The following is a 54,414-nucleotide window of genomic DNA, read 5'->3' as shown; positions in this document are numbered from 1 at the left end:
GTGAGGGCGGGCGTTGCCGTGCTGATCCTTTTACCGGTTCTGCGCGTCCTGGTGATGCTGCTGATCTTCGCCCGTGAGCGGGATGCCGTCTACGTGGCGATTGCCGCGCTGGTATTAATTATTATTGGCGCCGGCATCGCGTTTGAAATATAGCTTTGCACATGCGCTGAAATAGCCCTCTGCAAAGACGGCCCGCCGCGGCACTCTTCTCTTCATGCCTGAATCTGTCAGGCAAATACTCTCCGGGCCGGAACCGGCTTATCGTCTGACAAATACAAGCCCATTTCCGTTCGGTCCGGTCCGGGGCTTTTGTTCTGCATAAGATTGCTATAGTATACCCCCCTATACTATATCGGAGCCTGCCCATGCCGCATTCACCTGCTGATAAGAAAAAAGCGCTGACCCGCGTTCGCCGGATCAAAGGCCAGGTTGGCGCCCTTGAGCGGGCGCTGGACGCCGGCGAGCCGTGCCTGACCATATTGCAGCAGATCGCCGCCATTCGCGGGGCCGCCAACGGCCTGATGGGCGAACTGCTCGCCATGCATCTCAAAGATGAGCTGGTCACCGGCGAGACTACCCAGGAGCAGCGCGCGCTGCGTATGGCTGATGTCGACCAGCTGCTAAAATCGTATCTAAAATAACCGACACCCGAGGAAGAAGAGAGCAACTATGAAATCACGTGCCGCAGTTGCGTTTGGCCCCGGCCAGCCGCTAAAAATTGTTGAGATCGACGTCGCGCCGCCGAAGAAAGGGGAAGTGCTGGTAAAAATTACCCACACCGGGGTGTGCCACACCGATGCCTTTACTCTTTCCGGCGATGATCCGGAAGGCGTTTTCCCGGCGGTGCTGGGCCACGAAGGCGGCGGCATCGTGGTGGAAGTGGGCGAGGGCGTTACCAGCCTTAAGCCGGGCGATCACGTTATTCCGCTCTACACCGCCGAATGTCGGGAGTGCAAATTTTGTAAGTCCGGCAAGACCAACCTCTGCCAGGCCGTGCGCGCCACTCAGGGCAAGGGGCTGATGCCGGACGGCACCACCCGCTTCTCCTATAACGGCGAGCCGATTTATCACTACATGGGTACCAGCACCTTCAGCGAATATACCGTGGTGGCCGAAATCTCGCTGGCGAAGGTCAACCCGCAGGCGCCGCTGGATAAAGTCTGCCTGCTGGGCTGCGGCGTGACCACCGGCATCGGCGCGGTGCATAACACCGCGAAGGTCAAAGAGGGCGATACCGTGGCCATTTTCGGTCTCGGCGGCATTGGCCTGGCGGCCATTCAGGGCGCGGTCCAGGCGAAGGCCGGGCGTATTATCGCGATTGATACCAACCCGGAAAAATTCAAACTGGCCGGCGAAATGGGCGCCACCGACTTCATCAACCCGAAAGAGTACGACAAGCCGGTCCAGGACGTTATCGTTGAAATGACCGACGGCGGCGTTGACTTCAGCTTTGAGTGCATCGGTAATGTGAATGTGATGCGCGCCGCGCTCGAGTGCTGCCATAAGGGCTGGGGCGAGAGCGTGATCATCGGCGTCGCCGGGGCAGGGCAGGAGATCAGCACCCGTCCGTTCCAGCTGGTGACCGGGCGCGTATGGCGCGGCTCCGCGTTCGGCGGCGTGAAGGGGCGCACCCAGCTGCCGGGCATGGTTGAAGATGCGATGGCCGGGAAGATTAATCTCGATCCGTTCATCACCCACCGCATGCCGCTGGACCAGATCAACGAGGCTTTCGAGCTGATGCATCAGGGCAAATCCATCCGCACCGTTATTCACTTCGGCGCACAGTAATTCCCCGGCCGGCGCGCTGTCGCCGGCCCTTCGGTTTTCTCTCTGAAATGTGACCGATGTTGCGCTTTTAAGCGTAAGCAATCCGCAGCGCCTGCCGATGACTCTCTTATGGGCGTCTCACTACGCCTCTTACCCGGAGAGTCGATCGTTATGGATATCAGAGCCACAAAGCCACATCCGCAAAGCCTGTTTTTTCTGCACCACATTCGCCTGGTGCCGCTGTTCTCCGCTATTCTCGGCGGTATTCTGCTACTGTTTGCGCTCAGCGCCGGACTGGCGAGCTACTTTCTGCTGCAGGCGGATACCGGCCAGCGCAGCATGACGGAAGAGCTCGCGGTTCAGTCCGGGCTATCGGACAGCGCGAACCTTCTGCGCTCCGCCCGTATCAACATGATCCACGCCGGCGCCGCCAGCCGCATTGCCGAAATGGACGATATGAAGCGCAATATCGCCGACGCTGAGCAGCAGATAAATCTTGCCCGCCAGGGCTTTCAGCGCTATATCGGGCGGGCGGTAAAAACCCCGGCGGATGAGGCGCTGGATGCGCAGATAACGGCCCGCTTTCAGGCCTACATCGACGGCCTGAAGCCGATGATGAAATATGCTAAAAACGGCATGTTTGAGGCGATCATTAACCACGAAAATGAGCACGCCCGCCAGCTGGATGACGCCTATACCGCCGAGCTGAACAAAGTGGTTGAGAGCCGCAGCGATCGCGCCCGTGAGCTGACCAACAGCGGGCACCGGCGCACCCAGTTCGGTATCGGCATTATGGTTGCCGCCTTTGTGATGGCGGCAGCCATGAGCCTCCTGACGTTCTTTGCACTGCGCACGGTGGTGATCGCGCCGCTGCGGCGCGCGCTGGCCCGCATCGAACAGATTGGCGACGGCAACCTGACCCTGGCCGAAGAGCCCACCGGACGCAGCGAAATCGGCAGGCTCAGCCGCGGGCTGCAGAATATGCAGGGCGCGCTGGCGGCGACCGTCGAAGCGGTGCGCCAGGGGGCGGATGAAATTTTTCGCGGTACCGGCGAGATCTCCGCCGGCAACAGCGATCTCTCTTCCCGCACCGAACAGCAGGCCGCCGCGATTGAAGAGACCGCGGCGAGCATGGAGCAGCTGACCGCAACCGTGAAGCAGAACGCCGATAATGCGCACCGCGCCAGCGCCCTGGCGAAAGATGCCTCCGGCAAGGCAACGCACGGCGGTGACATGGTCGCGGGCGTAGTCGCCACCATGGGCAACATCAGCGACAGTTCGCGAAAAATTTCTGAAATCACCGCAGTGATCAACAGCATCGCGTTCCAGACCAATATCCTGGCCCTTAACGCCGCGGTTGAAGCGGCGCGGGCCGGCGAGCAGGGTCGCGGCTTTGCCGTGGTCGCCAGCGAAGTGCGCAATCTTGCCAGCCGCAGCGCCCAGGCGGCCAAAGAGATTGAAGGGCTTATCGGCGAGTCGGTGGGCCTTATCGAGCGCGGGTCAAAAGAGGTCAGCGCGGCGGGGGGCACCATGAGCGAGATTGTCGCCGCCGTCGGACGCGTCAGCGCCATTATGCTGGAGATCGCCGCCGCCTCGGATGAGCAAAGCCGCGGTATCGTGCAGGTGAGCCAGGCGGTGACCGAAATGGATAACGTCACCCAGCAGAACGCCTCGCTGGTTGAAGAGGCCGCCGCCGCTGCGGCATCGCTTGAGGCGCAGGCCGCGGCCTTAACCGGCGCCGTGGGCGCTTTTCGCCTGCAGCAGCGTCAGGCGCGGCCGCAGCCCGATCCTGTTTCATCGCCCGCAAAAGCGGTGCTGGCGCAGGACGGCGGCTGGGAAACGTTTTAACGAGAAATAAGAAAGGGGCCCGCGGGCCCCTTGTTGATGTCTACTGCTTATCCGGCAGCGCGTAGGCGATAATGTAATCGCCGCGATCCGGCGACTGACGGGCGCCCCCGGCGTTGATGATGATGTACTGCTTGCCGGTTTTCGGCGACACGTAGGTCATCGGGCCGGACTGGCTGCCCACCGGCAGGCGGGACTTCCAGATCTCCTTACCGTTTGCCGTATCGAAGGCGCGCAGGTAGAAATCCTGGGTGCCGGCGAAGAACAGCAGACCGGACTGCGTTGACAGCGACGCGCCCAGCGTCGGCATACCGATCGGGATTGGCATATGCATACGGATCCCCAGCGGGCCGGTATCTTCAACCGTACCAACCGGTACCTGCCACACCAGCTTCCCGGATTTCAGATCCACTGCCGACATGGTGCCGAACGGCGGTTTCTGACACGGAATGCCCAGCGGCGACAGGAAGCGCTCGCGCATGGCGCCGAACGGCGTGCCGTCCATCGGCACGATCCCCATCTCAATACCGCTGGCATTTTTCGCCACGTGGGCGCGGGGCACCATGTAGTTGGCGAGGCCGAGGCGCATATCGTTGACGAACATCAGGCTGTTGTTCGGATCGACAGAGACGCTGCCCCAGTTCATACCGCCCAGCGAGCCGGGGAACTGCAGGGAGCGATCGAGACCCGGCGGGGTGAAGATGCCCTGATGACGCATCTCTTTAAACTGGATGCGGCACAGCAGCAGGTCCACCGGCGTGGCGCCCCACATATCCGATTCGGTCAGCGTCTGGTTACCGATCATCGGCATACCGACGGAGTAAGGCTGGGTCGGTGAGTAGCGCTCGCCTTCGGCATTGCCCGCAGGAACCGGGCGTTCTTCGACCTTCGCTACCGGCTGGCCGGTTTTGCGGTTGAGCATAAAGATCATGCCCTGCTTGGAGGTCTGCACCAGCACCGGCGTGGTGCCGCCTTTGCCGTCAGGGAGATCGTACAGCAGCGGCTGCGACGGCAGGTCGAAGTCCCACAGATCGTGGTGCGTTGTCTGGAAGTGCCAGCGTACCTGGCCGGTCGCGGCATCCACGGCGACGATAGATGAACTGTACTTATCGTCCTGCGGCGTGCGTTCCCCGCCCCAGAAATCCGGCGTCGCGTTACCGGTTGGCAGATAGATGAGATTCAGCTTCGCGTCATAGGACATGGCCGACCAGACGTTCGGGGTGCCGCGGGTGTAGGTTTGTCCCGCCGGCGGCTCGCCGGTCATCTGCGGATTGCCCGGATCCCAGGCCCACGCCAGTTTACCGGTGTGGACGTCAAAGGCGCGCACCACGCCCGGCGGTTCGCCGGTTGAGAAGTTGTCCGCTACGCGGCCGCCAACCACCACGACATTCCCCGCCACCAGCGGCGTGGAGGTCTGCTGATAATAGCCGGGCTTGATCTCGCCCATGCCGACGCTGAGATCGACAACGCCGTTATTGCCAAAGCCTTCGCAGGTTTTACCGGTATCGGCGTTAATGGCGATCAGGCGCGCGTCGATAGTCGGCAGGAACAGGCGGCGAGGGCAGGCGGCGGGCGATGAATCCTGCGCAGGCGCGGCAGCGGCCTGGGTGTCCTCAAAGTAGCCGAGTCCGCGGCAGCGCTGCCAGTTAGGGGCGCTGGCCTTCGGATCGTAGCGCCACTTCTCTTTGCCGGTATCGACATCGAGGGCCAGCACCTTGCTGTACGGCGTGCAGACAAACAGCGTATCGCCAACCTGCAGCGGAGTGTTCTGGTCTTCCGCACCGGAGCCGTTGCTCTGCGGAATATCGCCGGTGTGGGCGGTCCAGGCTACCTGCAGCTGGTTCACGTTCTGCTTATTAATCTGGTCGAGGGCGGCGAAGCGGTCGCCGTGGGTGGTGTTACCCCAGTGCTCCCAGTTTTTCTGCTCGCTGCCGGGGGCCACGGGCTTGACCGGCACCGGCTCGCTGGCGCTTACCAGCGTCTGCGGCTTAAACATCCAGCCGAAGCTTACCAGCAGCAGCACGGCCAGTACCGCCGCGACGCCAAAGGCAGGCCCTTTGCGTCCCGGCTGGCCGGCAGCAAGATAAGGCCAGACTACGGCGGAGAGCAGCGCCAGAACGCCGAAGGTAAAGAGCCGCGAAAACAGGGGCCAGAAATCAAGCCCGGCGTCGCTGATGGCCCAGATAATCGAAACGATAAAGGCTGCTCCGTACAGCACAATGCCGCTCCGGCGGCTGCGTCCGATCATAATGGCAGCAATCACCATCACAATCCCCATGATGGCGAAGTACCAGCTGCCGCCGACGCTTGCCAGCTTGAATCCGAGTCCGCCGACGGCCAGACCGATAATCGCCATCAGTATGACCAGAAGCCACTGCAGAATACGGGGTATTCCGCGCGGCACACTGCCTGTTTTCATTTGTTTCTCCTTAAGAGGGTCCAGCTCCGGTTGTTAACCAGATGAGTCATCAATTTTGTTTTAAACGCGTAGATTTGCTGAGTTTTACTTTTTTGTGGGGGTATTTACACCATGGGTGAACCATTTGGTGAATTGACGCTATGATAGATCTGTTAAAATGCTTAGCGCAATTGTTAATAAATAATTTCGCATTATTTGATTAGCTGTAAGCAGTGTAAAGCCCCGCCGTCCGCGGCCTGCGGAGGAAGTAGGGGGGCGGCATTTTATGCAAAAAAAAGCGTAAAATTTCACCGCGCCGTTGCTTTTGGTCAAAAAGCACCCAGCAAAGACTGCTATACTTTACGGGTTTTCAAACGTAAATGAGGAAGTTATGGATACCGAATTAACACCTGTACAGCTGGCCGTTGAATACCTGCGTCGCGAGTCAGTTTCCCTTACGCCTGCCCAGTACCTGAAGCGCGTTAAGCAGCTGGCGCTGGAATTTGCCGATCTGATGTCTCTCTCCTCGCTGGAGCTGAAAGAAGAGATCGATCACGCCCGGCGTCTCGGTATCCACTGATTGAGAAATTTGCGTAAAAAAGCCCGGCGAGGGAACACCTCGCCGGGCTTTTTCCTGCCTGAGCACTAGTCGTCTTCGTCGTCGTCGAGCTCAACCGGCGTCTGGTACGATTCGGGCTTCAGCGCCAGCAGATCGCAGCGCAGGTGATCGATCACCTGCTCGGCGGTATTGCCGAGAAACGCCGCCGACAGCCCGGTGCGGCCAACGGTGCCGAGCACGACGATCCCCGCCTGCAGATGTTCGGCAATATCCGGGATCACCTCTTCCGGCAGCCCTTTCTGCACGTGGGTCATCGATTCCGAAATACTGAATTTCTGCCGCAGGGCCTTCATCGCCAGCAGATGCTGACCGCGAATAGCGTCGTTGTAAACGCTGGGATCGAAGTCCGGCAGTTCGATGGCGATATTAATAGGCGTTACCGGATAGGCGCCCACCAGATGAACTTCCGTGTGGTTAATCTGCTCCGCCAGGTCGATGGTTTCACGCACCAGCTTCTCATTAAGCAGGTTGTGGTACTCCTCTTCGCTGGCGAGGTTAACCGCCACCAGCGCCTTACCGCCCTCCGGCCACGGCTGGTCTTTAACCATCCACACCGGGCAGGGGCATTTGCGCAGCAGGTGCCAGTCGGTCGGCGTAAAGATAACCGCTTCCAGCTTATCGTGCTGGTGGGCCATCTTCAGCAGCAGATCGTGGCCGCCGCTTATCACTTCCTGAATAATCGCTTCGTAGGGGCGGTTGTGCCAGACCACCTTGATATCAATCGGCACCCCGGCTTCCAGATAGTATTTGGCCTGCTCGCGGATCCACGCGGTTCTTTGGCTGATGACGCCCTGACGCATCGCGGTGCGTTCATCCGGCGACAGCAGGGTGGTCATTTCGTACGAAAAATCATAGATAGGCAAAAATGCCTTAATAGTGCCGCCGATCCGCTGATGCAGATAGACCGCACGCCGCAGCGCGGGCTGATCGTCCTGGTTGGGATCGATGGCTACCAGCATATTTTGATACTTCGCCATACAGGCTCTCCTTACAACTGTGAAACAGTCGGTAAGTAAAAGATAACGCATCCGCAGGGATTGAAACAGTCGTAAGGCCGGGTCAGATCAACAAATTAATAAATGTTATGTGTTGCCGGCATCATCGCTCGCGCTTCAATGCCATCTTTTCACACTGCGACGATTTTACTTCCCGAATCAGGCGCGGATCGTTGCCTGGCCTGACCCGCTGCCGCGGGGGCGACAGGAAAACAATTTGATACAAAGGTAGTCCATATAAAGTGCTTATGGTCAGAGTTTATACAGCTACGCTTAGAGAGAGAAATAGAGATCGGGAGGGGTTATGTTTACTCATTCTGAAGCCAAAAGATGGGCCAGCGTGATGCTTAAGGCCGCCCTCTGCGAAGGCATGAAGACGGAAGAGATTTCAAGGCAGGTTCACCTCGTCTGCGATCGTCACGGCAAGGAGTGCCTGGAGGCGCTGATTGAAGAACTGCTGATCGAAGCGGGGAGACTGGGGCCAAGTCACCATGAGGGCAAGCTTGCCCATCATTAATAAGTCGCACTAATAAACCGCCTGACTGGCGGTTTATTTTTTATTAATGTGTATTATCTTTAATATTCATGGGTAAGCCACGGCATATATTAATATTAATTATAAGATCCAAGGAAACACCTATAGCAGGAATATGGGATTTAAATTGGCTTTAAATGCGCAGAGCGATAATGATATGCGCAAAAGATATTGTGGAATCAATTGTTAACTGTTTGTTGTTTATTTGTTTTTCTTTTGATTTGAAAATTATTTTTCATTAAAAAACATGATGTTATTGTTAATGTTTGTTTTTGTAAAAATAATTAAAATTTTTCTGTACAAAACGATAACGGTGCTCTAAGTTTACGTCATAATAATGATGGCAGGGTTGATTTCTTATTAATTAGTTTTCAGGGTTACGAGGACTAATCGATAAGTTATTTTCAATTTCATCATGGAGTATGGAGATGGTTTCTTTTTCTGGTGCATATGCATTTGCCTCTGGCGTGGAAGCTAATGAAACTGAATTTGAATATATCAAGGAGGAGCAAAAATTATTCAGATACCTGTCGCAGGCGGGGGCAAAGTACAGTGATGAGCGTATCGCCATCGCCGCTGCCTCAAGGATCCTGCTCTCTCAGGGTAAGCCCCTGACCAACAAAGGTCTCATCGATAGCCTGCTGCTGATGCTCACCTGCTGTGACGACGTGGTTACGGGTGATATTTTACGGCATGCGCTAGAAATCGTGGTCGAGTTCACTGAGGATGATATTTAACCGGCGCATTCTTGACGCCATATGTTTTAACCCTCGCTGAATGGGTAAAAAAATGGAAGACGTTATTTCTACGCTTAACCCCGAACATTGCCGGGAGAGGGGGCAAAAACACCCCGGCGCCTTCGATGCTACCGTACAGCCGCGTATTCTGCAGGCCGTAGCGGCTATCCGCGCGGCGAAAGAGAGACTGCATATGTCAGAACTCCACCTGCAGATGCAGCAGGAAAGATTCGCCGCCTCAATGCAGGCGAAATCTGACGGCTAAAAACAAAAAAGCCTGCGCGAAGCAGGCTTTTTACGCTGTAGCAGCATCAGGCGACGTTCTTAGCCTGACCTGCCAACTGGGCGAGAGTATCGCCGTTTTCAATCGTAATGTACTTACCCTTTACGGCCAGCATACCGCTTTTCTGGAAGCGGCCCAGCAGTCGGCTGATGGTTTCAACCGTCAGACCGAGGTAGTTACCGATATCGCCGCGGGTCATGGTCAGACGGAACTCGCGCGGCGAGAAACCGCGCTGGGCGAAGCGGCGGGAAAGATTATAGATAAACGCCGCCAGTCGCTCTTCGGCATTTTTCTTCGACAGCAGCAGGATCATGTCCTGATCGCCTTTGATCTCGCCGCTCATCAGGCGCATCATCTGCTGGCGCAGGTTAGGCATCTTGCCGGAGAGGTCGTCGAGGGTTTCAAACGGGATTTCGCAGACCATGGAGGTTTCCAGCGCCTGCGCGAAGCTCGGATGGTGGCCGGTGCCGATAGCATCGAAGCCCACCAGATCGCCGGCCAGGTGGAAGCCGGTGATCTGCTCGTCGCCCTGTTCAGTGATGGTATAGCTCTTGATAGTCCCGGAGCGGATCGCGTACAGGGATTTCAGTTCATCGCCTGCTTTAAAAAGGGTCTGTCCCTTCTGGATAGGCTTTTTACGCTCGATGATATTATCAAGCTGGTCAAGCTCGTGCTCGTTCAGGGTAAACGGGATGCAGAGTTGGCTGATGCTGCAATCCTGGCAGTGTATAGCACAGCCGCCAGACTGAATGCGTCGTATAATTCGCTTTTCCGGGATCATAGATATGCTCAGACCTTATATTGATATGGGTCAATTTTAACATCTTTTTGGTAAGTACGTAAGCCTCCGTAGCCGCAATGGCTTAATATTTGAATGAGAAAGGATTTTTATCCGCTATTCCATTGAAAAAAAGCATTTATTCCGCGTTGATTCTGCGTGCTGTTTAGCGCGGCCGGCCGACGGATCAGAGTAAAAAATAGCCCTCATGGCGCAGCAGCCACTCCTTGCGCTGCACGCCGCCCGCGTAGCCGGTAAGGGCGCCGCCGGCGCCGATTACCCGATGGCAGGGCACCACGATACTGATAGGATTCGCGCCGTTTGCTGCCCCCACCGCCCGCGCCGCGCCGGGACGGCCGAGCCGTACTGCCAGTTCGCCATAGTGCATGACCTGGCCGCAGGGAATGGTGCGCAGCGCCTGCCACACTTCGCGCTGAAACGGCGTGCCCGCCGTTTCGCCCGGCAGGCCGTCGATAATGCCAAGATCGCCGTCAAAATAGTCCCGCAGCTTATCGCTGAAGCCGCCGGGGTTGCCGGCCGCTCTGCGCCGGTAGCCTTCGGCGCGGTAGTGCAGATCCAGAAGCTGCTCCATCCGGGCGCTGTGCTCCTCCCATTCGACGGCGCGCAGTCGGAACTGCTCGTCGCACAGGATCCACAGCGGACCTACCGGGGTGTTAATTTTATCTTCAAGCAGCGTCAGCATATGCGTTCCTTAGTGCAGGCGGGGATAGATACCGGGTCCGATAGGGAGGCCCGCAAGATACCACACCACCAGCAGCAGCAGCCATACCACTAAAAAGATAAGCGGATAGGGTAAGACCAGCGAATAGTAGGTACCCAGCTTCGCCTCCGGTTTATAGCGCTGCAAGAAGCCGAGGAACAGCGGCACGAACGGCGATACCGGCGCCAGCGGCAGCACCGAGGAGTCGGCAATGCGGAACAGGATCTGGGCGAAGGCCGGGTGAAAACCCATCAGCATAAACATCGGCACGAAAATAGGCGCCAGAATCGACCAGATCGCCGACCCGCTAGCGATAAACATGCACAGCAGCGAGGAGAGCAGCGCCAGGCCAACGAACGCCGGGATGCCGCCGATGCCGGTCGTCTCCAGCAGATCCGTCAGGCCCACCGCCATAAACTTACCCATATGGCTCCAGTTGAACATCGCCACAAACTGCGCCAGCGGAAACACCATCACGATAAATCCGGCCATCTCCTTCATCGGTTCAATCATCAGCGGCGGCAGATCCGCCTGGGCGCGGATTTTGCCCGTAGCAATGCCGTAGGCGAGGGAGACCACAAACAGGAAAATGATGATCAGCGGCACGATGCCTTTAATAAAGGGCGAGGGCAGCACGGTGTGCCGGACAGGATCGCGCAGGATGCCGTTTTCCGGAACGACCATCAGCGCCACGGCGGCAATAAACAGCAGCGCCACGACGCCCGCCACCCGCAGGCCAAAACGCTGCTCGGGGGTGATAGCCTCCAGCTTTTCGTCCCGCTCTCCCTGCCAGACCCCGAGGCGCGGCTCGATCATCTTATCGGTGATCATCCCGCCGACCAGGGTCAGAACAATGACCGAGGTCGCCATAAAGTACCAGTTGTCGATCACGCTGACCTGAACCGCCGCGTCGATACTTTTTGCCGCCTCGGTGCTGATCCCGGAGAGCAGCACGTCGGTGGTGACGATCAGCAGGTTGGCGGTGAAGCCGCACGCCACCCCGGCAATCGCGGCCAGCAGTCCCGCCACCGGATGGCGCCCGACGGCAAGAAAAATCAGCGCGCCCATCGGCGGCATGATCACCAGCGCCGCATCGGAAGAGATGTGGCTGAAAAAGGCGATAAACAGCACCATATAGCTGGCGTAGCGGGCGCTGACGCAGGAGGCCATCTTCGCCATCAGCGTCGGCAGCAGGCCGACGCGCTCCGCAAGTCCGGCCCCGAGCACCAGGGCCAGAATGGCCCCCAGCGGCGCGAAGCCGCTGAAGTTTTTAATCACGTTAGGCAAAAACCAGTGCAGCCCTTCGACGCTCAGCAGATTCTTTACCGTCACCAGCGTGCCGTCGCTGGGGTTGGTGACGCTGACGTTAAAGGCCGACAGCACTGCCGTGGCGACCATCAGGACCGCAATCAGCCAGATAAACAGCAGAAAAGGGTGCGGGACCTTATTACCGATTTTTTCAACCCAGCCATACAGCTTACCGGTGGGGGAAGGCGACGGTATGGAAGACATACTCATGGGCGTTCCTCGTCATGTTCGTTGTGCGTGTTGTGTTTGTTTTATAATGTTTATTTTAAAGGTGACGGCGTCACGCCTTCCGGGATCGGACAGCGATAGGGCCGCTCGCGCAGCTGCTGCGCCAGCTCTTCCCGGCAGGCCTCCAGCAGCGTGGGATCGTCAAACAGGCGCAGGGCGGTGGCGGCCATGATTTTTGCCGCCAGCAGCATGCCTTTGTGGGCGATGGAGGTGCGCCCCTGGCTGACCAGCTGCCAGGTGTGCAGCGGCGTGCCGACGGTAAAGCAGGGGCTGAAGCACTGGGCCACCGGCGTTTTCCAACTGACGTCGCCGACGTCCGTCGAACCTGCCATCGCGCGATCGGTCGGCGCCCATGGCGCCACCTCATCGACCAGCAGGGTCTGCCGGTGGCGGCGGGCAAAGGCTTTTCCCTCTTCTCCGCCGGTGCGGGCGATATTCAGCAGGCTATTCTCCAGATCGCTGTCGCTGAGGGTGGCGCGGATGTCGGCGGCGAAGGCCCGCTCTTCGTCGCTCCACTCAGGCGTGCCGTAGTGGGTCATTGCGGCATACATGGCGCGCTCGAGGGTTCGGTTGGGCAGGTAGCTGGAGCAGGCTTTTTCAAAGCGGCAGCTGACGCGGGTTTCGGTCATCAGCGCCGCGCCCTGGGCGATTTTTTCGATGCGTTCATAAATGGCCTGCGCGTCGCGCATCTCCGGGGCGCGGATCAGATACAGCACTTCCGCCTGGGCCTGCACCACGTTGGGCGAGATGCCGCCGGTGTCGGTGATGGCGTAGTGAACCCGCGCCTGCTCGATGATGTGCTCGTTGAGGAAGTTGCTGCCGGTGGTCATCAGGGTCACCGCGTCCAGCGCGCTGCGCCCGAGGTGCGGTGAGTTGGCCGCGTGGGCGGCAACGCCGGTAAAGCGCCACGCCGCCTGAATGTTGGCGAGCGTGGAGGTGGTAAACATGCCGGCAAAGGCCTCCGGATGCCAGGTAACGGCGGCGTCCACATCGTCAAACAGCCCTTCGCGAACCATAAAGGTTTTCCCGGAGCCGCCTTCCTCGCCGGGACAGCCGTAGAAGCGCAGGGTGCCCGCGCCGCCGCGCTGCGCCAGCCACGCTTTCGCCGCGATAGCCGCTGCCACGCCGGCGGTGCCCAGCAGGTTATGGCCGCAGCCGTGGCCGTTGGCTCCCGGCGCTGCCGGTGCCGGCTCGGCGCAGCGGGCCCGCTGGCTCAGCCCCGCCAGCGCGTCGTACTCGCCCAGGACCGCAATCACCGGCCTGCCGTGGCCGACGCTTGCAATAAAGGCATTGGGGATGCCGCCGGCCTCGCGGACGACGCTGAAGCCCTCGACCTCCAGCGCCGACGCCAGCCGTTCGGCGGACCAGAACTCTTCGAAGCGGGTTTCCGGATGATCCCAGATTTCGTCGGCAATGGCGGTCAGATCCGGTCCGCGGGCCGAAATAACATCATCAACAAAGTGATAAATCGTCTCCATTATGGCTCTCCCGCGCTCAGCGCTATCCGGGTCAGCGTTTCCACGGCCGCGCTCAGCGTGGCCTCGTCAAAATCAAACTTCTCGTGGTGGTGGCCGGCGGCCAGTTCGGTGCCGAAGATCATGTAGGAGGCCTGGCCGCCCCCGGCCTGTACGCGGGCCATCATCAGGGTGGCGTCTTCGGAGCCGGCGGGCGCATCGACCGTCGCTATCGCCTCCGTGATGCCGGGCACCTGCGCCGCCAGCGTCTGCAGGCGGACAACCCACGCGGGCGAGGGCGAGCAGGCGGTGGCCGCCCCCATCATCTGCACCTCAACGCCGACGCCGTACATGGCCGCCGCGCCCTGAATCACCGCCTGCGCCCGGTCATAGACGTACTGGTTAACGGCTTCGGTCTCGCCGCGGGTTTCCACCTTCAGCAGCGCGGAGGACGGGACGACGTTGCGCCCGCTGCCCGCCTGCATGACGCCGACGTTGACCCTTGAGGCCCCCGCGCTGTGCGGGGCGATGGCGTGCAGGCCGAGGGCCGCCTGGGCGGCGGCGAGCAGGGCGTTACGCCCCTCTTCGGGATTGCCGCCGGCGTGGGCCGCCACGCCGGTAAAGCGGGCGTCAAATTTGCTGGTGGCCATAAAGTTGTCCGCGCCGCACACCGCGGTGCCCGCCGGGACGCCGGTGCCGAGATGAATCGCGGTAAAATAGTCCAGGCCGTCGAGCGCCCCGGCGGCGACCATCGCCCGCGCGCCGCGGGTGCCCTCTTCGGCAGGCTGAAAAATCAGCCTGACGGTGCCGCAGAGCCTGTCGCGGTAGTGCATCAGCGCCGTTGCCAGGCCGAGGCCGATGGCGGTATGGCCGTCGTGGCCGCAGGCGTGCATCATGCCGCCGTTGCAGGAGGCAAATCCTTCGCGGAACGGGCGATGGCTCTCTTCGCGGTCCTCTTCCAGGTCAAGGGCGTCCATATCGACGCGAAAGCCCAGCGTCGGTCCGGGCCTGCCGGTGCGCAGGGTGGCGACGATCCCGGTGAAACCGCCCTCAAAGGCCGGCAGCCAGCGTTCCGGCGCGCCCTGCTGGCGCGCGCGCTGATAAGCCGCCGCCAGCGTCTGCGCATTGGGCAGGCCCATCCGGCTATCGGCGTCAACCACGTCGCGGCCAACGGCCAGCTCATAGCCCAGTCCGTCAAGAATGTCGGCAACCTTGGCCGCGGTGCGGAACTCCTGCCAGCCGGATTCGGCGTAGCGGTGAAAGTCGCGGCGCCAGGCGCGCAGGTCGGGGGCGAGGGTAGCGATATATTCAGTCAGCGAGTGCATGGCATATCCTGTCATCAGAAAAAAGTGTGACTTGATTCACGGTGTTATAGCTATTGCTTATCAGTAATAACTTTTTAACGTCCTGAGGATTAACCTGCCACATCCCACCGTATTACAGTAGATGCCATTTTCTTACGTCTGATAAACAGCGGTTATCGGAGCAGGCATGGCTTTTCAGATTAAAATTCACCAGATCCGCGCCTTCGTGGAGGTCGCCCGCCAGGGCAGCATTCGCGGCGCCAGCCGCGTGCTGCAGCTGTCGCAGCCGGCGTTAACCAAAGCGATTAAGGAGCTGGAGGAGGGCATGGCGGCGCAGCTGTTTATGCGCCGCAGCAAGGGCGTGACGCTGACCGAATGCGGAGAGAGCTTTTTTCAACATGCGAGCCTGGTTCTGGAGGAGCTGCGCACCGCCCAGGAGGAGATCCAGCAGCGCCTGGGGCGTCACGCCGGGCAGATCAGCATCGGCATGGGCGCCAGCGTCTCCCACAGCCTGATGCCGCCGGTGATCGCCCGCTTTCGCCAGCAGCATCCGCTGGTGAAGGTCAGGATCATGGAGGGGCAGCTGGTGTCGATGATTGGCGAACTGCGGCAGGGCGAGCTGGACTTCACCATCAACACCTACTATCGCGGCGCCTACGATCACGAGCTGGCCTTCGAGAAGCTGTTTGAAAAACGCTTTGCCGTTTTCTGCCGCATCGGCCATCCGGCGCAGGCGGCGCGTTCGATAGACGACCTGCTGCGCTACAGCTGGACCATGCCGACGCCCAGGGGCAGCTACTATAAGCAGCTGGAGGAGATGTTTGCCCACCGCGCGCAGGCCCCCGATATCGGCGTCGTGTGTGAAACCTTTTCGTCCTGCATCAGCCTCGTGGCCCAGAGCGATTTTCTCAGTATTTTGCCGGAGGAGCTCGGCACCAGAGCGCTGATAAGCCACCGGCTGGCGATGATCCCGGTGGCGGAGGCGCTGCCGACGGCGGCCTATTACCTGATACAGCGCCGCGACGCCCAGCAGACGCCGGTGGCGGCGACCCTGATTAATCTGTTTCGCCGCCAGAGCCGGACGCTGCTGCGCCCGGACTCACTCATCGTCAAAACGCGTTGAGCCGCGGGCGCCGCGCGGCTATAGTGCCTTTTCAGCCGTCGCAGCACCCGGAGGAGACGTTCATGCACCCTGACGACCAATCGCTTTTTCTTGACGCCATGGAGGATGTCCGGCCCCTGAAGCACGGCGGTGAAACCCGCTGGCAGCCGCAGCGCAACCGCCGCGCCCCGCAGAAAATTGACACCCTGCAGCTCGATAACTTCCTCACCACCGGCTTTCTGGAGGTGGTGCCTCTCGACGTTCAGCTTGAATTTAAGCGCGAAGGGCTGCAGAGCGGCGTGCTGGACAAGCTCAGGCAGGGGAAGTACAGCCAGCAGGCGAGCCTCAATCTGCTGCGCCAGCCGGTAGAGCAGTGCCGGCAGATGCTGTTCGCGTTCATCCATCAGGCGATGAAGGACGGCCTGCGCAACGTGCTGATTATCCACGGCAAGGGCAAAGAGGAGGGCTCCCACGCGAATATTGTGCGCAGCTACCTTGCCCGCTGGCTCGGCGAATTTGAGGAGGTGCAGGCCTTCTGCTGCGCGCTGCCGCACCACGGCGGCAGCGGCGCCTGCTACGTGGCGCTGAAAAAATCCGCCGAGGCCAAGCGCGACACCTGGGAGCGCCACGCCAAGCGCAGCCGCTAGCGCAGCAGCAGCGCCAGCTCGTGCTGCGCCTTTTGCAGCTCGGGCAGCACCCGGTCGAGCATTTCGCCGGTGGACACCTGGGCGGCGTGAACGCCGACGTTCAGCGCCGCCACCGCGTGGCCCTGGGCATTAAACAGCGGCACCGCCAGCGATCGCAGCCCCATTTCCAGCTCCTGATCGTTCAGGGCGTAGCCCTGCTCGCGCACCGTCTTCAGCAGGGCGCGCAGCTTGCTCACCGAATCCACCGTCTGCGGCGTATAGCGGATCATCGTCACCCGTCCCAGCATATCGTTCAGCTTCTCCTCCGGCTGATGGCTCAGCAGCACGCGGCCCATTGAGGTTGCCCAGGCGGGCAGGCGGCTGCCGATATCCAGATCGATAGTCATGATCCGCGAACTGGAGGCGCGGGCGATGTAGAGAATGTCGTCGCCGTCGAGGGTGGCGATGGAGCACGACTCGTTAAGCATCTCGCTCAGGTGCCTGAGCACCGGCTGCGCCGAGCGGGCCAGCGGCGTTGAGGCGAGCCAGGCGTGGCCCAGGGAGAGCACCCGCGGGCGCAGCTGAAAATTCTTGCCGTCTTCCGCGTAAACGAACCCCAGCTTGCCGAGCGTGTAGAGGCAGCGGCGCACCGCCGCGCGCGGAATGCCCGTCTTCTGGCTGATTTGCGAAATCGACAGCAGCGGCCGCTGCGGGGTAAAGGCCTGCAGCACCTCCAGCCCGCGCGCCAGCGAAGCCATAAAGTTCGGATCTCCCTTAAACGGATCGGCGTCGCTGCTCAGAACATCGTCGGGATGGCGGGTCATGTTCACCTCTGTATTTGTCGTTGATCACATTCTGGAAACAAAGATACAGCATGTTCGATTATCGCACCATATTTCGATTATCGCCCTTGACCGACATTGGATGGCAGGTCACATTTTCAGCCAATAAAGAACAAAACCCTTTAGCGAACAGCGAATAAATAAAGTGCGATAACCGCACGGTAAGGAGCAACCTGATGATCGATAAAAGCGTGCAGACGCTGGAGCAGGCCGTCGCCGGGATCCCCGACGGCGCCACCATTATGATCGGCGGCTTTGGCCCCGCCGGACAGCCCACCTACCTGATCGATGCCCTGATAGCCCAGGGGGCCCGGGACCTGACCATCATTAACAACAACGCCGGCAACGGCGAAGTGGGGCTGGCCGCGCTGCTCAAGGCCGGGCGGGTACGCAAGATGATTTGCTCCTTCCCGCGCCAGGTCGATTCACAGATTTTTGACGATCTCTATCGCCGGGGCGAAGTCGAGCTGGAGCTGGTGCCGCAGGGCAACCTGGCCTGCCGCATTCAGGCCGCCGGCTCCGGGCTGGGCGCGGTGTTTACCCCAACCGGCTACGGCACCGTGCTGGCCGAAGGCAAAGAGGTGCGCGAAATTGACGGCCGCCACTACGTGCTGGAGTATCCCATTCGCGCCGACTACGCACTGATCAAAGCCCACCGCGGCGACCGCTGGGGCAACCTGGTGTACCGCAAGGCGGCCCGCAATTTTGGCCCCATCATGGCGATGGCGGCGACGGTGACCGTGGCCGAAGTCTCCGAACTGGTGCCGCTGGGCGACCTCGATCCGGAAGCGGTGGTAACGCCGGGCATCTTTGTCCAGCGCCTCTTCTCCCTGCAAAACCTGACTGCCGCCCAGAGCGCCTGAGGACGATAACCATGCAAAAGCTTACCCGCGATGAAATGGCGAAACGCGTCGCCCAGGATATCCCCGAGGGCGCCTACGTTAACCTCGGCATTGGCCTGCCGACCCGCATTGCCAACTACCTGCCCGCCGATAAAGAGGTGTTTCTGCACAGCGAAAACGGCCTGCTCGGCATGGGACCGAAGCCGCAGCCCGGCGATGAAGACCCGGAGCTGATTAACGCCGGTAAAGAGCTGGTGACCCTGCTGCCCGGCGGCTGCTTCTTCCACCACGGCGACTCCTTCGCCATGATGCGCGGCGGCCACCTCGATATCTGCGTGCTGGGCGCCTATCAGGTCTCCGCCAGCGGCGATCTCGCCAACTGGAGCACCGGCGCGCCGGATTCCATTCCGGCGGTCGGCGGGGCAATGGATCTGGCCATTGGCGCCAGGGACGTATTCGTGATGATGGATCACCTGACCCGCGACGGTCAGAGCAAGCTGGTGGAGCACTGTACCTATCCGCTGACCGGCGTCGGCTGCGTCAGCCGCATCTATACCGACCTGGCGGTGATCGATATCACCGACAGCGGCCCGGTGGTGCGCGAAATGGTTGACGGCCTCACCTTTGAAGAGCTGCAGCGCATCACGCCCGTGGCGCTGCGCCTGCGCGAACCGGCGGCTAACGCTCTGTAACCCTCTTCACCCGGGCGCGCGCAGCGCCGCCCGGCGATGTCACTTTAAGGAACACTTATGACTCAGGCATTTATCTGCGATGCGGTCCGCACGCCCTTCGGCCGCTTCGGCGGTACGCTCTCAACCGTTCGCGCCGACGATCTGGCCGCGCTGCCGCTTAAAGCGCTGCTGGCGCGCAATCCCGGGCTGGATCCGGCTTTTATTGACGATGTGATTTACGGCTGCGCCAACCAGGCCGGAGAGGACAACCGCAACGTCGCCCGCATGGCCCTGCTGCTGGCCGGGCTGCCGGAGACGGTGCCGGGCAGTACCGTTAACCGCCTGTGCGGCTCCAGCCTCGACGCTATCGGCGTGGCGGCGCGGGCGATTAAGAGCGGCGAAACGCAGCTGATGATCGCCGGCGGCGTTGAGAGCATGTCCCGGGCCCCCTTCGTGATGGGCAAGGCGGAGAGCGCCTTCAGCCGCAGCATGAAGATGGAAGACACCACCATCGGCTGGCGCTTTATCAACCCGCTGATGAAGACGCTGTACGGCGTTGATTCGATGCCGGAAACGGCGGAAAACGTCGCCGACGAATTTAACATCTCCCGCGCCGATCAGGACGCCTTCGCCCTGCGCAGCCAGCAGCGCACCGCCCGCGCCCAGGAGCAGGGCGCGTTTGACGACGAGCTGATCGCCGTGTCCGTCCCGCAGCGCAAGGGCGAGCCGCTCAATTTCACCCGCGACGAGCATCCGCGCAGCACATCTGCTGAGGCGCTGGCTAAACTGAAAGGGGTGGTGCGCGCCGACGGCAGCGTGACGGCGGGCAACGCCTCCGGCGTCAACGACGGCGCCTGCGCGCTGCTGCTGGCCGGCGAACGGGCGCTGCGCGAGCACGATCTGCAGCCGCTGGTGCGGGTGGTCGGGATTGCCACCGCCGGGGTGGCGCCGCGCATTATGGGCTTCGGGCCGTCGCCCGCGGTGCGTAAAGTGCTGGCCCAGACCGGATTAACGCTGGACCAGATGGACGTCATCGAGTTGAATGAAGCCTTCGCCGCCCAGGCGCTGGCGGTCACCCGCAGCCTGGGCCTGCCGGACGATGCGGCGCACGTTAACCCTAACGGCGGGGCGATCGCGCTGGGGCATCCTCTCGGGGCATCCGGCGGCCGGCTGGCGATGACGGCGGCCTATCAGCTGCGGCGCACCGGCGGCCGCTACGCCCTGTGCACCATGTGCATCGGCGTCGGCCAGGGGATCGCGCTGATCATTGAACGGGTATAACGGACAGAAGGAAGGGGCATGGATCTATTGACGCCGCTGGCGCGCGGCAGCGCGCTGGCGGAGATATTCAGCGATGCGCGGACGGTGCAGGGGATGCTCGACTTCGAGGCCGCCCTGGCCCGCGCCGAGGCGCAGGCCGGCGTCATTCCTGCGGCGGCGGTGCCCGCTATTGAAGCGGCCTGCAGCGCCGGGCAGATTGATTTTGCCGCGCTGGCGCAGGCCGCCGCCGGGGCCGGCAACCTTGCGATTCCGCTGGTCAGGCAGCTGACGGCAGCCGTTAAGGCGGCTGACGGCGACGCGGCGCGCTACGTCCACTGGGGCGCCACCAGTCAGGACGCCATCGACACCGGCTTTGTCCTGCAGCTGCGCAACGCCCTCGACTGGACGCAGGGGCAGCTGGACGCCCTGCTGGCGGCGCTGGCGCGGCAGGCGGCTAGCTATCAGGATACCGCAATGCCGGGCCGCACCTGGATGCAGCACGCGCTGCCGGTCACCTTCGGCCTTAAGCTGGCGGGCACCCTCGACGCGCTGCTGCGCTGGCGGCAGCGGCTCGACGCCGTGCGCGCAGGGGCGCTGACCCTGCAGTTCGGCGGCGCGGCGGGTACCCTGGCATCGCTGGGGGATGACGCGCAGGCCGTCGCGGCGCAGCTGGCCCGCGAACTGGATCTTGCCGGGGCGGATACGCCCTGGCACAGCCAGCGCGACCGGCTGCTGGAGGTCGGACACTGGTACGCCGGGGTCTGCGGCACGCTGGGCAAATTCGCCGGCGATTTCGCCCTGCTGATGCAGACCGAAGTGGCGGAAGTGGGCGAGCCGGTGGCGGAAGGGCGCGGCGGTTCGTCGGCCATGCCCCACAAGCGCAACCCGGTGGGCTGCGCGGCAATCCTCACCGCCGCCCAGCGCACGCCGGGGCTGATGGCGACCCTCTACGGCGGCCAGGTCCAGCAGCACGAGCGGGCGCTCGGCGGCTGGCAGGCGGAGTGGGAAGTGCTGCCCGAGCTGCTGATGCTCACCGGCGGCGCGCTGGTGCAGACCACGCAGCTGGTGCAGGGGATGCGGGTCGATAGCGACAAGATGCGCGCCGATCTCGACATTACCCACGGCCTGATCATGGCCGAGTCCGCGACCCTGGCCCTGGCGGCGCACATTGGCAAACAGGCGGCGCATCACCATATCGAAGCCCTTTGCCACCGGGCGCTCGACGAGAAACGCCCGCTGCTCGCCCTGCTGACGGCCGATCCGCAGATGAGTGCCCACTTCAGCGAACAACAGCTTACGCAGCTGCTGGACCCCGCCCGGGGCACCGGCAGCGCCAACCGTTTTGTGCGTCAGGTCCTGGCGCGCTATAAGGAGCAACACGCATGACGATTCACTATCAGCTTGATGGCCCCGAAGAGGCACCGGTGGTGGTTCTCTCTAACTCGATGGGCACCACCACCGCGCTGTGGCAGCCGCAGCTGGCGGCGCTGACCGCGCGCTTTCGCGTGCTGCGCTACGATACCCACGGCCACGGACAGACCGCGAAGCGCGGGAAAGTCACCCTCGCCCAGCTCGGCGAAGACGTGGTTGAGCTGCTCGATAGCCTGAATATCGACAAAGCCTTTTTCTGCGGCATTTCGGTCGGCGGCCTGACCGGCCTGTGGCTGGCGCGCTTTGCCCCGGAGCGCTTTCACGCTCTGGCCGTGGCCAACACCGCCGCCAAAATCGGCGAACAGTCGGCCTGGCTCTCCCGCGCCCGCGCGGTGCGGGAGGAGGGGCTCGGCGTGGTGGCGGCAGGCACCGCCGACCGCTGGTTTACCCCCGAGTTTCGCCAGCACGCGCCGGAGGTGGTCGAGCCGCTGATCCACACGCTGGCGCAGCAGGATCCGGAAGGCTACGCCGAGTGCTGCGAGGCGCTGGCCGGGGCCGACCTGCGGGCGGAAGTGGCCGCCATCAGCGCGCCGGTGCTGATTATCGCCGGCGAGCACGATCCGGTTACCACCGTGGCCGACGCCGATTTCCTGCATCAGCAGATCGCGGGCAGCAGGCGGGTGGTGTTACCCGCCTCGCACCTGTCCAACGTCGAAGCGCCGGAAGCCTTTAGCGCGGCGCTGGTGGATTTTTTTGGAGAAAAAGCATGACCGACGAAGAGCGCTATAAACAGGGCATTGCGGTGCGCCGCAAGGTGCTGGGCGACGCCCACGTTGACCGCAGCCTGCAGGGGCTGAGCCCGCTGAATGAGGAGTTCCAGAACTTTATTTCCCGCTACGCCTGGGGAGAAACCTGGACGCGGCCGGGGCTTAATCACCACACCCGCAGCATGATCACCATCGCCATGCTCATCGCCCTCAACCGCGAGGCGGAGCTGAAAATGCACCTGCGGGCGGCCTTCAACAACGGCGTCACCCGCGACGAGCTGAAGGAGCTGATTATGCACTCCGCGCTCTACTGCGGGCTGCCCGCTGCCAACGCCACCATGCACCTGGCTCAGCAGGTATTTGATGAGATGGACGCGGCGGGGAGCGAGTAGGGGAGATCCCCGGCCTTAACGCCGGGGATAGCTGTTAAATAAGCCCTTTTTGGATAAACGTGATCCGGGTGGCCTCATTCAAATCTAGGCTTTTTATCATTTCCGGCTTCACCCAGATAATCTCCTGAAACTCCTCGTTAAACGTGATATCCCGATTGGCGCTAAGACAATCAAAAATGAGGTAAATCATATAAATATCTTCGCTGGAGCCATCCGGATAGGTTTTGGTCCGGGTATCATCGCGAAAGGCCCACGGCTTGATATCGGTAATCAGTAACTTATCGCCTAACTCCTCCATAATTTCGCGCCTGAGCGCCGCCTCCATCGTTTCACCAGGCTCCATTCCACCGCCGGGCAAGGCCCACTGGCCGGGGAAAACCCCGCGGTCGGCGGCCATTTTACAGAGAAGAAATTCACCGTCATTTTGTATGACGGGACATACGATGGTTCTCTGGCGCATGCTATCTCCTTAGCAATGTGATTTTCTTCAATATTATATGCGCATAAGCGGAGGGAATTTTGCTACATAACGCTCAGGCCGGGCAGGACGCCCGGCCCGACCACGCTCAGTGGCTAACCTTCGCCACAAACGCGTTAAGCTTCTCCAGCGTATCAATGAAGCGGCCCTCCGCTTCGGCAAAGCGCAGGAAGCCGACCTGCTTGACCAGGATCTCTTTCGGCGTCGGCTGCTGCGCCAGCAGATCCATTACCTCATCGGTAAACGCGGCGAGCGGCATATAGCCTTCGCGCGTCTCCTGGCCGGGCGTCAGCCCGGTCTGCACGGCGGGGGGCGCCAGTTCAATCACTTCCACTTTGCCCTTCAGCACCTCCCGTAGCGAGACGGTGTAGGAGTGGATCGCCGCTTTGGTGGCGTTGTAGGTCGGGGTGGTGACCAGCGGCACGAATGCCAGGCCGGAGGTGACGTTGATGATGGCGGGATTCGCCTGCGCCGACAGGTGATCGACCAGCGCGTCGGTCATGCGGATCGGTCCCAGCAGGTTGGTGGTAATGGTCTCTTCGGCATCCGTCAGATCCCGGGCGCTGTCCGGCGACTCAAAGCGCATAATGCCCGCGTTGTTCACCAGCACGTTGAGCGTCGGATGCGCTGCCAGCAGACGGGCGGCGAAGTCGGCGATGCCCTCAGGACTGCTGATGTCCAGCGTCAGCGCGTGCATATTTTCCCGACCGGCAATCGATGCCTCCAGCGCCTCCAGCCGGCGCCCGGCGATAATCACCGTGTTACCAAGGTCGTGCAGGCGGTGGGCCAGGGCTTCACCGATGCCGGAGCCGCCGCCGGTAATGAGAATCGTATTGCCGGTCATCTTCACAATGATGTTCCTCTCTGGTGTGTGGGCCTACTTCGTCGTGTAGCCGCCGTTAATCAGTATCGTCTGACCGGTCATCCACCAGCCTTCGCTGACCAGAAAGCGCACCCACGGTACGATATCTTCAATGTCGGTCAGGCCGGTTTTGCTGAACGGCGACAGGGCGGCGGCCGTTTTATGGTAGGCCACCGCGTCGGCGCCCTCCGCCGGATAGAAGAATGGCGTATCCATCGGGCCGGGACCAATCGCCGTGACCGAAATGCCGCGCTCGCCCAGCTCTTTTGAGGCGGCGCGGGTAAAGTGCTCTACCGGCGCCTTCATGCCCGCATAGGCGGCGTAAAACGGCGTATAGGCCCCGAGCAGGGAGGTGACCAGCGTACAGATCTTGCCGTTATCGCGCACCTGCTTTCCGGCTTCTTTCAGAAAGAAGAACGCCGATTTGGCATTCACGGCGCTCATCTCATCGAACTCTGCTTCCGTAATGTCCGCCATCGGTTTTTTGAGCACTTTCCCCACGGTGTTGATGGCGATATCCGGCTGGCCAAAGGCGGCAACCGCATCGGCGAACAGCTTTTCCATGGCCGCGGCCGAGGTGAGGTCAGCCTGGAAAGCGGCGGCTTCGGCGCCGGCGGCCTTCACCGCGGCGACGGTCTCTTCCGCCTCTTTGCGGCTGGCGTCGCTGTTGTAGTGAATGGCAATGGCGCGGGCGCCCTGTTGCGCAAAGTCGCGGGCAATCAGGCCGCCGAGGTTTTTAGCGCCGCCGGCAATAAGGACGGTTTTACCGTTAATGGTGCGATGGGACATGGTGCAGCTCCTGTCTTATTAATGTGCCGGGTTATTCCGGTAATAAGCAGCTTACTTCCAGCAGATAATGTATAAAGAGGGTTAAACTGCATACACTATTCAGAATTAGCGAATAATGAGGCGCTATGGACACCATTGAGCTGTTTCGGATCTTTCTCCGCGTCGCCGAGAACGGCAGCTTTGTGCGCACCGCTGAGGCGATGAACCGCCCGGTGTCGACCATTTCGGCGGCCGTTCGCCAGCTGGAAACGCGGCTCGATACCCGCCTGCTGCACCGCACCACCCGCAGCGTATCGCTGACCTCCGACGGCAGCGCGTTTTACGCCCGCTGCCGGGCCGTGGTGCAGGACGTCGAGGAGGCGGTGAACCTGTTTCGCTATGACGGCGAACAGGTGGCGGGCACCATTCGCGTGGACGTGCCGGGGCGTATCGGGCGGCTGATTGTGGCGCCCGCGCTGCCGGACTTTTTTGCCCTTCACCCGCAGATCCGCATTGAGCTTGGCGTCACCGACCGCAGCGTCAATCTGGCCGAAGAGGGCACCGACTGCGCGCTGCGCGTCGGCGAGCTGAGCGACTCCGGCATGGTGGCGCGGCGGATCGGTATGATGAAGCTGATTAACATCGCCTCGGCAGAATACCTGGCGGCGCACGGCGAACCGGACTCTCCGCAGCAGCTGACCGGGCATTTTGCGGTAGGCTACGCCTCACCGACCTCCGGGCGCCGCGCGCGCTGGGAGTGGGAGGCGAACGGAGAAACCCTGAGCTGCGACGTGGATCACCGGCTCAGCGTTAACAGCGCCGAGGCCTATATTGCCGCCTGTGCGGCGGGACTGGGCCTGATTCAGATCCCGGCGTATGACGTGCAGGATCTGCTGGCCGACGGCACTCTGCGGGAGGTGATGCCCGACTTTCTGCCGAACGCGCTGCCGGTGAATCTGCTCTATCCGCACCGGCGGCACCTCTCCCGGCCCCTGCAGCTGTTTATGGCGTGGCTGGAACCGCTGCTGGTGGAGAGAATGGGGCTGGTTCAGGAAGTGAGGAGGAGTGCGGAGTAGGCAGATACCCGTCCAGACTGATAATTCGCGTGCCGTAAAATAAACCTGTTTCAGGGATAAATTGTTTATCTCTTTTTGCTATTTCGTTATAAGTTTTTTGTTCGGCCTCTACGAAGGCTGAAACAAAAACACAACATCGCGCGCCGCAGCGCACCCGCCTCACGCCCGTGAGGTCCAATAAAAATAGCCACCGGCGCGCAGCACTCATTCTGAATAGGGAAATAGTTATGGACGCATCTACGCTGCTGCCGCTGATCGGAATACCGGTCGTGGTTATCGGTTTTGCTTTGCGCTTTAACCCGCTGCTGGTAGTCGTGGTGGCGGGCCTGGCGACGGGTCTGCTGGCTGGCATGGACTTCGGTATGCTGCTGGAGACCTTTGGCGAGAAGTTCGTCAACAGCCGTTCGCTGGCCACCTTTATTCTGATCCTGCCGGTTATCGGCCTGCTGGAGTATTACGGACTCAAAGAGCGCGCCCAGGCCTGGGTCGCAAAGATCGCCAGCGCCACCTCGGCGCGTATTCTGATGCTCTACTTTGTCGCCCGCGAAGGGACGGCGGCGCTGGGGCTGATGTCGCTTGGCGGCCATGCGCAGACGGTGCGCCCGCTGCTTGCGCCAATGGCCGAAGGCGCGGCGCTGAACGAATATGGCGAGCTGCCGCCGCACATCCGCGACAAAATCAAAGCCCACGCCGCCGCCTGCGACAATATCGCCGTTTTCTTCGGGGAAGATATTTTTATCGCCTTCGGCGCAGTCCTGCTGATCGACGCTTTTCTCAAGGAGAACGGTATCGAGGGCATTGAGCCGCTGCACATCGGCCTGTGGGCCATTCCGACCGCGATTGCCGCCCTGGTTATTCATATGACGCGCCTGCTGCGCCTGGACGCCAGCATCCGCCGCGATGTTATGGCCTGGCGAGCAGAACAGGGCACGCAGGAGATCGCCCAATGACGACGCTGATGACCATTAACCGCGTGTACTACCTGATTGGCTTCGTAGTGATGCTGCTGGTGATCATGACCCTGCGCGATCGGGCAAATCCTAAACGCCTCACTACCGCGCTGTTCTGGTTTCTGTTTGGCGGGATCTTTTTGTTTGGCGACCTGATGGTGCAGGCGCTGGGAAGATCGCTGGCGTACCGGATCATCGGCGGCTGCGTTATCGTCATTGCTTTGCTGGCCGGTTTCGGGCTGGTCGGGAAAGGGCGCTATCAGATGTCCTCCGAGGAGGAGCGCGCTGCCTCATCGAATCGCCTGAAAAACGCACTGTTTATACCTGCGCTGATGATCCCGGTTGTGACGGTCATCGGCACCCTTTTTCTGAAAGGCGTTGCGATTGGCGGCGTTTATCTGCTCGATCAGAAGCAGCTCACCCTGGCGGCGCTGTGCGTGGCCTGCATCGCGGCGGTCCTCACCGGCTGGTGGCTGACCAGGGGGACGCCGCTGCACGCGATTCGCCAGTCGCGGCGGCTGGTGGATACCATCGGCTGGGCGGTGATCCTGCCGCAGATGCTCGCCATGCTGGGCGGCGTCTTTGTCGCGGCCAATACCGGGGGAGCGGTGCAGAAGGTGGTGAGCCTGTTTGTTAACCCGGATAACCGCTTCATGCTGGTGGCGATCTACTGCGTTGGCATGGCGCTGTTCACCATGATTATGGGTAATGCGTTCGCCGCATTCCCGGTGCTGAGCGCCGGCATAGCCCTGCCATTCCTGATTAACGTCCACCACGGTAATCCGGCGCCGCTGCTGGCCATTGGCATGTACGCCGGGTATTGCGGCACGCTGATGACGCCGATGGCCGCCAATTTCAATATTGTTCCCGCCGCGCTGCTGGAGCTTAAGGACAAGTATCAGGTGATAAAAATTCAGATCCCCACCGCGTTAACCCTGCTGGTGGTGAACGTGTTCTTAATGTATTTCCTCGTCTTCCGCTAAGGGCGGCGACGATCTAAGGAGCTGTTATGCAATTAACGCAACATCAGGCTGACGCTTTTGCCAGAATGCCATTGACCTATTTGCGTCAGGAGTATCCGAACCACATTATGCATCTGCTTAATAGTGATGATGATGTTTTGCCGCCCCGCGCGCTGCATCCGATTTTTTACGGCTGTTTTGACTGGCACTCGGCGGTACACGGCTACTGGCTGCTGCTGCGCTGCCTGCGCCTCTACCCGACGCTCTCGTGTCGGGATGAGATCGTTACGCTATTCAACGACCACCTGACTGAAGAAAATGTCGCACAGGAGCTGGCCTATTTTAACGCGCCTTTTCGCGCATCGTTTGAGCGACCGTATGGCTACGGCTGGCTGCTGGCGCTGGCCCAGGAGCTGAAACAGTCCTCTCTGCCGCAGGCCGGGGGCTGGTATCAAACGCTGCAGCCCTTGGCCCAGGATATTCGCCGCAGGCTGATGGATTACCTCAGCAAGCTTACCTATCCGATCCGGGTCGGTACGCACTACAACACGGCGTTCGCGCTGGCCCTGGCGCTGGATTATGCCCGCGCGGTGGAGGACGCGGCGCTTGAGCAAGCTATTCGGGCAGCATCGGCGCGCTTTTATCTTGCTGATACGCACTATCCGGCCCACTACGAGCCGGGCGGCGATGAGTATATTTCCGGGGCGCTGACCGAAGCGCTGCTGATGAGTAAGGTGGTGGATGATTTTCCGGCCTGGTTCGGGCGCTTTCTGCCAGAGGTGGGGTCGGTGACCGCGCTGATGAACCCGGCGCAGGTGAGCGACCGTACCGATCCAAAAATTGCCCACCTCGACGGATTAAACCTCAGCCGCGCCTGGTGTATGAAGCATATCGCCAGCGCATTGCCCAAAGACCATGCGGGGCAGCAGGCGCTGAGCCGCGCCGTCGAGCAGCACCTCGCGGCAAGCGTTGAGCACGTGGTAGGCAGCCACTATAGCGGCGGGCACTGGCTGGCGACCTTTGCGCTGCTGGCGCTGGAGTAGGGCGCCGCGCGCCGGGAGACTGCGCTGTCCCCGGCGCTGCCGGGGATTTAAACGCGTTTCTCTAAATCCTCTTCCCCCTCAATCACTTCCCCAATTCCCCCACAGAACCACTTGATCGTCGGCTATCTATAGCGATACTGTATATATATACAGTTAGTAAGGATTGCCATTATGCAGCTTCTTCGCCCCATTGATATTCACGCCATTTTCCCGCTGCCTCTGTTCACCGATCGCGTCCCCTGCGGCTTTCCCAGCCCGGCGCAGGATTACGTTGAGGATCGCCTGAACCTGCACAGCCTGCTGGTCAGCCACCCCAGCGCCACCTATTTTGTCAGAGTCAGCGGTGATTCCATGCTGGGCGCGGGCATCAGCGACGGCGATCTGCTGGTGGTAGATCGCTCCCTGACGGCGCAGCACGGCGATATCGTGGTGGCGTCCGTTGACGGTGAGTTTACCGTGAAAGAGCTGCAGACTCGCCCGGCGCTGCGGCTTATTCCGCGCAACAGCGGCTATCCGGCGATCGCGTTCCGCGACGATGGGGAGCTGCAGATCTTCGGCGTCGTCACCTCTGCCATCAAGATGTTTAAATAGCCATGTTTGCGCTGGTGGATGTCAATAACTTCTACGCCTCGTGCGAGACGGTTTTTCGCCCGGACCTACAGGGCAGGCCGGTGGTGGTGGTCTCCAACAACGATGGCTGCATCATTTCGCGCTCGGCGGAGGCGAAGGCGCTGGGTATCGGCATGGCGTCGCCGTATTTCAAAATTAAGGAGGAGCTGCGCCGCCGCGGAGTGACGGTGTTCAGCTCCAACTACGCGCTGTATGCCGATCTCAGCGCCAGGGTGATGGATACCCTGGCGGAGATGTCGCCCCAGGTGGAGATCTACTCCATCGATGAGGCCTTTGTGAACGTCTCGGGCATCAGCCGCTGTATGCCGCTCGGTGAGTTCGGGCATCAGGTCCGCAGCCGGATATTTCAGCATACCGGCCTGAAAGTGGGGGTCGGCATCGCGCCGACCAAAACGCTGGCCAAATTAGCCAACTATGCCGCCAAGCGCTGGCCGGAAAGCGGCGGTGTGGTCGATCTCTCCAGCCCCATTCGCCAGCGAAAGGTGCTGGAGCGGACGCCGGTCAGCGAAGTGTGGGGCGTCGGACGGCGCATCAGCAAAAAGCTGGAGCTGCTGGGCATTCAGTGGGCGCTCGATCTGGCTACCTGCTCGCCGTGGGTTATCCGCAAGCACTTTAACGTCGTGCTGGAACGCACCGCCCGCGAGCTGCGCGGCGAGGTGTGCCTGGCCCAGGAGGAGTTCGTCCCGACCAAACAGCAGATCGTGTGCAGCCGCTCCTTTGGCTACCGCATTACGCAGTATGAGGAGATGCGCCAGGCCATCTGCACCTACGCCGAACGCGCCGCAGAAAAGCTGCGCCAGGAAAAGCAGTTCTGCCGTTTTATCAGCGTTTTTATCCGCACCAGCCCCCACGCCGACGGCGAGTGCTACTACGCCCGGCAGGCCGCGACCACCTTGATGCTGCCGACTAACGACACCCGCGATATTATCCATGCCGCTACCGGTGCGCTGGATCGCATCTGGCAGCCGGGGCACCGCTATATGAAGGCGGGCGTGATGCTGGCGGATTTTTACAGCAGCGGCGTGGCGCAGCCGGACCTGTTCGATAGCAGAACGCCATGGGCCAACAGCGCCGCGCTGATGCACATCGTCGATGAGATAAACCGCAAGGGCCGGGGCCGTATCTGGTTTGCCGGGCAGGGCAGTGAAAAAGCGTGGGGAATGAAGCGGGAGATGTTGTCGCCGGGGTATACCACCCGGTTTGCGGAGCTGCCGAGGGTGCGCTAGCCTGCTTTAATAAACCGCAGAGGCTTCCGGCGACGGGCTGTCCTGCGCGCCATCACCGGAAGGGAGAAACGCTAAGCGCCGAGGCGTTTAACCAGCCGTTTAGCGCCAATCAGCGCCAGCGCCTGCGTCGGAGCATTGGTATTGCCGCTGGTGATGTTGGGCATCACAGAAGCATCCATCACATACAGGTTTTCTGTCTGTTTCACCTTCAGATCGGCATCAACAACGCTCATCTCATCGCCCCCCATTCGGCAGGTGCCGACCGGATGCCACATCGTGGTGGCAACGCGCTTCACGAATTCACCGATCTGCTCATCGCTCTGGACTGCCGGGCCCGGCATCGCCTCCTCCTCAAGAACGCTGGCCAGAGAGTCATGGCTCATCACCTTGCGAATGGCCTTAACGGCCTGAATACCCACCTCAAGATCGTACTTATCATCAATGAATTTCGGGTCGATGAGCGGCATCGCCAGCGGATCTCTGCTTCCCAGACGTACAGAGCCACGGCTGCGGGGCTGGAGTACCACCAGCGCAAACGTGATCCCCGAACGCGTGCCCGTGGGCGTCAGGCCGTTGTCTGAAATAATGGGTTCGTGATAGCACTGCACCGTAGGCTCGGCGCTGAAATCCTGCGGATCCCAGTAAGAGACGGTTTCTATTCCGTTACCTGAGGCCGGGCCATCTTTGGTCAGGTAATAGCGCATTCCTGCTTTCAGAGCCCCCGCGCCCGAGGCGGCGGACTGATAGCCAAGGGTTCCCCTGACGTAGGCGCTGACCGGAATAATCGGATGGTCATGCAAATTTTCACCCACGCCCGGAAGATTGATGAGGGGCTGAATGCCAAATTTTTGCAGGTGATCGGCAGGCCCGATGCCGGAATGCATCAAAATTTTCGGTGTCTGTACGGCCCCGGCTGACACTATCACGTTTTTTGCCATCAGGCGGGTACCATCACCGGTTTCCACGCCAACGGCCTTATTACCTTTAAAAAGGATCCGCCGCACGACCGTATCAGTTTGCAGGGTCACCCGACCGCTATCGACATGACGCCTGAGATGGGCAACGTACGCGCTGCACCGTTTGCCATCGCTCACGTTACTCTGGACGGGGGAAACGCCTATCTGAGTATCGCCGTTGTAGTCAGGATTGTAGGGAAGGCCATACTCCTGGAACGCTTTCAGGCAGTACTGGTTGAGCGTATTAATCCCGCGCGGAAGTTGAACGGCCAGAGATCCATCAATACCGTGGTGCTTATTATGAAAAGTGTCGCTCTTCTCCTGCTCGATAAACGTTTTCCAGATATTCTCAAAGGACCAGTCGCCGTCGCGGCCGCTGGCCTGGTACCAGCTATCGAAATCGCGCTTCTGCCCGCGTACGTAACACATTGCATTAATGGATGATCCCCCGCCCACGACTTTACCCATTCGGAATCGCCGGGTCGTGCCGTGCTGGGGAATGGTATCGTAAGGCCAGACGTGGTGGTCTTTAGCCAGAATACGGCCATAGCCTGCCGGAATATGAATGAGCGGATCTTTATCGCGGCTCCCGGCTTCGAGGACGATAATTTTTGCTTTTGTTTTTTCGGCGAGATGTCCGGCAATCACGCAGCCGGCAGCTCCGCTGCCGATAATTAATATATCAAAATCATGTTCAGACATTTTAAATCCTTAATGACAGACGGCCCGCTATGATTATCAAAAGGCGGGAGCAGGGTTTCAGGTAAGGTACTGGCGTTAATTTATATTAACAATAATGTTAACTGACGCAATGCTCTAAAAATAAAAACAGCAATGAATGATAAAATAAACTATTTTAATAACGCCATGTTTTTGTTTGTATTTTTTGTTTTGTGCACATTTCAATAAAAACAAATGCACAGGACGCTAAAAAACCATGTTTAATTATTGTTAGATTGATGTTGTCATTACTCTTACCAGCTGCCTGTTTACTCTATTCGGGAATAAATATAATGAAATCGGTTATCCTTCCAGCATTACTGGGATGTGCCAGCGCGCTGTATGCCACGGGCGCCTGCGCCGTGGATATCAATGCCGGCGATTATGATGCGATGCCGGCGGGGACGAATTTAGCGGCCCTGTATCTGCAGTACAGCGAGGCTAATCACTACTATCAGCAGGGAAAAAAGCAGGAGGGATATCTCAGAACGGAAATGTCGATCCTGCGTCTGATCCACTACGCTGAGATTGGCGGGATTATCGTCGATCCGCAGATACTCATTCCTTACGGTAGCGTCAGAAATGCCAGCGTTAACGGGCAGTCGTTAGGGAATGCGACCGGATTTAGTGACCCGATAATTGGGGCTACATTCTGGTTAGTCAACCAGCCGACGGCGGGCTATATCGGACGCTATTTTGGCGTAACGCCATTACTGACCGTACCGCTGGGAAAATATGACCGGCATCGTAATATCAATATCGGTGAAAACCGCTATAAATTCGATTTGCAGTTAGGCTGGGTCGAACCCATTTATGATAAATTTAGCCTTGAGCTTTATCAGGACTCGGTATTCTATGGCCATAATACCGATGCGGGCAATGATGGCCACCAGACGCTGAAGCAGCATCCCACCTATCAAGTGCAGACCAACCTACGCTATGACCTGAACCCGCGGCAGAAAATCGCGCTCGGCTATTCGGTACTGATGGGCGGGCGGCAGTATATCGATAATGATTACAGTGACAGTAAAACGTCATCGCAGCAGCTTCGTCTTGAGTATCAACAGCTGTTTGCCGGTCATTTTCAGGTGAGTACGCAACTTATTCACGATGTTGATGTTAACAGCGGCTATCGGAAAGATAGCGGCGTGAATCTCAGATTCCTGTATGTCTTTTAAATTACGCAGAGAAAGTCTATGAATAGTGAAAATGCGATCGATGATATTTTTAAACAGCAGAAAGCCTGGTTTTATGCCGGCAAGACGCGCGATCTCGCGGTGCGCCTGGCGGCGTTACGGAAATTAAAAGAGGTCATTTTCCAGCATCGTCAACACATATATACGGCGCTTGAGAGCGATCTCGGGAAAACGCCGGAGATCGTTGATCGGGTGGAAATTGGCGCGGTCGTGGAAGAGATTGACAGTGCCCTTGAGGGGCTCGCGCAGTGGGCCCGTGATGATGTATTTATGCTGAGCGGTACGCTGGCCGGATCTGAAGGGCGTATCTGCCGCGAGCCGTTTGGCGTGTGCTACGTGATCGGTCCCTTCAACTATCCGTTTAATCTGACGCTGACGCCGCTGGTGGGCGCCATTGCGGCGGGAAATACGGCGATCCTCAAGCCCTCGGAAGCCACCCCAGAGACCTCGAAAATCATCAAAAAGATTATCGATCTCTCATTCCCGCCCGCTTATGTGGCCGTAGTGGAGGGCGGAAGAAAAGAAAACGAGCTATTACTCGCGAAGCCCTTTGACTTCTATTTCTTTACCGGCAGCCCGCAGGTCGGGAAAATCGTTATGAAAGCGGCGGCGGAGCAGCTTGCTCCCGTCGTACTGGAGCTGGGGGGCAAATGCCCGGTGGTGGTCTTTGACGACGCGGACATTGACCATCTGATTGAGCGCCTGCTGTTTGCCAAGTATCTGAATAGCGGCCAGACCTGCGTGGCGCCGGATTATCTTCTGGTACCTGAAGACAGGCATGATGAGATAGTCTCCCGGCTGACGGCGCGGGTTGCCGCCGCGTATGGGCAGCAAAGTATCGGCAAAATCGTTAATAGCCGGCAAATCCAGAAACTGGCAGGTTATCTGCAGCAGACGCGCGGTAACGTGGAAACCGGCGGCGAGTACAGCGAAGCGACAAGGCAATTTTCGGCCACCGTCGTCAGCCGCGTGGGCTGGGACGACGCCCTGATGCAGGAGGAGATCTTTGGTCCGATTTTGCCGGTTGTCACCTACAGGGACCTTACGGAGTGCCGGGAGAATATTATCCGCTACCACGCCCGGCCGCTTGCGCTATATATCTTCAGCAGGGATACGGAGAAGGCCCTGTCGTTCATTAAAACCGTGCAATCGGGAGATGCGCAGATCAACGATATTATGACCCATGTTCTGTCGAGTGAACTGCCGTTTGGCGGAATTGGCCCGTCGGGCATCGGTAAATATCACGGAAAATTCAGCTTTGATATTTACTCCCACGTCCGCTCAATACGCACCGTGCGGGCGTCGTAAGCGCTATCAGTCCAGGTGAGCGGCCCGTACTGCTTTCGGCGTGGCGCCAAAGCGTTTTTTGAAAGCCTGACAGAAATGCGACTGGCTGCGAAAGCCGCACTGCCAGGCGATTTCTGCCAGCTGCAGGTGCTGCATTGCCGGGGTCTGCAGTAACATTTTTGCCTCGTCCAGCCTGCGCTGCCACACCAGCTTCATGAGCGAGAGATTATCCTCAGCCAGCAGCCGATTAATATAATTAACGCTCAGGCGAACGCCTTCAGAGACCCTATTCGCGTCCAACTGCGGATTATGAAGATGCTCCGAGATATAGGACTCGATGGCAATAATGTTGTGGTTTCTGGCCGTCAGGCGGGCCTGTCTGGGGGGCGGGCTCTGAAGTAGCATCTCGCCGAGAAGGGCGATGATCATTTCGCTATTCACGGTGGAAAGCGCGCTGCTTATTTTCCCGCCGTTATCAATATAGTGATTGATAAGCTGGGTCAGATACTGAAAGTCGCTATGGTTAAGCTGCATCGCGACGCCATTATCCCTTCTGAGCAGCGGCATTATCCTCTGGCAGCGATGCTTCTCGCAGGCAATGGCAAAGAGCGTTCCCGGCGAGGTGAACGACTCCTCATAGCCAGGCGTCAGCGTGGTGAGAAATAACGAACCGCGGGCCAGCCACTGTTCGCCTGCCCGATTTCTGATGCAGATCTCCCCGTCAACCACCAGTTTGAATACCAGCCGCTCGCCATATTGTGCAGTCGGTACGGGAACAATCGTATGATTAAATTTATCAATATCGGCAAACACGCCGCACGGCGTGGTGATATAGCGCAGCGAACCGCACCCCTTGCTGAAGGCCGGTGCCTTATTATTCTGCAGGCCAAATGTGCTGCATAAAAAGGATGCAATCTCGCCAGCTTCCATAGGATAAAACCTCTTCGACATCATACCTGAGCCAACCAAAGGGGACGGTAAGCCTCCTCAACCTCCCGCCTGAGCTACAGCTGCAGCGACAGTTCCATTGCGGCGTAGCGCAGCGGGGCAAGCGCCGTATCCTTGAGGGCATCAGGGGTCATCGACGTCGCCGGGACGCCGACGTTGAGCGCCGCGATAACCTGACCGCCGCGGGAGAGCAGGGGAACCGCCAGAGAGCACAGCCCAAGCTCTATTTGCCTGTCAGCCAGCGCGTACCCCTGCATCCTGACTCTGGCTATCTCATCACGAAGACCCGGGATATCGCACAGGGTGTGCGGCGTGTAGCGTACTAAGCTGGCACGCGTCAGCGCCAATTCCAGCTGCTCCTGCGGCAGGGCGCTCAGCAGCACGCGTCCCATCGAGGTTGCCCATGCCGGCAGGCGGCTTCCGCGGCCGATATCGACACTCAGCAGATTATTCACCGCCGCGCGGGCAATGTAGAGAATATTATCGCCATCCAGCGTGGCGGCGGAGCAGGATTGATGAAGGTGCTTACTGAGGCCATCCAGCGCGTGCTGCGCCACCTTCGCCAGCGGCGTGCCGGCAAGGTAGGCGTGGCCTACCGCCAGTACGCGGGGAAGAAGTTCGTAGCTGCGACCGTCGGGACTGTGAACCATCCCGAGCGCCGCCAGCGTATAGAGGCAGCGGCGCACCGCGGCGCGCGAAATTTGCGTTTTCTGACTGAGCTGGGAAATGGTCAGCCTTTGACGCTGGGGCGTGAATGCATTCAGTACCTCAAGCCCGCGGGCCAGCGACAGCATAAAATTGGGGTTTTGAGTGACCTGCACACGCGTGTGGTCGGGTGTGTGTTTATCGGCCATGTTATCCCTCTCCATCGACGAATTTCATCTGCTCACCGGAATACCACTATAAGGCGAAAAAAGAGTACGCGGATCTTGTGTGATGATTTTACCACACCGATCACACTATTAACCTTAATATAACAATCACGTCGATAATCGCACAAAACTTCGATTATCGCCGTTGTCAGTGCCCAAACTGCGCCCTATTGTCAGGATTAAGTCACTTATGGTTATTGGTTTGTTAACCATCGGTTATGGGACCTATGGTGAAAAAACACGATTGCATACGGAAATCGAGACCCTGCACAAGAAGAGACGTGAGGCATTTATGAGCAATGTAGTTTCACAAAAATTGTCGTTTATCCGGCAGCCTGAGATTCAATCGCTGCTGCGTGAAGGGGCCGGACTCAACGCGCCGGCGGGAGATGAGCGGGTAAAAGCCATTGTTCATCAACTGCTGGAAAACATCTGCGGGCTGATTGAGGAGTACAACATCAGCGAAGAGGAGTTCTGGCACGGCGTGAATTACCTCCACGAGCTTGGAGGCCAGAAAGAGGCGGCCCTGCTGGCGGCGGGGCTGGGACTGGAGCATTTCCTCGACCTGCGTCAGGAGGCTATCGACGCGGCGAGCCATGGCGTTGAGGGTACGCCGCGCACCATTGAGGGGCCGCTGTATGTGGCGAACTCGCCGCTGAGCGAAGGCTTTGCCCGGATGGACGACGGCCGGGACCGCGGTGAGGTGATGTGGCTGCACGGACAGGTAAACAATACCCACGGAGAGCCTATTGCCAATGCGATTGTCGATATCTGGCATGCCAACACGCTGGGAAACTATTCGTTCTTTGATAAAAGCCAGAGCGAATACAATTTACGCCGCCGCATCCGCACCGGGGCCGATGGTCGCTATAGCGTGCGCAGTATTGTCCCTTCGGGCTATGGCTGCCCGCCGGAAGGCCCCACGCAGAAGCTGCTTAATCTGCTGGGCCGCCACGGTAACCGCCCGGCACACATACACTTTTTTGTCTCCGCGCCGGGCTACCGGCATTTAACCAGTCAGATAAACCTCAGCGGCGATAAATACCTCTGGGACGATTTTGCCTTTGCGACGCGGGAGGGGCTGATTGCCGATCCGCTGAAAGTCACGGACCGGAGCCTGATTGAGGCGCGCGGCCTGGAGGGCGAACACACGGAAGTGCGCTTTGACTTCACGCTCCCGGAGGCGCTCAGCGTCGATGAGGAGCAGCGCATCAACCGGCCCCGCGTAGGCGAATAGCCTCGCCGTATTCGCCTGCCCCGGCGCAGGCGCCAGAGCACAATTTCATTTATCACCGATTTTATTCTGCCGCATGCAGGAGGACCTGACTCATGCAAAAAATGATCTCAGCGCTTAAAGACCGAGTCAGCAATGCGTTAATTGCCGATCGCGATAACCATATTTACCGTTGCCACCGTTCGATATTTACCGACGAGCAGTTATTTAATCTGGAAATGAAGTATATCTTTGAAGGTAATTGGGTTTTTCTTGCCCACGAAAGCCAGATCCCGGAGCCGGGCGATTATTATACCCTGACGCTGGGCCGCCAGCCGGTCATTATTACCAGGGACAAAAAGAATGAACTCCACGCGCTGATCAACAGCTGCGCCCACCGCGGGGCGATGCTTTGCCGGCGTAAAAAAGGCAATAAAAATTCATTTACCTGCCCCTTCCACGGCTGGACGTTCAGCAATAACGGCAAGCTGCTGAAGGCCAAAGATGAGAGCACCGGCGGTTACCCGGATAACTTCAAGCACGAGGGCTCCCATGACCTGAAAAAACTGCCGCGCTTTGCCTCCTACCGCGGATTTTTATTCGGCAGCCTCAGCGACGACGTCCAGCCCCTGCAGGATTATCTGGGGGAAACCTGCAAGATTATCGATCTGATTGTCGATCAGGCGGCGGACGGGCTGGAGGTGCTGAACGGCTCCTCCAGCTATGTCTATGAAGGCAACTGGAAGCTCGGCGCGGAGAACGGCGCCGACGGCTATCACGTCAGCGTGGTGCACTGGAACTACGCCTCGACCATGTCCCGCCGCAACTATGAAGCCGCGGGGACGCATACGGTGGATGCCAACGGCTGGTCGAAAAGCACCGGCGGCGGCTACGGTTTTGACAACGGCCATATGCTGCTGTGGACCCGGGTGATGAACCCGGAGGTGCGCCCGGTCTACGCCCAGCGCGAACGCCTGGAAGCTGAATTCGGTGAGCGCCGCGCGGATCTGATGGTCAATGAAACCCGTAATCTGTGCCTCTACCCCAATGTCTATTTAATGGATCAGTTTTCAACGCAGATCCGCGTGATACGCCCCATTTCGGTGGATAAAACCGAAGTCACCATCTGGTGCTTCGCGCCAAAAGGCGAGTCAGGCGCAGACCGGGCGCTGCGTATCCGCCAGTATGAGGATTTCTTTAACGTTAGCGGCATGGGGACGCCGGACGATCTTGAGGAGTTCAGCGCCTGCCAGCGCGGCTATCTCGGCGAGAATCTGCCGTGGAGCGACCTGAGCCGCGGGGCGGTGCGCTGGGTTGAAGGGCCGGATGAACATGCGCAGCACGCCGGTTTTGCGCCGATCATGAGCGGCGTCAAATCTGAGGACGAAGCGCTCTATATCGCTCACCACCACCACTGGCAAACGGTGATGCTGGATGCGCTGGAGAAAGAGCAGCAGCGCTATGACGCCTCGATCACCCAGCGCGTGGAGGTGGCGTGATGCTTAATCTCGAAACCGTCCGCCAGTTCCTCTACTACGAAGCCCGCCTGCTCGATGACCGCCAGTGGGACGAGTGGCTGACCTGCTACAGCCCGGATGTGGTGTTCTGGATGCCCGCCTGGAGCGATGACGACAGGCTGACCACCGATCCGCAGCGCGAGCTGTCGCTGATTTACTATCCGAACCGGGAAGGACTTGAGGACAGGGTCTACCGCATAAAAACCGAGCGCTCGGGCGCCAGTACGCCTGAGCCGCGCACGACGCACATCATAAGCAACGTCGAGCTGCTGGGCGAGAACGCGCAGGGGGTGGAGGTGCGCTACAGCTGGGTTACCTATAACTACCGCTACCAGCACACCGATGCCTACTTCGGATCGACGATCTGCACGCTGGCTGAGCACAACGATAAGCCGCAGATCGTACGCAAAACCGTGCGCCTGAACAATGATTACATCCGTCAGGTCATTGACGTTTACCATATTTAAGAGGTGGTTATGACGTTTAACATTGCGCTTAATTTTGAAGATGGCGTGACCCGATTCATCGAGTGTAACGCGGGCGAAAAAGTGCTCGATGCCGCCTATCGGCAGAAAGTCAATTTGCCGATGGACTGCTCGGACGGCGTTTGCGGAACCTGTAAATGCCAGTGCGTGAGCGGCGAATATGACCTTGGCGATGACTATCTCGAAGAGGCGCTAAGTGAAGAAGAGGCGGACGAACGCCGGGTACTGACCTGTCAGATGATCCCGAACAGCGACTGCGTCATCGAGGTACCGGTCGCCGCCGCCCAGTGTAAAACGGCGCTGGCAACCACCGGCGCGGATGTCGTGGAGGTCAGTTTACTCTCCGACACGGCGATTGAGCTGGTGGTGCAGCTTGATGAACCGCTGGCATTTTTGCCGGGGCAGTATATTAACATCCAGGTCCCCGGCTCAACGCAGGTGCGCGCCTACTCGTTTAGTTCGCTCCCCGGCAGCCGGGAGGGACGATTCCTTATTCGCAACGTCCCGGGCGGGGTCATGAGCCAGTGGCTGACCCGACAGGCCCGCGCGGGCGATCGCCTGACCCTGAGCGGCCCGATGGGCAGTTTTTATCTGAGAGACGGAGAGCGGCCGCTGCTGCTGCTGGCGGGCGGGACCGGACTGGCGCCGCTGCTGTCGATGCTGCAGACCCTGGCCGGGCAGGAGAGCCGCAGGCCCATCACGCTGCTGTACGGCGTTACCCGCGATTGCGATCTGGTCAAAACCGACGCGCTGGAGGCGTTTACCCAGCGGCTGCCGGGCTATCGCTGGCTGCCGGTGGTGGCCGACGCTGAAAGCGCCTGTCCGCAGCGGGGCTTCGTCACCGAACATCTTGATGAGGCGATGCTGAACGAGGGCGACGTCGATATTTATCTCTGCGGACCGCCGCCCATGGTCAATGCCGTATCGGCCGCGCTGCGCGACCGGGGCATCACGCCCGGCGGCTTCTGGTATGAAAAATTCATCGCCAGCCAGAGCGCGGCGGCATAAGGAGACAAGATGCGATTTGAAAATAAAGTGGTTGCCATCACCGGGGCCGCGCAGGGAATTGGTCGCCAGACGGCGGAGCAGGCTGCCCGCGAAGGCGCGCGTCTTTTACTGATCGATCGCTCCCGCCACGTTCACGAGCTGGCGAACCAGCTAAAAGCCTCAGGCAGCGACGTGCTGGCGCTGGAAGCGGATATGGAGCAGTGGCAGAGCGCGCAGGAGGCGTTTACCGCCGGCGTGACGCACTTTGGCCGCCTCGATGTGCTGATTAATAATGTTGGCGGCACTATCTGGGCCCGCCCGTTTGCCGAGTATCAGCCGGAGCAAATTGAAAAAGAGATCCGCCGCTCGCTGTTTCCGACACTCTGGGGCTGTCGGGCAGCGCTGCCGTGGATGCTCAAACAGGGGAAGGGCAGCATTGTGAACATCTCCTCCGTGGCGACCGCCGGCGTCAACCGGGTTCCGTACTCGGCCGCGAAAGGCGGGGTCAATGCCCTGACGCGCTCAATCGCGATGGAGTACAGCGAACAGGGGATCCGCATCAACGCCGTGGCGCCCGGCGGAACCGAGGCGCCCCGGCGCCTTACGCCGCGCAACGAGGAGACGCCGACCCCGCAGGAGCAGGCGTGGTATCAGCAGGTGGTCGATCAGACCACGCAGAGCAGTCTGATGCGCCGCTACGGCACCCTTGAGGAGCAGGCGAACGCCATCCTCTTCCTGGCCAGCGATGAGGCCAGCTATATCACCGGCGTGACGCTGCCCGTGGCGGGCGGCGATTTGGGCTGATATCGGGCCGGTTGCATTGTTAACGCTCACTCAGGGCGGCCGTCAGGCCGCCCTGAGTCATCTTTATCCTCGCCTCAGCGCGCGGGGCAGATGAGTCCTACAATAAACGTCGGATTGTCTGACAGCATCGCCGATCGGATAATTGCCGATGTACAACATAAGGGAGTGTTGCCTGCGGTACGACCATATGACGCCGCAAAATGTAAATGAAAGAAAGGGAGAGATGATGACCAGAAGGAATAATGACGCCATCACAATTCACGGTGTTCTGAAATGGATCGAAGATAACCTGGAGTCTTCGCTGTCGCTGGACAGGGTTTCAGAGCGGTCCGGCTACTCAAAATGGCACCTGCAGAGAATGTTCAAGAAAGAGACCGGCCACTCGCTGGGACAGTATATCCGCAGCCGCAAACTCACCGAAATTGCGCGCAGGCTCCGGCACAGCGATGAGCCGATCCTCTGCCTGGCAGAGCGCTTCGGGTTCGAGTCACAGCAGACCCTGACCCGGACGTTCAGGAAACATTTTGATATTCCGCCGCATAAATATCGCTGCGCTAGCATCCCGGGCTGCGAGTCGCGCTACCTCCTGCCGCTCAATTCTGGTAGTCATCCTCGCCACTGAGGCAGACTCAACCTGACGTCGGCCCGCTATCGGGCCGACGCGTTAGCTAATTATTTCTGAATCAAATATCTGATCGTCGGCCCGTCCTGCTGAATATCCAGCACCGTATAGCCGTGGTTTCTGGCGTCCAGCGGGATCGTGTTGATCGACTGCGGACAGTCGCTCACCACTTCCAGAATCTCACCCTTTTTCAGCGACGGCATGGCTTCCAGCGTTGCCACGGCAGGATAAGGGCAGGGTTCGCCCACCATATCGAGACGGTAATCAGGCGCTCTCTGTTTCATATGTTCTCCTTAATCGTTGCGGCGGTGGAAGGTTGGCGGCGAAAAAAGCGCTTCTCCCAGCCGATAATCAGCAGCAGGGCAAGCGCCAGCAGTAAATAGGTCACCAGCAGCCCGCCCAGCGGGCCGAAGGCGCTCAGCAGATTGACCTTATCCCAGCGGGTGGCCAGCGCGGGCGAGAGGTCATCCCAGTAGTACGCCAGAATCGTTGAGCCGATAACGTTGCCCAGCCCGACCCACCAGTAGTGCACCTGCCCCTCGACGGCGCGGTACATCCAGCCGGTTTCACAGCCGCCCGCCAGCACGATGCCGAAGCCAAACAGCAGTCCGCCGATAACCGCGTTGGGGCCCGCCCACATGATTTTCGGCGCCACGCCGAGCTGCACGTAGCTGAAGATGCCGATGGCGCTCGCCGCCATGCCGAAGATAATCGCCTTCGCCATGTGGGTGCGCCCGGTGATCCACAGATCGCGGAACGCCGACGTGAAGCAGATCTGCGCCCGCTCAATCAGCAGCCCGAAGCCGATGCCGAACAGCATTGCCAGCCCGAGCTTGGGATGGTCGGCCACCGTCAGCAGCCCCCAGCCGATCATGGCGATAAAGACCAGCATCCCGAGGCGAAAGCGGCGCCGGGCCTGGTCTGGTTTCTGGGTCAGCGGCGAGGCGGCCGAAACCTTCTGCAGCTTTACCGGAATGCGAAAGAACGGCAGCAGCGTAAAGCGGGCGCCGAACCATGACCCGATCGCCGTGGCGATGGCAAAGAACCAGGCGTGGAGCGAGAACTGCGGGATGCCGGTAAAAAAGGCCGCCAGATTACAGCCCATCGCCAGCCGCGCGCCGAAGCCGGCGATGATGCCGCCCGCAATGGCCTGAAAGATGCGCCTGCGGCTCCGGGGCAGGCGCAGCTTGACGTTGTTGGCCCACAGGGCGGCGGCGAAGCAGCCGCCGAACATGCCGATGATCATCATTCCGTCGATGCGGGTCAGCGGCGTGCCGTCGAGGTGAATCAGCTTATAGTAGCCCCACTGCTCGGTATGCACGCCCGCCAGCTGCAGCAGCTGACCGCCCCAGCGGGTGAACTCGCCGGTTACCGCCCAGAAGGTGCCGGTGAGGCCGAAGTAGTAGGTAGAGAGAATGCCGGCGGCGATAACCGCGGGAACGGGCGACCAGAATTTTACCAGCCAGGCCTGTTTGAAGTGTTGCCAGGTCATAATAGAAGTGCCTCTGAACTCAGAAGGAACGCTGTCCGGGAATGGACAAAAGGATGAAGGATAATACGTGAGTTTACAGCAGAAAACCCCCGAAGGGATCAAAGAGAAGTCAGCAAAAGCGTGCAAAATCTGAAAGTCATCAGTCTCGCCGGTCGGTTATGTTGAGGATGCGCCTGCCTCTATCACAGCGATGAGCAGGGGGCGCAGATCTGACCCTAATCGCACCTCGCGTCAGTAAAACACCATCCCCGCATAGGGCGCCTCGCGGCATGCTGCCAGGCGGCTCTGCAGGTCACCGCTGTGGGCCTCAAGCCGGTGCCCGTCGGGATCGAGAAAATAGAACGATGCCCCCTCGCTCTTGTTTGTTTTCCACTCAATCACGCCCGCGTCCAGCAGTCGGGCGCGAAACGCCGCCAGCGCATCTTCCGGCAGCGTAAAGGCGTAGTGGGTATAGTCCCGCCTGTCATCTACCTCATCAAGAGAAAGGCAGAGCCAGAGCTCGCCCAGCGACAGGTAGGCGCCGCCGTCCCAGGTCGCGCGCAGCGTAAATCCCAGCAGATCGCGATAAAATGCCGCGCTGACCGTTACGTCGTGCACGGCAAGCGTCAGATGATTAAGCCCCGCCAGCACGCAGTTTCTCCCGCTCCTGATGAAGATTTTTAAGCCAGCTTTCGCGGGTTAGCGTAAACAGCAGGCTCGGGGGCAGATCGGCAAGGTCGCTGATTTCCCGGCTATAGCACAGCCCCGACTTCTGCAGCACCCGCTGGGAGGCGAGGTGGTTTCTGCGCACCACGGCCGAAATCTCCGGCAGCGAGAGGGTTCTGAATCCGTGGTCGATGGCAAAGCAGGAAAGCTCCGTAGCCAGCCCCTGGCCCCAGACGCCGGTCTCGAAGCGAAAGCCGAGGTTGTTGATTTTGATCTCTCCCGTATCGCGCACGCTGAGGCCGCCAAAGCCGATCGTCTTGTCCGGCGCGCTGCGCAGCATAATAGCCCAGCAGCCGAAGCCATCGGAGCGCCACTGCGCCAGCCAGCGTCCGAGCACGCCCTCGGTGTAGGCGAGGTCGGGATAGGGCCCGGCGGGATTATAGGTATTGGTCGCCGGGTCGCCGTAGATCCTGAAAAGATCTGCCAGGTCTTCTTCACAGACCGGCCGGTAGTAAAGCCGCTCGGAGTGTAGTTCCATAATCACCTCTCTATCTGGAGCCGTGCGTGCGGTGCCCACACTATCCAGTAATAGTAGCGCTAAGCGTTTATTATGCGTTTGTGCTTAAGTGCATCCGATGAGGAGTCATCATGCTTGATGGTAGCGGATTTATCAAAGGTACTGCGACAGGCCATATGGCGGGCAGTTTATTTATGCCGTTTATGATGTGGCTTAAGGGCCGTACGCGGGATTTACGCTACACTTTGTCGCCTCATTCTTTGATCCACAGCGACCCTCAATGAAAGACAACATCAGCCAGGACATCACCTTTCGCAAGCTCAGCGTCTTTATGATGTTTATGCAAAAAGGCAACATCGCCCGCACGGCAGAAGCGCTGGCGCTGAGCAGCGTCAGCGTCCACCGGGCGCTGCACACGCTGGAGGAGGGGATCGGCTGTCCGCTGTTCGTTCACAAGGGGCGCAATCTGCTGCCGCTGCCGGCGGCCCATACGCTGCAGGAGTACGGTCAGGAGGTGCTGGCGCTGATGTGCAAGGGCATCGACGAGACGCGCAAAGCGGCGGGCGTCGGCACAGGGCGCCTGCGCATCGGCACGCTCTACTCGCTGACGCTTGAGACGGTGCCGAAGATCATCATGGGCATGAAGCTGCGCCGTCCGCAGCTGGAGCTGGATCTGACGATGGGTTCCAACCAGATGCTGCTGGATATGCTGGAGGATGACGCGCTGGATGCGATCCTTATCTCCACCAGCGACGGCGAGTTTACCGATTCGAAATTCGACGTCATTCCGCTGTTTCACGACGATATTTTCCTTGCCGCCCCGGCCAGCGAAAATCTGGCCGCCGGGCAGGAGGCCGATCTGCGCGACTACGCCGACCGCAAGTTTGTGTCGCTGGCGGAGGGATTTGCCACCTACGCGGGGTTTCAGGAGGCGTTTCACGTCGCCGGATTTGAGCCGGAGATCGTCACTCGGGTAAACGATATCTTCTCAATGATAAGCCTGGTGCAGGCCGGGGTCGGCTTTTCGCTGATCCCCGGGCGGATGAAGAAAGTGTATGAGAACGACGTCCGGCTGCTGAAGCTGGCGGAGTCTTACCAGATGCGCCAACTTATCTCCATCGTCTATTCCCACCACCGCGAGCGCGATCAGGACCTGCTGGCGCTGGCGGCGGAAGGGCGGATGTATGCCCGCAGCCTCAATCACTGAGGCGTTTTGCCAGGTGCCGGGCCACCTCGATGCTGTTGCGTTCCCGGCAGATCGCCTCGCCCTGCCAGCCCGCCTGCTTCGTCAGGCCGGTGAGCACGCTGCCCGGCGGCATCTCAATCGCCAGCCGCGCGTCGCGCTGGTTGGCGGCGATCATCGCATCCTGCCACTGCACGGTGCGGGCCATATTAAAGGCCAGATCGTCGGCGATTTTCTGCGGCTCCCACAGTACGCGGGCGCTGGAGCCGCTCAGATAGGCGCAGGATGGTCGTGACACTGTCACAGATTCGAACGCCTTCGCCAGTTCAGCGGCAGGCTTATCGAGCAGCGCGCAGTGCGACGGTACGCTGACCGCTAGCCGGGTCGCTCTGCTGGCCCCCGCATCCAGCGCCCTGTGCGCGACCTGCCTCATCGCGTCGTCCCGTCCGGCTATCACGATCTGGGTCTCAGCGTTGAGATTAGCGATGTAGGTTCCGCTACCCGCCATTAGCGCTTCAAGTCTGTCCAGCGTCAGGCCCACAATGGCCGTCAGCCCGTAGCCGCCGGGATAGGCGCGCTCCATCAAATCACCGCGCAGGGCCACCAGCCGCAGGGCGTCGTCAAAGCGCAGCGCGCCGGCGATGACCGCCGCCGGATAGGCGCCGATCGACAGTCCGCTGACAATATCCGGCTTCACGCCGTTGCGGATAAGTTCTCTCGCCCAGGCCACGCCCGCGATCAGCAGGCAGAGCTGCACCGCGCGGGTGTGGCGCAGGGCGTCAGCCGAGTCGAGGGTATCAAGCTCATCGCCGAGAACGGCGCGGGCCTCACTCAGGATGGCCCCTCCGTCGGGAAGGGCCTGCAGCATGCCGGGGCGCTGAGTGCCCTGGCCGGGAAAAGTAAAGAGGATTTTCATGGTTAAGGCTCCCTTCGCCAGGGGGCGGCGGTCAGCCGCGGCCCGGCGGCGGTTTTCAGCAGCACCCGCCCTTCGCGCAGCCACTCGTTGAGGGCGAAGGCGCCGAACGGCGTCTCCACTTGGGTATCGGCGCGGCAGGGCAGTTTTTCGACCTGCGCCTGCCACTGCCTGAGCTCATCGTCGGTCAGGGGCTGTGGGGCGCGGATCAGCAGATCGAGATCGCTGTCGGCGTGCAGCACCGGAATTTCGGTGGCCAGGGCGTAGCCGGTGCTGCCGGTAATGCCCCAGCGCCACGGCCAGGCAAAGGTGGTGAGGGTTATCGCCGCCTGAACGGGCGGTTGAGAAACAAAAGGCGAGTGCAGCAGGCGCTGGCGGTCCGCCAGCGCCTCCGGCGTCACCGCCCGGACAACGGCGGCGGGGCGCACCCAGCCGGCGGCGCGCTGGTCGCGCTTCATGCCGCGCACGCCGACCGGAATATCGCCCTCATCGTTAACATCGCGCCGCACCACCACCGGCAGGCCCGGGTGCCACTGGGTCGTCACCCACGTCTCTTCAACGTCAAGCAGGTCAGCGGCGGCGTTGAGCCAGAGCAGGTCGTGCGGTTGCGGCGCGTAGGTCATATCAGATACCTGAGGTTAAGGTAATAAACAGCGGTAGAGAAAGGATACACAGAACGGAGCTTAACAGCAGCACCGCTTCTGCATCCGGGGACTGCACGCCGAAGCGGTTGCCGAACACCACGCCGAAGAAACCGGCGGAGAGCGCAATCATCAGGATCGCGGTGATGGCGACGGCGCCGTGCAGGCCGAAGGCCAGAACGATGCCCCAGGCGATAAAGGGCTGGATCAGCAGCTTGGTCACGGTGGCGATGCCGACCATCGCGTTCAGCTTCAGCCTGCGGGCCGAGAGGATCACCCCGGTCAGAAACAGCGCGGCGGCGGTGGCGGAAAGCCCCAGCGGCTTAATGGAGGCCAGCAGCAGATCCGGCATTTTGATGCCGATAGCGGAGAGGACAACCCCCAGCAGCGGACCGAGCACGATAGGCTTTTTCAGCGAGCGCCACATCAGCACCGGCAGCATCGCCAGGGTTGAGCCGCTGTTTTCACCGGCGGCAAGCGCCTTCTCACGTTCGAGGATCAGCAGGCAAAACGGGGTCATCAGCACCGAACCGCAGGCGATAGAGACCGCCACGGAAAGCGAGGTGGCGGAGCCTTCGCCCAGCACGCTGCCGAGGATCGGCAGGCCGAGCGCAGCGTAGTTCGGCAGGGCCACGGTCAGCGTCAGTACGGCGGCGTCCTGCGGCGATTTTTTAAACACGCCGGTCGCCAGAAAATAGATGGCGGCATAAGTGATCCACATCGCGCCGGTCAGTACCACGATCAGCGGCGACTGGGCGACGATGCCGGCCCACGGTGTCTGCACGGTCGCGCTGAACAGCGCGGCGGGCAGGGCAAAATCCATCACAAAGATATTGAGCAGGGAAACGTTTTTATTGTCCACCATGCCGGCTTTACCGGCCCAGAAGCCGAGCAGCATGATAATAAAAATGGGTGCGAGGGCATGAATTATTACGTATGTCATAGATCACCTGTAGATAAAAAGAGAGAACTGTCGCGATGGTTATAGTTTTCTAAAAGCGACCGAAACCGTGGGGCACCGCGAGGTGCCCCGGTCGGACTGCTTTCGGCAGGTCTTTTTTTATGTACTTCTGATGCTTACCAGGCGGCGCGCATTTTCTCGCGCACCAGCGCCGAACTGCGGCGGTTTTCCGCCCCGAGGCGGCACTTCAGGCTGGGATCCTGACGGGCATCGGTAATTGCTTTCTGCACGCTGATTTCCACCAGCGCCAGATCGGCATCTGACGGCGCGTCCGGGTTGCTGACGTTCAGCAGATCGGAGAGCAGACCGAGGGTGGCGTAGTTGCTGATGTCGTAGGCCATCGGCGGAATGGTCGCCGCCAGCCTCTCCAGCGCCTCGACGGTGCGCAGGGTAATGCGCGCGGCGGAGGCCTTGCCCATCGCGTGCACCAGTACGCCCTGGTCATTGATGGCGATCAGGCGGTTGGCCTGGTAGCCGTGGGCGAGAAACGCGCCGGACATCGCCTTGCCGACGATAAGGCCGATCACCGGATGGCCCGCCAGGCGCGCCCTGGCGTAGGCGCCCGCGGCGCCCGCCAGCGCCTGGTGAATGCCGAACGCCTCTTCGCGGCGGCCGTAGGCCTGGCTCGGGACGTCGATCACTGCCACAATCGGGCGCTTGACGCCGGCGTTTTTATCCGCGTCGATGGTCTCATTGACTACCTTCGCCAGCGTCCAGCCTTCCAGCAGGCCCACTTCGCCTTTGGCGGCGCGCGGGAAGTGGTTGTCGGCGTCCGGCACCACGGCAATAAAACGCACGGTTTCGCCGTTAAGTTCGCCGTCGGCAACCTGAACGGAAGGGCACAGGCCGCCCATGCGCGGCGCGTTGGGGGCGAGCTTATCCAGCCATACGGCGCCCCGGCTGTTGAGCTTCGTCATCATTTCACCTCCCCGGCAAAAAGCTGTTTGATCTGCGCCGTGTCCGCCTGCTGACGGGTATCAAAGCTCGTCAGCCGGGTCAGAAAATCGGCATATTTATCGCTGCGGTGCTGCGCCGGTACGCCTTTGGCGATGGCATCGTGCATGGCGGTTTTCACGGCGCTGATGCCGTCATCGACCAGGGCATCCACCAGGCCGCTTGCGGCGCGAATTTCGCCGCCGGTCATGCTCCAGATAAACGGCCGGTCGCGGGAGTCGTACTCCTCAATGCCCGCTTCCTGCTCGATAACCTGCGGGCCGTTGAGGCCAAGGCGCGCCTCGCGGGTGACAATCAGATAGCTGCACAGGGCGGCGGCAATCGACATGCCGCCGAAGCAGCCGACGGTCCCGGCAACGATGCCGATCACCGGCGTGTAGCGGCGCAGATCGACAATGGCCGCGTGGATATCGGCAATCGCCGCCAGCCCCAGGTTGGCCTCCTGCAGACGCACGCCGCCGGTTTCGAGGCACAGCACCGCCTGGGTCGGAATGCCGCTGCGGTTATCTTCCGCCGCCAGCTCAAGGGCCGCCGCCATTTTGGCGCCGGAGACTTCGCCCATGCTGCCGCCCTGGAAGGTGCCTTCGATGGCAATCACTACCGCGGACTGGCCGTTAATGGTTCCCCGGGCCACCACCATGCCGTCGTCGGACTGCGGCACCACGCCCTGCGGCGCCAGCCACGGGGACATAATGCCTTCAAAGGGATCGAGCAGTTCGCGATAGCTGCCGTCGTCCAGCAGGGCGCGGGCGCGCTCGCGGGCCCGTAATTCAATAAAGCTCGGATCGTTACGCATGGCTCACCTCTTCAAAAACCTGTTCGATGCGGATGCGGGCTACGCCCGGCGTGGCGCCGAAGTCGTGGATAACCAGCCTGCCGCCCGGCAGACCGCTAATCAGGTTCAGGCGCTCAAACAGCGCCTGCCAGCGGGCGGTGCTGTTGTCCACGGAGGTGGTAATGTCGATAGTCAGCGTCGGTTCATCGGCGGCGGTGAACAGCACTTCCATATCACCGGAACCGACGACCCCGGCCAGCGCTCTGCCGCTGAGGCGGCGACCGGCGGGGAGGGAGAGTGTGATGTTTTCCATAGAGTCCTCTAAAAAATTCTGTGGTGAGCTGGCTGGCAAACGCGGTCAATAAACAGTGCGGCGGCCAGCAGGTCGGCGGCGCCGCCCGGCGAGGCGTTAAGCGCCAGCATCTGCGCGTCGAGGCGGGCGAGGGCGTCGCGGCCCTTCGCGGTGGCGCAGCCGCCGGCGTGCAGCACCGCGCGGGCGCCGCGCTGCATCGTCTTCAGGCCGATCATCCCGGCGCGGGAGAGCACGCAGGTATCGCTCAGCGAGGTCATGACCGCCATCAGGGCATCCAGCCGCGCCTCCTCCTCGGCGGCGCCCCGCGCGCGGCTCTGCCGCAGCTGCGGCAGGGCGAGCTGCATGACGTGCGGGAAACCCGCCTGCGCCTCTTCGCGCGCCCCCGGCACCTGCCAGCGGCGGCTCGCCTTCAGACCGTTGCTGAACACCTTCGGCGCGCGGGCGTCGGGCAGGGCGGCCAGCGCGGCGGCGCTGTTCGCCACCTGCTGCGCCTGCGCCGTCGCGCCGTGCATTGCGCTGGCGCTGACCAGCAGGCCGAGGGCCCAGATGGCGCCGCGGTGGGTATTGACGCCGCCGGTGGCAGCCAGCATCTGCTGTTCACCGTCGCGGCCCAGCCGGCCGACGGTTTCCCGCAGGGCGACATCGACCGGGCGCTGCCAGCTGTGCTGGGCCAGCCGGAGAAACGTTGGGGCCAGGCTGTGGGCCGAACGCTCCATCAGGCTGAGCGTCAGGTCGCGGTGCGCGCCGTTGCCCCGGCTGTCCACCAGACCCGGCTTCGGACTGAGTCGCGCTTCCTCGATCAGCGCATTGCGGGCGGCGTCCGCCAGCCTGCGGGCCTGCGCCTCGGCGTGAGTCTGTGACAGCTGTTTCATTACCAGCTCCGGAATTTAGCGGGTGGGTTGTACAGGCCGTCGGACCACTCGACGAGGTCGGCGACGCTGCCGGCGGCCAGCAGGGAGCGGGTGGCGTCGGAGCGGCGGATGCCCATATCTTCCGGGTAGGCCACTTTGCCGCTCTGGCGCAGGTCGGCGACGCGCTTCGCGTCAACGCCGAGGCCGATATCGGTGATCCCGGCTACCGCCGCCACCATCGCCCGGCGTTCTTCCACATCCTTCGCGCGGTAAAGGTAGGCGATACCCTCTTCGGTCAGAACGTGGGTCACGTCATCGCCGTAGATCATTACCGGCGCCAGCGGCATACCGGTGGTTTTGGCCACCTCAACGGCGTCGAGCTTCTCAACGAAGGTCGGCTTCACGCCTGCCTGGAAGGTTTCCACCATCTGGACGACCAGCTTCTTGCCGCGGGCCAGCGGATCCGGTTCGCTGATCATGTTCAGCCATGCGGGCGTGGCGTGGCGGCGGCCGTGCGGATCGTGGCCCATGTTCGGCGCGCCGCCGAAGCCGGAGAGGCGGCCGCGGGTCACCGTCGAGGAGTTGGCGAGGCCGTCAACCTGCAGGGTGGAGCCGATAAACATATCTACCGCGTACTGGCCCGCCATCTGGCAGAAGGCGCGGTTGGAGCGCATCGAGCCGTCGCGGCCGGTAAAGAAGATGTCCGGGCGGGCGCGGATGTACTCTTCCATCCCCAGCTCGCCGCCGAAGCAGTGCACGCTCTCCACCCAGCCGCTCTCGATTGCCGGGATCAGCGTCGGGTGCGGGTTCAGCGTCCAGTGTTTACAGATTTTGCCCTTCAGGCCGAGCCGCTCGCCGTAGGTCGGCAGCAGCAGCTCGATGGCGGCGGTGTTGAAGCCGATGCCGTGATTGAGAGACTGCACCTGGTGTTCGGCGTAGATGCCCTTGATGGCCATCATCGCCATCAGGATGTGCTCCTGCTTGATCAGGCGCGGATCGCGGGTAAACAGCGGTTCGATAAAGAACGGCTTATCGGCGACCACCACGTAATCAATCCACGAACCCGGAATATCCACGCGGGGCAGGTCGCACTCGTCGTCCACCAGTTCGTTGACCTGGGCTATCACGATGCCGTCGCGGAAGGCGGCGGCCTCCACCAGCGCCGGGGTGTCTTCGGTGCTCGGTCCGGTATAGAGATTACCCTGGCGGTCGGCCTTATAGCCGGCGATCAGCGCTACGTTCGGGCAGAGATCGACATACAGGCGGGCGTAGAGCTCGATATAGGTGTGGATGGCGCCGATCTCCAGCTGGCCGTCCTGCAGCAGCTGCGAAATGCGCAGGCTCTGCGGGCCGGAGAAGGAGAAGTCCAGCTTACGGGCGATGCCCTTCTCGAAGATATCCAGGTGCTCGCTGCGCCCGACGCTCGGCATGATCATATGCAGATCGTGCACTTTTGCCGGGCTGACTTCCGCCAGCGTGCGGGAGAGAAAGTCGGCCTGCTTCTGGTTATTACCTTCGAGCACGACGCGATCGCCGGGGGCGATCAGCGTTTCAAGCGCCTCCACCAGCCCCGCGGTGGGAATTACCTTACCCTGCACCGGGAGGGCCGCCATGCGGCGCGCTTTCTCGCTGCGTCGCGTGTTCCATTCCCGGGCCGGACTCTGGCCTGTATTCATTGTTAACCTCCTGATTCAGCGAATCATTTTGACCTTCATTTCTGCTGTAATCAGTCTGGCCCAGGGCGATACGTTCATCAATTAAGCTGAGCAGACAATCGTTAGCCTGAGAGTAATAATTTTGGAAGTGATTATGTGACGGCGATCGATGCGCGGGGCGCGGAGGTAGACTACGCCGCGAAGAGACGCGAGGGATTTTTAGCATTAACCAATGCAGATCTAACTTTTAACAAAAATATGACAACCCTACTATACATATAAAATATTATCTTTTATAGATTTGTCTGTTTTATCTTCTGATCCGGTGTATGACAACAAAAAAGAGAAGAGATATGGAACAGACATCTGGCAAGCAAAATGATGCCGCGCATCATGACAACAAACCGCAGTTTAATCGCTCCATCGGCCTTATCTCCAACTTCGCCCTCGGCTTCACCTATCTGTCGCCGCTGACGGCGGTCTACTCGCTGTTTGCCCTCGCCGTGACCCTTGCCGGGCCGCCGGCGATCTGGTGGATAGTGATTGTCGCCTGCGGCCAGCTGCTGGTGGCGCTGGTGTTTGGCGAAGTGGCCTCCCAGTATCCGATCACCGGCGGACTCTATCCCTGGGCGCGCCGCCTGTGGGGTAAAAAATACGCCTGGATAGCGGCGTGGATCTACCTCTGGGCGCTGGTAGTGACCATTACGTCCGTTGCCGAATATACCGCCACCTTCGTGGCTTCGCTGCTGCACTACGCCACCACGCCGGGCAATATGCTGCTCACCTCGGTGGTGCTGCTGATGCTGATGATGGGCGTCAATATGTCCGGCACCAAAAACCTCGCCCGGGTCGCCAGGATTGGCTTCTGGTGCGAGATCCTCTGCGTTATCGCGCTGGGTATTTACCTGCTGATTTTTCACCGCGCGCAGCCGTTCTCGGTGCTGTTTGACTCGATGGGCGTCCTCGCTCACGACGGCAGCTATCAGACCGCCTTTATGTCGGCGGCGCTAATGGGCCTGTTTATGTTCTTCGGCTTCGAAGCCTGCGGCAACGTGGCGGAGGAGGTG

The 54,414-nt window shown here is 60.5% G+C and carries 59 protein-coding genes (2 of these 59 only partly in view); 33 read left to right on the top strand and 26 right to left on the bottom strand.

The genetic code is table 11. The features are described from left to right. From ENGE1_RS16580 to ENGE1_RS16565, 4 genes are all read left to right on the top strand, one after another. On the top strand, nt 1–153 hold the 3' end of the coding sequence (locus ENGE1_RS16580) for a DUF1634 domain-containing protein (RefSeq protein WP_048254220.1). It extends 165 nt beyond the left edge of the window; the window shows 153 of its 318 coding nt (coding positions 166–318); its start codon lies beyond the left edge, outside the window; it ends in the stop codon at nt 151–153. A gap of 212 nt (nt 154–365) precedes the next feature. Then, the gene (locus tag ENGE1_RS16575) at nt 366–641 is read left to right on the top strand and encodes a metal/formaldehyde-sensitive transcriptional repressor (RefSeq protein WP_048254221.1); all 276 of its coding nucleotides are present in this window, start codon (nt 366–368) and stop codon (nt 639–641) included. A gap of 28 nt (nt 642–669) precedes the next feature. Further along, complete coding sequence (locus ENGE1_RS16570; RefSeq protein WP_043083755.1) at nt 670–1,788, top strand: S-(hydroxymethyl)glutathione dehydrogenase/class III alcohol dehydrogenase; 1,119 nt, start codon at nt 670–672, stop codon at nt 1,786–1,788. A gap of 150 nt (nt 1,789–1,938) precedes the next feature. Next, nucleotides 1,939–3,615, top strand: a complete 1,677-nt coding sequence (locus tag ENGE1_RS16565; protein WP_048254223.1) for a methyl-accepting chemotaxis protein — start codon at nt 1,939–1,941, stop codon at nt 3,613–3,615. A 40-nt stretch (nt 3,616–3,655) separates the two neighbouring features. Here the strand turns inward: ENGE1_RS16565 and ENGE1_RS16560 are convergent, their stop codons facing one another. Then, nucleotides 3,656–6,031 (bottom strand): glucose/quinate/shikimate family membrane-bound PQQ-dependent dehydrogenase, encoded by a 2,376-nt coding sequence (locus ENGE1_RS16560; protein ID WP_048254224.1) that lies wholly within the window; start codon nt 6,029–6,031, stop codon nt 3,656–3,658. Between the two features lie 370 nt (nt 6,032–6,401). Here ENGE1_RS16560 and ENGE1_RS16555 point away from each other — a divergent pair, with 370 nt between their 5' ends. Continuing rightward, the gene (locus ENGE1_RS16555) at nt 6,402–6,590 is read left to right on the top strand and encodes a YdiH family protein (protein WP_043083757.1); all 189 of its coding nucleotides are present in this window, start codon (nt 6,402–6,404) and stop codon (nt 6,588–6,590) included. A 65-nt stretch (nt 6,591–6,655) separates the two neighbouring features. Here the strand turns inward: ENGE1_RS16555 and uspE are convergent, their stop codons facing one another. Beyond that, nucleotides 6,656–7,606, bottom strand: coding sequence for a universal stress protein UspE (gene uspE / locus ENGE1_RS16550; RefSeq protein WP_043083758.1), 951 nt, complete (start codon nt 7,604–7,606; stop codon nt 6,656–6,658). 322 nt (nt 7,607–7,928) lie between these two features. Here uspE and ENGE1_RS16545 point away from each other — a divergent pair, with 322 nt between their 5' ends. From ENGE1_RS16545 to ENGE1_RS16535, 3 genes are all read left to right on the top strand, one after another. Further along, the gene (locus tag ENGE1_RS16545) at nt 7,929–8,141 is read left to right on the top strand and encodes a hypothetical protein (protein ID WP_043083759.1); all 213 of its coding nucleotides are present in this window, start codon (nt 7,929–7,931) and stop codon (nt 8,139–8,141) included. 446 nt (nt 8,142–8,587) lie between these two features. After that, nucleotides 8,588–8,896, top strand: a complete 309-nt coding sequence (locus tag ENGE1_RS16540) for a biofilm development regulator YmgB/AriR family protein (protein WP_052097920.1) — start codon at nt 8,588–8,590, stop codon at nt 8,894–8,896. Nucleotides 8,897–8,948: 52 nt separating this feature from the next. Next, nucleotides 8,949–9,161 (top strand): hypothetical protein, encoded by a 213-nt coding sequence (locus ENGE1_RS16535; protein ID WP_043083761.1) that lies wholly within the window; start codon nt 8,949–8,951, stop codon nt 9,159–9,161. A gap of 46 nt (nt 9,162–9,207) precedes the next feature. On the opposite strand, the gene fnr is transcribed toward ENGE1_RS16535, so the two are convergent. The 5 genes from fnr to ENGE1_RS16510 form a co-directional block, all read right to left on the bottom strand. Then, on the bottom strand, nt 9,208–9,960 hold the full coding sequence (gene fnr / locus ENGE1_RS16530) for a fumarate/nitrate reduction transcriptional regulator Fnr (RefSeq protein ID WP_043083762.1): 753 nt from the start codon (nt 9,958–9,960) through the stop codon (nt 9,208–9,210). 184 nt (nt 9,961–10,144) lie between these two features. Continuing rightward, on the bottom strand, nt 10,145–10,660 hold the full coding sequence (gene ogt / locus ENGE1_RS16525; protein ID WP_048254227.1) for a methylated-DNA--[protein]-cysteine S-methyltransferase: 516 nt from the start codon (nt 10,658–10,660) through the stop codon (nt 10,145–10,147). A 9-nt stretch (nt 10,661–10,669) separates the two neighbouring features. After that, entirely contained in the window at nt 10,670–12,196 is a 1,527-nt protein-coding gene (gene abgT / locus ENGE1_RS16520) for a p-aminobenzoyl-glutamate transporter (protein ID WP_045290850.1), read from the bottom strand. A gap of 50 nt (nt 12,197–12,246) precedes the next feature. Then, entirely contained in the window at nt 12,247–13,692 is a 1,446-nt protein-coding gene (locus ENGE1_RS16515) for a M20 family metallopeptidase (RefSeq protein ID WP_048254228.1), read from the bottom strand. Further along, a complete protein-coding gene (locus ENGE1_RS16510; protein ID WP_048254229.1) occupies nt 13,692–14,993 on the bottom strand; it encodes a M20 family metallo-hydrolase in 1,302 nt (433 codons plus the stop codon). Before ENGE1_RS16510 ends, ENGE1_RS16515 begins: the two co-directional genes overlap by 1 nt. A 166-nt stretch (nt 14,994–15,159) precedes the next feature. On the opposite strand from ENGE1_RS16510, the gene ENGE1_RS16505 reads away from it, so the two are divergent. Further along, complete coding sequence (locus ENGE1_RS16505) at nt 15,160–16,095, top strand: LysR family transcriptional regulator (RefSeq protein WP_048254231.1); 936 nt, start codon at nt 15,160–15,162, stop codon at nt 16,093–16,095. A gap of 62 nt (nt 16,096–16,157) precedes the next feature. Further along, nucleotides 16,158–16,721, top strand: a complete 564-nt coding sequence (smrA, locus tag ENGE1_RS16500; protein WP_048254232.1) for a DNA endonuclease SmrA — start codon at nt 16,158–16,160, stop codon at nt 16,719–16,721. On the opposite strand, the gene ENGE1_RS16495 is transcribed toward smrA, so the two are convergent. Then, entirely contained in the window at nt 16,718–17,524 is an 807-nt protein-coding gene (locus ENGE1_RS16495) for an IclR family transcriptional regulator domain-containing protein (protein WP_048254234.1), read from the bottom strand. The two genes, smrA and ENGE1_RS16495, sit on opposite strands and share 4 nt — an antisense overlap. 194 nt (nt 17,525–17,718) lie before the next feature. Between ENGE1_RS16495 and ENGE1_RS16490 the strand changes: the two genes are divergently transcribed. The 6 genes from ENGE1_RS16490 to pcaC are packed head-to-tail and all read left to right on the top strand — an operon-like array spanning nt 17,719 to nt 22,845. Then, entirely contained in the window at nt 17,719–18,405 is a 687-nt protein-coding gene (locus ENGE1_RS16490; protein ID WP_043083775.1) for a 3-oxoacid CoA-transferase subunit A, read from the top strand. Nucleotides 18,406–18,416: 11 nt separating this feature from the next. After that, the gene (locus ENGE1_RS16485; protein WP_043083777.1) at nt 18,417–19,076 is read left to right on the top strand and encodes a 3-oxoacid CoA-transferase subunit B; all 660 of its coding nucleotides are present in this window, start codon (nt 18,417–18,419) and stop codon (nt 19,074–19,076) included. 57 nt (nt 19,077–19,133) lie between these two features. Beyond that, on the top strand, nt 19,134–20,336 hold the full coding sequence (gene pcaF, locus ENGE1_RS16480) for a 3-oxoadipyl-CoA thiolase (RefSeq protein WP_048254235.1): 1,203 nt from the start codon (nt 19,134–19,136) through the stop codon (nt 20,334–20,336). A gap of 18 nt (nt 20,337–20,354) precedes the next feature. Beyond that, nucleotides 20,355–21,701, top strand: a complete 1,347-nt coding sequence (locus tag ENGE1_RS16475; protein WP_043083779.1) for a 3-carboxy-cis,cis-muconate cycloisomerase — start codon at nt 20,355–20,357, stop codon at nt 21,699–21,701. Next, nucleotides 21,698–22,456: a 3-oxoadipate enol-lactonase gene (pcaD, locus tag ENGE1_RS16470; protein ID WP_048254237.1), complete on the top strand. Its 759-nt coding sequence runs from the start codon at nt 21,698–21,700 to the stop codon at nt 22,454–22,456. Before ENGE1_RS16475 ends, pcaD begins: the two co-directional genes overlap by 4 nt. Then, nucleotides 22,453–22,845, top strand: a complete 393-nt coding sequence (pcaC, locus tag ENGE1_RS16465; RefSeq protein ID WP_043083782.1) for a 4-carboxymuconolactone decarboxylase — start codon at nt 22,453–22,455, stop codon at nt 22,843–22,845. The genes pcaD and pcaC overlap by 4 nt, the downstream gene beginning before the upstream one ends. Nucleotides 22,846–22,879: 34 nt before the next feature. On the opposite strand, the gene nudI is transcribed toward pcaC, so the two are convergent. The 3 genes from nudI to ENGE1_RS16450 all read right to left on the bottom strand — a co-directional run bounded on the left by nudI (nt 22,880) and on the right by ENGE1_RS16450 (nt 24,974). Then, a complete protein-coding gene (gene nudI / locus ENGE1_RS16460; RefSeq protein WP_043083784.1) occupies nt 22,880–23,305 on the bottom strand; it encodes a nucleoside triphosphatase NudI in 426 nt (141 codons plus the stop codon). Nucleotides 23,306–23,411: 106 nt separating this feature from the next. Beyond that, nucleotides 23,412–24,173 carry an SDR family oxidoreductase gene (locus ENGE1_RS16455; protein ID WP_048254239.1) on the bottom strand — a complete coding sequence of 254 codons (762 nt, stop codon included), beginning with the start codon at nt 24,171–24,173 and terminating at the stop codon, nt 23,412–23,414. A 27-nt stretch (nt 24,174–24,200) separates the two neighbouring features. Next, entirely contained in the window at nt 24,201–24,974 is a 774-nt protein-coding gene (locus tag ENGE1_RS16450; protein WP_048254240.1) for an SDR family oxidoreductase, read from the bottom strand. A 125-nt stretch (nt 24,975–25,099) separates the two neighbouring features. On the opposite strand from ENGE1_RS16450, the gene ENGE1_RS16445 reads away from it, so the two are divergent. The 6 genes from ENGE1_RS16445 to umuC all read left to right on the top strand — a co-directional run bounded on the left by ENGE1_RS16445 (nt 25,100) and on the right by umuC (nt 30,840). After that, nucleotides 25,100–26,029: a LysR family transcriptional regulator gene (locus tag ENGE1_RS16445; protein WP_048254242.1), complete on the top strand. Its 930-nt coding sequence runs from the start codon at nt 25,100–25,102 to the stop codon at nt 26,027–26,029. 227 nt (nt 26,030–26,256) lie between these two features. Next, nucleotides 26,257–26,979 (top strand): DUF969 domain-containing protein, encoded by a 723-nt coding sequence (locus ENGE1_RS16440; RefSeq protein WP_048254243.1) that lies wholly within the window; start codon nt 26,257–26,259, stop codon nt 26,977–26,979. Beyond that, nucleotides 26,976–27,962 carry a DUF979 domain-containing protein gene (locus tag ENGE1_RS16435; protein ID WP_048254244.1) on the top strand — a complete coding sequence of 329 codons (987 nt, stop codon included), beginning with the start codon at nt 26,976–26,978 and terminating at the stop codon, nt 27,960–27,962. The genes ENGE1_RS16440 and ENGE1_RS16435 overlap by 4 nt, the downstream gene beginning before the upstream one ends. Before the next feature lie 26 nt (nt 27,963–27,988). After that, complete coding sequence (locus ENGE1_RS16430; protein WP_048254245.1) at nt 27,989–28,984, top strand: DUF2891 domain-containing protein; 996 nt, start codon at nt 27,989–27,991, stop codon at nt 28,982–28,984. Nucleotides 28,985–29,155: 171 nt separating this feature from the next. Beyond that, nucleotides 29,156–29,575 (top strand): translesion error-prone DNA polymerase V autoproteolytic subunit, encoded by a 420-nt coding sequence (umuD, locus tag ENGE1_RS16425; RefSeq protein ID WP_048254246.1) that lies wholly within the window; start codon nt 29,156–29,158, stop codon nt 29,573–29,575. A 2-nt stretch (nt 29,576–29,577) separates the two neighbouring features. Then, nucleotides 29,578–30,840: a translesion error-prone DNA polymerase V subunit UmuC gene (gene umuC, locus ENGE1_RS16420; RefSeq protein ID WP_048254247.1), complete on the top strand. Its 1,263-nt coding sequence runs from the start codon at nt 29,578–29,580 to the stop codon at nt 30,838–30,840. A 71-nt stretch (nt 30,841–30,911) separates the two neighbouring features. Here the strand turns inward: umuC and ENGE1_RS16415 are convergent, their stop codons facing one another. Next, complete coding sequence (locus ENGE1_RS16415) at nt 30,912–32,498, bottom strand: GMC family oxidoreductase (RefSeq protein WP_048254248.1); 1,587 nt, start codon at nt 32,496–32,498, stop codon at nt 30,912–30,914. A gap of 311 nt (nt 32,499–32,809) precedes the next feature. Between ENGE1_RS16415 and ENGE1_RS16410 the strand changes: the two genes are divergently transcribed. Together ENGE1_RS16410 and mdlD are read left to right on the top strand one after the other, a co-directional pair. Further along, nucleotides 32,810–33,694, top strand: a complete 885-nt coding sequence (locus ENGE1_RS16410) for a transporter (protein ID WP_043083795.1) — start codon at nt 32,810–32,812, stop codon at nt 33,692–33,694. A gap of 18 nt (nt 33,695–33,712) precedes the next feature. After that, entirely contained in the window at nt 33,713–35,020 is a 1,308-nt protein-coding gene (gene mdlD / locus ENGE1_RS16405; RefSeq protein ID WP_048254249.1) for an NAD(P)-dependent benzaldehyde dehydrogenase MdlD, read from the top strand. A 6-nt stretch (nt 35,021–35,026) separates the two neighbouring features. Here the strand turns inward: mdlD and ENGE1_RS16400 are convergent, their stop codons facing one another. Beyond that, nucleotides 35,027–35,929 carry a helix-turn-helix transcriptional regulator gene (locus ENGE1_RS16400; protein WP_052097921.1) on the bottom strand — a complete coding sequence of 301 codons (903 nt, stop codon included), beginning with the start codon at nt 35,927–35,929 and terminating at the stop codon, nt 35,027–35,029. 74 nt (nt 35,930–36,003) lie between these two features. Continuing rightward, nucleotides 36,004–36,816 (bottom strand): IclR family transcriptional regulator domain-containing protein, encoded by an 813-nt coding sequence (locus ENGE1_RS16395; protein ID WP_162268898.1) that lies wholly within the window; start codon nt 36,814–36,816, stop codon nt 36,004–36,006. A 295-nt stretch (nt 36,817–37,111) separates the two neighbouring features. Between ENGE1_RS16395 and catA the strand changes: the two genes are divergently transcribed. From catA to marA, 6 genes are all read left to right on the top strand, one after another. Next, nucleotides 37,112–38,056 carry a catechol 1,2-dioxygenase gene (catA, locus tag ENGE1_RS16390; protein WP_048254252.1) on the top strand — a complete coding sequence of 315 codons (945 nt, stop codon included), beginning with the start codon at nt 37,112–37,114 and terminating at the stop codon, nt 38,054–38,056. A gap of 92 nt (nt 38,057–38,148) precedes the next feature. Beyond that, nucleotides 38,149–39,531, top strand: a complete 1,383-nt coding sequence (locus ENGE1_RS16385; protein ID WP_048254254.1) for a Rieske 2Fe-2S domain-containing protein — start codon at nt 38,149–38,151, stop codon at nt 39,529–39,531. Further along, nucleotides 39,531–40,016, top strand: a complete 486-nt coding sequence (gene benB / locus ENGE1_RS16380) for a benzoate 1,2-dioxygenase small subunit (protein WP_043083800.1) — start codon at nt 39,531–39,533, stop codon at nt 40,014–40,016. The genes ENGE1_RS16385 and benB overlap by 1 nt, the downstream gene beginning before the upstream one ends. A 9-nt stretch (nt 40,017–40,025) precedes the next feature. Beyond that, nucleotides 40,026–41,042, top strand: a complete 1,017-nt coding sequence (gene benC / locus ENGE1_RS16375; protein ID WP_043083801.1) for a benzoate 1,2-dioxygenase electron transfer component BenC — start codon at nt 40,026–40,028, stop codon at nt 41,040–41,042. 9 nt (nt 41,043–41,051) lie between these two features. Next, nucleotides 41,052–41,825: a benzoate diol dehydrogenase BenD gene (gene benD, locus ENGE1_RS16370; protein ID WP_043083802.1), complete on the top strand. Its 774-nt coding sequence runs from the start codon at nt 41,052–41,054 to the stop codon at nt 41,823–41,825. A 226-nt stretch (nt 41,826–42,051) separates the two neighbouring features. Then, a complete protein-coding gene (marA, locus tag ENGE1_RS16365; protein ID WP_048254320.1) occupies nt 42,052–42,447 on the top strand; it encodes an MDR efflux pump AcrAB transcriptional activator MarA in 396 nt (131 codons plus the stop codon). A 50-nt stretch (nt 42,448–42,497) separates the two neighbouring features. Here the strand turns inward: marA and yedF are convergent, their stop codons facing one another. The 4 genes from yedF to ENGE1_RS16345 form a co-directional block, all read right to left on the bottom strand. Then, nucleotides 42,498–42,731, bottom strand: a complete 234-nt coding sequence (gene yedF / locus ENGE1_RS16360) for a sulfurtransferase-like selenium metabolism protein YedF (protein ID WP_043083804.1) — start codon at nt 42,729–42,731, stop codon at nt 42,498–42,500. Further along, the gene (gene yedE / locus ENGE1_RS16355; protein WP_048254257.1) at nt 42,728–43,939 is read right to left on the bottom strand and encodes a selenium metabolism membrane protein YedE/FdhT; all 1,212 of its coding nucleotides are present in this window, start codon (nt 43,937–43,939) and stop codon (nt 42,728–42,730) included. The genes yedF and yedE overlap by 4 nt, the downstream gene beginning before the upstream one ends. 231 nt (nt 43,940–44,170) lie before the next feature. Then, nucleotides 44,171–44,569 carry a fosfomycin resistance glutathione transferase gene (gene fos, locus ENGE1_RS16350; RefSeq protein WP_043083808.1) on the bottom strand — a complete coding sequence of 133 codons (399 nt, stop codon included), beginning with the start codon at nt 44,567–44,569 and terminating at the stop codon, nt 44,171–44,173. After that, complete coding sequence (locus tag ENGE1_RS16345) at nt 44,553–45,122, bottom strand: GNAT family N-acetyltransferase (protein WP_045288525.1); 570 nt, start codon at nt 45,120–45,122, stop codon at nt 44,553–44,555. The genes fos and ENGE1_RS16345 overlap by 17 nt, the downstream gene beginning before the upstream one ends. 110 nt (nt 45,123–45,232) lie before the next feature. Here ENGE1_RS16345 and ENGE1_RS28520 point away from each other — a divergent pair, with 110 nt between their 5' ends. Then, the gene (locus ENGE1_RS28520; protein WP_155731557.1) at nt 45,233–45,385 is read left to right on the top strand and encodes a hypothetical protein; all 153 of its coding nucleotides are present in this window, start codon (nt 45,233–45,235) and stop codon (nt 45,383–45,385) included. After that, nucleotides 45,382–46,308: a LysR family transcriptional regulator gene (locus ENGE1_RS16340; protein WP_043083810.1), complete on the top strand. Its 927-nt coding sequence runs from the start codon at nt 45,382–45,384 to the stop codon at nt 46,306–46,308. The genes ENGE1_RS28520 and ENGE1_RS16340 overlap by 4 nt, the downstream gene beginning before the upstream one ends. Here ENGE1_RS16340 and mdcH read toward each other — a convergent pair. The 8 genes from mdcH to mdcA all read right to left on the bottom strand — a co-directional run bounded on the left by mdcH (nt 46,298) and on the right by mdcA (nt 53,368). After that, entirely contained in the window at nt 46,298–47,200 is a 903-nt protein-coding gene (gene mdcH, locus ENGE1_RS16335; protein WP_048254260.1) for a malonate decarboxylase subunit epsilon, read from the bottom strand. The two genes, ENGE1_RS16340 and mdcH, sit on opposite strands and share 11 nt — an antisense overlap. 2 nt (nt 47,201–47,202) lie before the next feature. Further along, a complete protein-coding gene (locus ENGE1_RS16330) occupies nt 47,203–47,820 on the bottom strand; it encodes a malonate decarboxylase holo-ACP synthase (RefSeq protein ID WP_048254262.1) in 618 nt (205 codons plus the stop codon). 1 nt (nt 47,821) lies between these two features. After that, complete coding sequence (locus ENGE1_RS16325; protein ID WP_048254264.1) at nt 47,822–48,781, bottom strand: AEC family transporter; 960 nt, start codon at nt 48,779–48,781, stop codon at nt 47,822–47,824. 134 nt (nt 48,782–48,915) lie between these two features. Further along, on the bottom strand, nt 48,916–49,716 hold the full coding sequence (gene mdcE / locus ENGE1_RS16320) for a biotin-independent malonate decarboxylase subunit gamma (protein ID WP_048254321.1): 801 nt from the start codon (nt 49,714–49,716) through the stop codon (nt 48,916–48,918). Further along, nucleotides 49,716–50,549 (bottom strand): biotin-independent malonate decarboxylase subunit beta, encoded by an 834-nt coding sequence (locus tag ENGE1_RS16315; protein WP_043083818.1) that lies wholly within the window; start codon nt 50,547–50,549, stop codon nt 49,716–49,718. The genes mdcE and ENGE1_RS16315 overlap by 1 nt, the downstream gene beginning before the upstream one ends. Further along, nucleotides 50,542–50,841 carry a malonate decarboxylase acyl carrier protein gene (gene mdcC, locus ENGE1_RS16310; RefSeq protein ID WP_043083819.1) on the bottom strand — a complete coding sequence of 100 codons (300 nt, stop codon included), beginning with the start codon at nt 50,839–50,841 and terminating at the stop codon, nt 50,542–50,544. The genes ENGE1_RS16315 and mdcC overlap by 8 nt, the downstream gene beginning before the upstream one ends. Before the next feature lie 8 nt (nt 50,842–50,849). Further along, nucleotides 50,850–51,713, bottom strand: a complete 864-nt coding sequence (locus ENGE1_RS16305) for a triphosphoribosyl-dephospho-CoA synthase (protein WP_048254266.1) — start codon at nt 51,711–51,713, stop codon at nt 50,850–50,852. Beyond that, on the bottom strand, nt 51,713–53,368 hold the full coding sequence (mdcA, locus tag ENGE1_RS16300) for a malonate decarboxylase subunit alpha (protein WP_045288518.1): 1,656 nt from the start codon (nt 53,366–53,368) through the stop codon (nt 51,713–51,715). Before mdcA ends, ENGE1_RS16305 begins: the two co-directional genes overlap by 1 nt. 332 nt (nt 53,369–53,700) lie before the next feature. Here mdcA and ENGE1_RS16295 point away from each other — a divergent pair, with 332 nt between their 5' ends. After that, nucleotides 53,701–54,414, top strand: the beginning of a protein-coding gene (locus ENGE1_RS16295; protein ID WP_048273233.1) for an APC family permease. 765 nt of this gene lie beyond the right edge of the window; 714 of the gene's 1,479 nt are visible here — the first part of the coding sequence; it begins with the start codon at nt 53,701–53,703; the stop codon falls past the right edge of the window.

The organism is Pluralibacter gergoviae ATCC 33028 = NBRC 105706, from assembly GCF_001598855.1.
Classification (GTDB): Bacteria; Pseudomonadota; Gammaproteobacteria; order Enterobacterales; family Enterobacteriaceae; genus Pluralibacter; species Pluralibacter gergoviae.
This window is presented reverse-complemented; position numbering and strand designations above follow the sequence as displayed.

What these genes read in the sequence shown, in the direction of transcription:
- ENGE1_RS16575 (WP_048254221.1), top strand. Translation starts at nt 366, where the DNA reads ATGCCGCATTCACCTGCTGATAAGAAAAAAGCGCTGACCCGCGTTCGC.
- ENGE1_RS16570 (WP_043083755.1), top strand. Translation starts at nt 670, where the DNA reads ATGAAATCACGTGCCGCAGTTGCGTTTGGCCCCGGCCAGCCGCTAAAA.
- ENGE1_RS16565 (WP_048254223.1), top strand. Translation starts at nt 1,939, where the DNA reads ATGGATATCAGAGCCACAAAGCCACATCCGCAAAGCCTGTTTTTTCTG.
- ENGE1_RS16560 (WP_048254224.1), bottom strand. Translation starts at nt 6,031, where the DNA reads ATGAAAACAGGCAGTGTGCCGCGCGGAATACCCCGTATTCTGCAGTGG.
- ENGE1_RS16555 (WP_043083757.1), top strand. Translation starts at nt 6,402, where the DNA reads ATGGATACCGAATTAACACCTGTACAGCTGGCCGTTGAATACCTGCGT.
- uspE (WP_043083758.1), bottom strand. Translation starts at nt 7,606, where the DNA reads ATGGCGAAGTATCAAAATATGCTGGTAGCCATCGATCCCAACCAGGAC.
- ENGE1_RS16545 (WP_043083759.1), top strand. Translation starts at nt 7,929, where the DNA reads ATGTTTACTCATTCTGAAGCCAAAAGATGGGCCAGCGTGATGCTTAAG.
- ENGE1_RS16540 (WP_052097920.1), top strand. Translation starts at nt 8,588, where the DNA reads ATGGTTTCTTTTTCTGGTGCATATGCATTTGCCTCTGGCGTGGAAGCT.
- ENGE1_RS16535 (WP_043083761.1), top strand. Translation starts at nt 8,949, where the DNA reads ATGGAAGACGTTATTTCTACGCTTAACCCCGAACATTGCCGGGAGAGG.
- fnr (WP_043083762.1), bottom strand. Translation starts at nt 9,960, where the DNA reads ATGATCCCGGAAAAGCGAATTATACGACGCATTCAGTCTGGCGGCTGT.
- ogt (WP_048254227.1), bottom strand. Translation starts at nt 10,660, where the DNA reads ATGCTGACGCTGCTTGAAGATAAAATTAACACCCCGGTAGGTCCGCTG.
- abgT (WP_045290850.1), bottom strand. Translation starts at nt 12,196, where the DNA reads ATGAGTATGTCTTCCATACCGTCGCCTTCCCCCACCGGTAAGCTGTAT.
- ENGE1_RS16515 (WP_048254228.1), bottom strand. Translation starts at nt 13,692, where the DNA reads ATGGAGACGATTTATCACTTTGTTGATGATGTTATTTCGGCCCGCGGA.
- ENGE1_RS16510 (WP_048254229.1), bottom strand. Translation starts at nt 14,993, where the DNA reads ATGCACTCGCTGACTGAATATATCGCTACCCTCGCCCCCGACCTGCGC.
- ENGE1_RS16505 (WP_048254231.1), top strand. Translation starts at nt 15,160, where the DNA reads ATGGCTTTTCAGATTAAAATTCACCAGATCCGCGCCTTCGTGGAGGTC.
- smrA (WP_048254232.1), top strand. Translation starts at nt 16,158, where the DNA reads ATGCACCCTGACGACCAATCGCTTTTTCTTGACGCCATGGAGGATGTC.
- ENGE1_RS16495 (WP_048254234.1), bottom strand. Translation starts at nt 17,524, where the DNA reads ATGACCCGCCATCCCGACGATGTTCTGAGCAGCGACGCCGATCCGTTT.
- ENGE1_RS16490 (WP_043083775.1), top strand. Translation starts at nt 17,719, where the DNA reads ATGATCGATAAAAGCGTGCAGACGCTGGAGCAGGCCGTCGCCGGGATC.
- ENGE1_RS16485 (WP_043083777.1), top strand. Translation starts at nt 18,417, where the DNA reads ATGCAAAAGCTTACCCGCGATGAAATGGCGAAACGCGTCGCCCAGGAT.
- pcaF (WP_048254235.1), top strand. Translation starts at nt 19,134, where the DNA reads ATGACTCAGGCATTTATCTGCGATGCGGTCCGCACGCCCTTCGGCCGC.
- ENGE1_RS16475 (WP_043083779.1), top strand. Translation starts at nt 20,355, where the DNA reads ATGGATCTATTGACGCCGCTGGCGCGCGGCAGCGCGCTGGCGGAGATA.
- pcaD (WP_048254237.1), top strand. Translation starts at nt 21,698, where the DNA reads ATGACGATTCACTATCAGCTTGATGGCCCCGAAGAGGCACCGGTGGTG.
- pcaC (WP_043083782.1), top strand. Translation starts at nt 22,453, where the DNA reads ATGACCGACGAAGAGCGCTATAAACAGGGCATTGCGGTGCGCCGCAAG.
- nudI (WP_043083784.1), bottom strand. Translation starts at nt 23,305, where the DNA reads ATGCGCCAGAGAACCATCGTATGTCCCGTCATACAAAATGACGGTGAA.
- ENGE1_RS16450 (WP_048254240.1), bottom strand. Translation starts at nt 24,974, where the DNA reads ATGTCCCATCGCACCATTAACGGTAAAACCGTCCTTATTGCCGGCGGC.
- ENGE1_RS16445 (WP_048254242.1), top strand. Translation starts at nt 25,100, where the DNA reads ATGGACACCATTGAGCTGTTTCGGATCTTTCTCCGCGTCGCCGAGAAC.
- ENGE1_RS16440 (WP_048254243.1), top strand. Translation starts at nt 26,257, where the DNA reads ATGGACGCATCTACGCTGCTGCCGCTGATCGGAATACCGGTCGTGGTT.
- ENGE1_RS16435 (WP_048254244.1), top strand. Translation starts at nt 26,976, where the DNA reads ATGACGACGCTGATGACCATTAACCGCGTGTACTACCTGATTGGCTTC.
- ENGE1_RS16430 (WP_048254245.1), top strand. Translation starts at nt 27,989, where the DNA reads ATGCAATTAACGCAACATCAGGCTGACGCTTTTGCCAGAATGCCATTG.
- umuD (WP_048254246.1), top strand. Translation starts at nt 29,156, where the DNA reads ATGCAGCTTCTTCGCCCCATTGATATTCACGCCATTTTCCCGCTGCCT.
- umuC (WP_048254247.1), top strand. Translation starts at nt 29,578, where the DNA reads ATGTTTGCGCTGGTGGATGTCAATAACTTCTACGCCTCGTGCGAGACG.
- ENGE1_RS16415 (WP_048254248.1), bottom strand. Translation starts at nt 32,498, where the DNA reads ATGTCTGAACATGATTTTGATATATTAATTATCGGCAGCGGAGCTGCC.
- ENGE1_RS16410 (WP_043083795.1), top strand. Translation starts at nt 32,810, where the DNA reads ATGAAATCGGTTATCCTTCCAGCATTACTGGGATGTGCCAGCGCGCTG.
- mdlD (WP_048254249.1), top strand. Translation starts at nt 33,713, where the DNA reads ATGAATAGTGAAAATGCGATCGATGATATTTTTAAACAGCAGAAAGCC.
- ENGE1_RS16400 (WP_052097921.1), bottom strand. Translation starts at nt 35,929, where the DNA reads ATGGAAGCTGGCGAGATTGCATCCTTTTTATGCAGCACATTTGGCCTG.
- ENGE1_RS16395 (WP_162268898.1), bottom strand. Translation starts at nt 36,816, where the DNA reads ATGGAGAGGGATAACATGGCCGATAAACACACACCCGACCACACGCGT.
- catA (WP_048254252.1), top strand. Translation starts at nt 37,112, where the DNA reads ATGAGCAATGTAGTTTCACAAAAATTGTCGTTTATCCGGCAGCCTGAG.
- ENGE1_RS16385 (WP_048254254.1), top strand. Translation starts at nt 38,149, where the DNA reads ATGCAAAAAATGATCTCAGCGCTTAAAGACCGAGTCAGCAATGCGTTA.
- benB (WP_043083800.1), top strand. Translation starts at nt 39,531, where the DNA reads ATGCTTAATCTCGAAACCGTCCGCCAGTTCCTCTACTACGAAGCCCGC.
- benC (WP_043083801.1), top strand. Translation starts at nt 40,026, where the DNA reads ATGACGTTTAACATTGCGCTTAATTTTGAAGATGGCGTGACCCGATTC.
- benD (WP_043083802.1), top strand. Translation starts at nt 41,052, where the DNA reads ATGCGATTTGAAAATAAAGTGGTTGCCATCACCGGGGCCGCGCAGGGA.
- marA (WP_048254320.1), top strand. Translation starts at nt 42,052, where the DNA reads ATGACCAGAAGGAATAATGACGCCATCACAATTCACGGTGTTCTGAAA.
- yedF (WP_043083804.1), bottom strand. Translation starts at nt 42,731, where the DNA reads ATGAAACAGAGAGCGCCTGATTACCGTCTCGATATGGTGGGCGAACCC.
- yedE (WP_048254257.1), bottom strand. Translation starts at nt 43,939, where the DNA reads ATGACCTGGCAACACTTCAAACAGGCCTGGCTGGTAAAATTCTGGTCG.
- ENGE1_RS16345 (WP_045288525.1), bottom strand. Translation starts at nt 45,122, where the DNA reads ATGGAACTACACTCCGAGCGGCTTTACTACCGGCCGGTCTGTGAAGAA.
- ENGE1_RS28520 (WP_155731557.1), top strand. Translation starts at nt 45,233, where the DNA reads ATGCTTGATGGTAGCGGATTTATCAAAGGTACTGCGACAGGCCATATG.
- ENGE1_RS16340 (WP_043083810.1), top strand. Translation starts at nt 45,382, where the DNA reads ATGAAAGACAACATCAGCCAGGACATCACCTTTCGCAAGCTCAGCGTC.
- mdcH (WP_048254260.1), bottom strand. Translation starts at nt 47,200, where the DNA reads ATGAAAATCCTCTTTACTTTTCCCGGCCAGGGCACTCAGCGCCCCGGC.
- ENGE1_RS16330 (WP_048254262.1), bottom strand. Translation starts at nt 47,820, where the DNA reads ATGACCTACGCGCCGCAACCGCACGACCTGCTCTGGCTCAACGCCGCC.
- ENGE1_RS16325 (WP_048254264.1), bottom strand. Translation starts at nt 48,781, where the DNA reads ATGACATACGTAATAATTCATGCCCTCGCACCCATTTTTATTATCATG.
- mdcE (WP_048254321.1), bottom strand. Translation starts at nt 49,716, where the DNA reads ATGACGAAGCTCAACAGCCGGGGCGCCGTATGGCTGGATAAGCTCGCC.
- ENGE1_RS16315 (WP_043083818.1), bottom strand. Translation starts at nt 50,549, where the DNA reads ATGCGTAACGATCCGAGCTTTATTGAATTACGGGCCCGCGAGCGCGCC.
- mdcC (WP_043083819.1), bottom strand. Translation starts at nt 50,841, where the DNA reads ATGGAAAACATCACACTCTCCCTCCCCGCCGGTCGCCGCCTCAGCGGC.
- ENGE1_RS16305 (WP_048254266.1), bottom strand. Translation starts at nt 51,713, where the DNA reads ATGAAACAGCTGTCACAGACTCACGCCGAGGCGCAGGCCCGCAGGCTG.
- mdcA (WP_045288518.1), bottom strand. Translation starts at nt 53,368, where the DNA reads ATGAATACAGGCCAGAGTCCGGCCCGGGAATGGAACACGCGACGCAGC.